General features: G+C 65.5%; 57 protein-coding genes and 1 other RNA gene (2 of these 58 running past the window's edge). 23 read left to right on the forward strand and 35 right to left on the reverse strand.

Going from position 1 to position 55,683, the window contains the following annotated elements; translation table 11 throughout:
* From gltB to FA87_RS01785, 4 genes are all read left to right on the forward strand, one after another.
* Positions 1-3,499: the 3' portion of a glutamate synthase large subunit gene (gene gltB, locus FA87_RS01770; RefSeq protein ID WP_043691997.1), read on the forward strand. It extends 953 nt beyond the left edge of the window; 3,499 of the gene's 4,452 nt are visible here — the last part of the coding sequence; its start codon lies beyond the left edge, outside the window; the stop codon is at positions 3,497-3,499.
* Positions 3,496-4,932 carry a glutamate synthase subunit beta gene (locus FA87_RS01775; protein ID WP_043691999.1) on the forward strand — a complete coding sequence of 479 codons (1,437 nt, stop codon included), beginning with the start codon at positions 3,496-3,498 and terminating at the stop codon, positions 4,930-4,932. Before gltB ends, FA87_RS01775 begins: the two co-directional genes overlap by 4 nt.
* A 155-nt stretch (positions 4,933-5,087) precedes the next feature.
* Positions 5,088-5,939, forward strand: a complete 852-nt coding sequence (locus FA87_RS01780; RefSeq protein WP_043692001.1) for an NRDE family protein — start codon at positions 5,088-5,090, stop codon at positions 5,937-5,939.
* Between the two features lie 202 nt (positions 5,940-6,141).
* On the forward strand, positions 6,142-6,936 hold the full coding sequence (locus FA87_RS01785; protein ID WP_036116299.1) for an SDR family oxidoreductase: 795 nt from the start codon (positions 6,142-6,144) through the stop codon (positions 6,934-6,936).
* Between the two features lie 97 nt (positions 6,937-7,033).
* Here FA87_RS01785 and FA87_RS01790 read toward each other — a convergent pair whose 3' ends face one another.
* Genes FA87_RS01790 through FA87_RS01800 form a run of 3 tightly spaced genes read right to left on the reverse strand, consistent with a single transcriptional unit; the run spans position 7,034 to position 8,249 of the window.
* A complete protein-coding gene (locus FA87_RS01790) occupies positions 7,034-7,345 on the reverse strand; it encodes a hypothetical protein (protein ID WP_052191085.1) in 312 nt (103 codons plus the stop codon).
* Positions 7,342-7,740, reverse strand: a complete 399-nt coding sequence (locus FA87_RS01795) for a YchJ family metal-binding protein (protein ID WP_043692003.1) — start codon at positions 7,738-7,740, stop codon at positions 7,342-7,344. Before FA87_RS01795 ends, FA87_RS01790 begins: the two co-directional genes overlap by 4 nt.
* Positions 7,741-7,745: 5 nt before the next feature.
* On the reverse strand, positions 7,746-8,249 hold the full coding sequence (locus tag FA87_RS01800; protein WP_239709143.1) for a lipocalin family protein: 504 nt from the start codon (positions 8,247-8,249) through the stop codon (positions 7,746-7,748).
* Between the two features lie 168 nt (positions 8,250-8,417).
* Between FA87_RS01800 and FA87_RS01805 the strand changes: the two genes are divergently transcribed.
* Positions 8,418-8,795 (forward strand): hypothetical protein, encoded by a 378-nt coding sequence (locus FA87_RS01805; protein WP_043692006.1) that lies wholly within the window; start codon positions 8,418-8,420, stop codon positions 8,793-8,795.
* Between the two features lie 14 nt (positions 8,796-8,809).
* Here the strand turns inward: FA87_RS01805 and FA87_RS01810 are convergent, their stop codons facing one another.
* From FA87_RS01810 to FA87_RS01830, 5 genes are all read right to left on the reverse strand, one after another.
* A complete protein-coding gene (locus FA87_RS01810; RefSeq protein WP_052191086.1) occupies positions 8,810-9,346 on the reverse strand; it encodes a HutD family protein in 537 nt (178 codons plus the stop codon).
* The gene (dinG, locus tag FA87_RS01815) at positions 9,343-11,439 is read right to left on the reverse strand and encodes an ATP-dependent DNA helicase DinG (RefSeq protein ID WP_051944037.1); all 2,097 of its coding nucleotides are present in this window, start codon (positions 11,437-11,439) and stop codon (positions 9,343-9,345) included. The genes FA87_RS01810 and dinG overlap by 4 nt, the downstream gene beginning before the upstream one ends.
* Before the next feature lie 67 nt (positions 11,440-11,506).
* Positions 11,507-11,788, reverse strand: coding sequence for a DUF2188 domain-containing protein (locus tag FA87_RS01820; RefSeq protein WP_036116289.1), 282 nt, complete (start codon positions 11,786-11,788; stop codon positions 11,507-11,509).
* 90 nt (positions 11,789-11,878) lie between these two features.
* Positions 11,879-12,463, reverse strand: coding sequence for a DNA-3-methyladenine glycosylase I (locus FA87_RS01825; RefSeq protein ID WP_043692007.1), 585 nt, complete (start codon positions 12,461-12,463; stop codon positions 11,879-11,881).
* Complete coding sequence (locus FA87_RS01830) at positions 12,460-12,954, reverse strand: DUF1993 domain-containing protein (RefSeq protein WP_036116287.1); 495 nt, start codon at positions 12,952-12,954, stop codon at positions 12,460-12,462. The genes FA87_RS01825 and FA87_RS01830 overlap by 4 nt, the downstream gene beginning before the upstream one ends.
* Positions 12,955-13,078: 124 nt before the next feature.
* Between FA87_RS01830 and FA87_RS01835 the strand changes: the two genes are divergently transcribed.
* The 4 genes from FA87_RS01835 to FA87_RS01850 all read left to right on the forward strand — a co-directional run bounded on the left by FA87_RS01835 (position 13,079) and on the right by FA87_RS01850 (position 16,145).
* A complete protein-coding gene (locus FA87_RS01835) occupies positions 13,079-14,026 on the forward strand; it encodes an ABC transporter ATP-binding protein (protein ID WP_043692009.1) in 948 nt (315 codons plus the stop codon).
* Positions 14,023-14,784, forward strand: a complete 762-nt coding sequence (locus FA87_RS01840) for an ABC transporter permease (RefSeq protein ID WP_043692011.1) — start codon at positions 14,023-14,025, stop codon at positions 14,782-14,784. The genes FA87_RS01835 and FA87_RS01840 overlap by 4 nt, the downstream gene beginning before the upstream one ends.
* A 70-nt stretch (positions 14,785-14,854) precedes the next feature.
* Positions 14,855-15,469 carry an FUSC family protein gene (locus tag FA87_RS01845; protein ID WP_081996428.1) on the forward strand — a complete coding sequence of 205 codons (615 nt, stop codon included), beginning with the start codon at positions 14,855-14,857 and terminating at the stop codon, positions 15,467-15,469.
* Positions 15,447-16,145 (forward strand): VIT family protein, encoded by a 699-nt coding sequence (locus tag FA87_RS01850; RefSeq protein WP_036116283.1) that lies wholly within the window; start codon positions 15,447-15,449, stop codon positions 16,143-16,145. Before FA87_RS01845 ends, FA87_RS01850 begins: the two co-directional genes overlap by 23 nt.
* Positions 16,146-16,149: 4 nt before the next feature.
* On the opposite strand, the gene FA87_RS01855 is transcribed toward FA87_RS01850, so the two are convergent.
* The 4 genes from FA87_RS01855 to FA87_RS01870 all read right to left on the reverse strand — a co-directional run bounded on the left by FA87_RS01855 (position 16,150) and on the right by FA87_RS01870 (position 20,518).
* The gene (locus FA87_RS01855; RefSeq protein ID WP_043692013.1) at positions 16,150-17,514 is read right to left on the reverse strand and encodes a diguanylate cyclase; all 1,365 of its coding nucleotides are present in this window, start codon (positions 17,512-17,514) and stop codon (positions 16,150-16,152) included.
* Positions 17,515-17,671: 157 nt separating this feature from the next.
* Complete coding sequence (locus tag FA87_RS01860) at positions 17,672-18,934, reverse strand: tetracycline resistance MFS efflux pump (protein WP_043692015.1); 1,263 nt, start codon at positions 18,932-18,934, stop codon at positions 17,672-17,674.
* Positions 18,931-20,115 (reverse strand): cation:proton antiporter, encoded by a 1,185-nt coding sequence (locus tag FA87_RS01865; RefSeq protein ID WP_036116279.1) that lies wholly within the window; start codon positions 20,113-20,115, stop codon positions 18,931-18,933. Before FA87_RS01865 ends, FA87_RS01860 begins: the two co-directional genes overlap by 4 nt.
* 58 nt (positions 20,116-20,173) lie before the next feature.
* The gene (locus tag FA87_RS01870; RefSeq protein WP_043692017.1) at positions 20,174-20,518 is read right to left on the reverse strand and encodes a hypothetical protein; all 345 of its coding nucleotides are present in this window, start codon (positions 20,516-20,518) and stop codon (positions 20,174-20,176) included.
* 93 nt (positions 20,519-20,611) lie between these two features.
* Between FA87_RS01870 and cysK the strand changes: the two genes are divergently transcribed.
* Complete coding sequence (gene cysK / locus FA87_RS01875) at positions 20,612-21,565, forward strand: cysteine synthase A (RefSeq protein ID WP_043692019.1); 954 nt, start codon at positions 20,612-20,614, stop codon at positions 21,563-21,565.
* 113 nt (positions 21,566-21,678) lie between these two features.
* Positions 21,679-22,062: a hypothetical protein gene (locus FA87_RS01880; protein WP_043692021.1), complete on the forward strand. Its 384-nt coding sequence runs from the start codon at positions 21,679-21,681 to the stop codon at positions 22,060-22,062.
* Positions 22,063-22,095: 33 nt separating this feature from the next.
* Here the strand turns inward: FA87_RS01880 and FA87_RS01885 are convergent, their stop codons facing one another.
* The 11 genes from FA87_RS01885 to FA87_RS01930 form a co-directional block, all read right to left on the reverse strand.
* Positions 22,096-24,888, reverse strand: a complete 2,793-nt coding sequence (locus tag FA87_RS01885) for an AAA family ATPase (RefSeq protein ID WP_043692023.1) — start codon at positions 24,886-24,888, stop codon at positions 22,096-22,098.
* On the reverse strand, positions 24,881-25,612 hold the full coding sequence (locus FA87_RS01890; RefSeq protein WP_043692024.1) for a hypothetical protein: 732 nt from the start codon (positions 25,610-25,612) through the stop codon (positions 24,881-24,883). The genes FA87_RS01885 and FA87_RS01890 overlap by 8 nt, the downstream gene beginning before the upstream one ends.
* A complete protein-coding gene (locus FA87_RS01895; protein WP_052191087.1) occupies positions 25,605-26,915 on the reverse strand; it encodes a hypothetical protein in 1,311 nt (436 codons plus the stop codon). The genes FA87_RS01890 and FA87_RS01895 overlap by 8 nt, the downstream gene beginning before the upstream one ends.
* A 2-nt stretch (positions 26,916-26,917) precedes the next feature.
* On the reverse strand, positions 26,918-27,514 hold the full coding sequence (folE, locus tag FA87_RS01900) for a GTP cyclohydrolase I FolE (protein ID WP_043692025.1): 597 nt from the start codon (positions 27,512-27,514) through the stop codon (positions 26,918-26,920).
* 80 nt (positions 27,515-27,594) lie between these two features.
* On the reverse strand, positions 27,595-29,052 hold the full coding sequence (gene rmuC / locus FA87_RS01905; protein WP_043692026.1) for a DNA recombination protein RmuC: 1,458 nt from the start codon (positions 29,050-29,052) through the stop codon (positions 27,595-27,597).
* A gap of 61 nt (positions 29,053-29,113) precedes the next feature.
* Positions 29,114-29,770: a ribose-5-phosphate isomerase RpiA gene (rpiA, locus tag FA87_RS01910; RefSeq protein ID WP_036116263.1), complete on the reverse strand. Its 657-nt coding sequence runs from the start codon at positions 29,768-29,770 to the stop codon at positions 29,114-29,116.
* Positions 29,767-30,225 carry an EVE domain-containing protein gene (locus FA87_RS01915; RefSeq protein WP_036116262.1) on the reverse strand — a complete coding sequence of 153 codons (459 nt, stop codon included), beginning with the start codon at positions 30,223-30,225 and terminating at the stop codon, positions 29,767-29,769. Before FA87_RS01915 ends, rpiA begins: the two co-directional genes overlap by 4 nt.
* A complete protein-coding gene (locus tag FA87_RS01920; RefSeq protein ID WP_036116261.1) occupies positions 30,222-30,833 on the reverse strand; it encodes a 5-formyltetrahydrofolate cyclo-ligase in 612 nt (203 codons plus the stop codon). The genes FA87_RS01915 and FA87_RS01920 overlap by 4 nt, the downstream gene beginning before the upstream one ends.
* Positions 30,834-30,898: 65 nt before the next feature.
* Positions 30,899-31,082: non-coding RNA, 6S RNA (gene ssrS, locus FA87_RS20150), on the reverse strand.
* 7 nt (positions 31,083-31,089) lie between these two features.
* Positions 31,090-31,398: a cell division protein ZapA gene (locus FA87_RS01925; RefSeq protein WP_036116260.1), complete on the reverse strand. Its 309-nt coding sequence runs from the start codon at positions 31,396-31,398 to the stop codon at positions 31,090-31,092.
* 9 nt (positions 31,399-31,407) lie between these two features.
* Positions 31,408-31,632 (reverse strand): TIGR02449 family protein, encoded by a 225-nt coding sequence (locus FA87_RS01930; RefSeq protein WP_036116258.1) that lies wholly within the window; start codon positions 31,630-31,632, stop codon positions 31,408-31,410.
* Between the two features lie 115 nt (positions 31,633-31,747).
* Here FA87_RS01930 and FA87_RS01935 point away from each other — a divergent pair, with 115 nt between their 5' ends.
* The 4 genes from FA87_RS01935 (at position 31,748) to FA87_RS01950 (ending at position 36,434) form a co-directional block, all read left to right on the forward strand.
* The gene (locus FA87_RS01935; RefSeq protein WP_036116256.1) at positions 31,748-32,314 is read left to right on the forward strand and encodes a UPF0149 family protein; all 567 of its coding nucleotides are present in this window, start codon (positions 31,748-31,750) and stop codon (positions 32,312-32,314) included.
* The gene (locus FA87_RS01940) at positions 32,311-33,603 is read left to right on the forward strand and encodes an aminopeptidase P N-terminal domain-containing protein (protein WP_043692029.1); all 1,293 of its coding nucleotides are present in this window, start codon (positions 32,311-32,313) and stop codon (positions 33,601-33,603) included. The genes FA87_RS01935 and FA87_RS01940 overlap by 4 nt, the downstream gene beginning before the upstream one ends.
* Positions 33,604-33,733: 130 nt before the next feature.
* Positions 33,734-35,269 (forward strand): N-acetylmuramoyl-L-alanine amidase, encoded by a 1,536-nt coding sequence (locus tag FA87_RS19625; RefSeq protein ID WP_052191089.1) that lies wholly within the window; start codon positions 33,734-33,736, stop codon positions 35,267-35,269.
* A gap of 94 nt (positions 35,270-35,363) precedes the next feature.
* Complete coding sequence (locus FA87_RS01950; RefSeq protein WP_036116252.1) at positions 35,364-36,434, forward strand: heparan-alpha-glucosaminide N-acetyltransferase domain-containing protein; 1,071 nt, start codon at positions 35,364-35,366, stop codon at positions 36,432-36,434.
* A 36-nt stretch (positions 36,435-36,470) separates the two neighbouring features.
* Here FA87_RS01950 and pepQ read toward each other — a convergent pair whose 3' ends face one another.
* The 8 genes from pepQ to rph form a co-directional block, all read right to left on the reverse strand.
* A complete protein-coding gene (gene pepQ / locus FA87_RS01955) occupies positions 36,471-37,790 on the reverse strand; it encodes a Xaa-Pro dipeptidase (protein ID WP_043692032.1) in 1,320 nt (439 codons plus the stop codon).
* A gap of 80 nt (positions 37,791-37,870) precedes the next feature.
* Positions 37,871-38,485 (reverse strand): hypothetical protein, encoded by a 615-nt coding sequence (locus FA87_RS01960; protein ID WP_043692035.1) that lies wholly within the window; start codon positions 38,483-38,485, stop codon positions 37,871-37,873.
* Between the two features lie 58 nt (positions 38,486-38,543).
* Positions 38,544-38,891, reverse strand: coding sequence for a PilZ domain-containing protein (locus FA87_RS01965; RefSeq protein WP_043692037.1), 348 nt, complete (start codon positions 38,889-38,891; stop codon positions 38,544-38,546).
* Positions 38,888-41,107 carry a DUF1631 family protein gene (locus FA87_RS01970; RefSeq protein ID WP_052191090.1) on the reverse strand — a complete coding sequence of 740 codons (2,220 nt, stop codon included), beginning with the start codon at positions 41,105-41,107 and terminating at the stop codon, positions 38,888-38,890. The genes FA87_RS01965 and FA87_RS01970 overlap by 4 nt, the downstream gene beginning before the upstream one ends.
* 116 nt (positions 41,108-41,223) lie before the next feature.
* Complete coding sequence (gene hemW, locus FA87_RS01975; RefSeq protein ID WP_043692039.1) at positions 41,224-42,381, reverse strand: radical SAM family heme chaperone HemW; 1,158 nt, start codon at positions 42,379-42,381, stop codon at positions 41,224-41,226.
* Positions 42,378-42,971, reverse strand: coding sequence for an RdgB/HAM1 family non-canonical purine NTP pyrophosphatase (gene rdgB / locus FA87_RS01980; protein WP_043692041.1), 594 nt, complete (start codon positions 42,969-42,971; stop codon positions 42,378-42,380). Before rdgB ends, hemW begins: the two co-directional genes overlap by 4 nt.
* Positions 42,972-42,974: 3 nt before the next feature.
* Positions 42,975-43,487 (reverse strand): N-acetyltransferase, encoded by a 513-nt coding sequence (locus tag FA87_RS01985; RefSeq protein ID WP_036116239.1) that lies wholly within the window; start codon positions 43,485-43,487, stop codon positions 42,975-42,977.
* A complete protein-coding gene (rph, locus tag FA87_RS01990; protein ID WP_036116236.1) occupies positions 43,484-44,215 on the reverse strand; it encodes a ribonuclease PH in 732 nt (243 codons plus the stop codon). Before rph ends, FA87_RS01985 begins: the two co-directional genes overlap by 4 nt.
* A 75-nt stretch (positions 44,216-44,290) precedes the next feature.
* Here rph and FA87_RS01995 point away from each other — a divergent pair, with 75 nt between their 5' ends.
* The 4 genes from FA87_RS01995 to FA87_RS02010 all read left to right on the forward strand — a co-directional run bounded on the left by FA87_RS01995 (position 44,291) and on the right by FA87_RS02010 (position 47,949).
* Positions 44,291-45,154 (forward strand): YicC/YloC family endoribonuclease, encoded by an 864-nt coding sequence (locus tag FA87_RS01995; RefSeq protein ID WP_036116235.1) that lies wholly within the window; start codon positions 44,291-44,293, stop codon positions 45,152-45,154.
* An 11-nt stretch (positions 45,155-45,165) separates the two neighbouring features.
* Positions 45,166-46,086, forward strand: a complete 921-nt coding sequence (locus FA87_RS02000; protein WP_043692042.1) for a succinylglutamate desuccinylase/aspartoacylase family protein — start codon at positions 45,166-45,168, stop codon at positions 46,084-46,086.
* Positions 46,087-46,751: 665 nt separating this feature from the next.
* Positions 46,752-47,315: a hypothetical protein gene (locus tag FA87_RS20600; protein ID WP_156108807.1), complete on the forward strand. Its 564-nt coding sequence runs from the start codon at positions 46,752-46,754 to the stop codon at positions 47,313-47,315.
* The gene (locus FA87_RS02010; RefSeq protein ID WP_043692043.1) at positions 47,308-47,949 is read left to right on the forward strand and encodes a hypothetical protein; all 642 of its coding nucleotides are present in this window, start codon (positions 47,308-47,310) and stop codon (positions 47,947-47,949) included. Before FA87_RS20600 ends, FA87_RS02010 begins: the two co-directional genes overlap by 8 nt.
* A gap of 50 nt (positions 47,950-47,999) precedes the next feature.
* Here the strand turns inward: FA87_RS02010 and FA87_RS02015 are convergent, their stop codons facing one another.
* Complete coding sequence (locus FA87_RS02015) at positions 48,000-49,115, reverse strand: alkene reductase (protein ID WP_043692044.1); 1,116 nt, start codon at positions 49,113-49,115, stop codon at positions 48,000-48,002.
* On the reverse strand, positions 49,112-49,624 hold the full coding sequence (locus FA87_RS02020) for a lactoylglutathione lyase family protein (RefSeq protein ID WP_043692045.1): 513 nt from the start codon (positions 49,622-49,624) through the stop codon (positions 49,112-49,114). Before FA87_RS02020 ends, FA87_RS02015 begins: the two co-directional genes overlap by 4 nt.
* A 112-nt stretch (positions 49,625-49,736) precedes the next feature.
* Here FA87_RS02020 and FA87_RS02025 point away from each other — a divergent pair, with 112 nt between their 5' ends.
* Positions 49,737-51,923: a penicillin acylase family protein gene (locus FA87_RS02025; protein WP_043692046.1), complete on the forward strand. Its 2,187-nt coding sequence runs from the start codon at positions 49,737-49,739 to the stop codon at positions 51,921-51,923.
* Between the two features lie 60 nt (positions 51,924-51,983).
* On the forward strand, positions 51,984-53,294 hold the full coding sequence (locus tag FA87_RS02030; RefSeq protein ID WP_239708947.1) for an amidohydrolase family protein: 1,311 nt from the start codon (positions 51,984-51,986) through the stop codon (positions 53,292-53,294).
* On the opposite strand, the gene FA87_RS20605 is transcribed toward FA87_RS02030, so the two are convergent.
* Together FA87_RS20605 and FA87_RS02035 are read right to left on the reverse strand one after the other, a co-directional pair.
* A complete protein-coding gene (locus tag FA87_RS20605) occupies positions 53,252-53,401 on the reverse strand; it encodes a hypothetical protein (RefSeq protein WP_156128477.1) in 150 nt (49 codons plus the stop codon). The two genes, FA87_RS02030 and FA87_RS20605, sit on opposite strands and share 43 nt — an antisense overlap.
* 46 nt (positions 53,402-53,447) lie before the next feature.
* Positions 53,448-54,440, reverse strand: coding sequence for an oxidoreductase (locus tag FA87_RS02035; RefSeq protein WP_043692048.1), 993 nt, complete (start codon positions 54,438-54,440; stop codon positions 53,448-53,450).
* A 96-nt stretch (positions 54,441-54,536) separates the two neighbouring features.
* On the opposite strand from FA87_RS02035, the gene FA87_RS02040 reads away from it, so the two are divergent.
* Positions 54,537-55,463 (forward strand): AraC family transcriptional regulator, encoded by a 927-nt coding sequence (locus FA87_RS02040; RefSeq protein ID WP_052191091.1) that lies wholly within the window; start codon positions 54,537-54,539, stop codon positions 55,461-55,463.
* 94 nt (positions 55,464-55,557) lie between these two features.
* On the forward strand, positions 55,558-55,683 hold the 5' portion of the coding sequence (gene gmk, locus FA87_RS02045; protein WP_036116218.1) for a guanylate kinase. 492 nt of this gene lie beyond the right edge of the window; only the first 126 of its 618 coding nucleotides appear in the window; its start codon is at positions 55,558-55,560; its stop codon lies beyond the right edge, outside the window.

Consider the following 55,683-nt stretch of genomic DNA (forward strand, 5'->3'; position numbering starts at 1 on the left):
CATCGACGAAGATCTCGCCGCGTTCTACGAGTATTACGCGCTGCATAGCGAGCCGTGGGACGGCCCCGCCGGTCTGGTGATGTGCGACGGCCGTTACGCCGCCTGCACCCTGGACCGCAACGGCCTGCGTCCCGCGCGCTGGGCGTTGTCCGACGACAATCATCTGATCGTGGCGTCCGAGGCCGGTCTGTGGGACGTCCCGTCGTCGCGTATCGTCGCCAAGGGTCGTCTTGCGCCCGGCGAGATGATCGCCGTGGACTTCCGCGAGCACCGTCTGCTGCGTGACGCCGACATCGACGCGATCAACCGCCAGCGGGCACCGTTCCGTGACTGGCTGCGCGACGGCGTGACCTATCTCGAGTCCGACCTGATCGATCCGAGCCTGGCGGCGGAACCGCTGCCCGCCGACGAACTGCGCCGCTACCAGAAGCTCTACGGCCTGTCGCGCGAAGAGTGCGAGTCGGTGCTGAAGGTGCTGGCCGAAACCGAGGCGGAAGCCACGGGCTCGATGGGTGACGACACGCCGATGGCCGTGCTGTCGCGACAGATCCGTCCGCTGTTCGATCGCTTCCGCCAGGGCTTCGCCCAGGTGACGAATCCGCCGATCGATCCGCTGCGCGAGCGCCTGGTGATGTCGCTGGTTACCCAGATAGGCCAGGAACGCAACATCTTCGATCTCGGCCCGGAGAACGCGAAGCAGATCCTGCTCAACTCGCCGATCCTTTCGCAGCGCAAGCTGCGTCAGATCCTGGCGAATGAGGACTATGCGGACACGCCACGTTTCGACCTCATGTACGGCGCGGACGAAACGCTCGAGCAGGCGCTCCTGCGTATCTGCGACGACGTCGAGAAAGCCGTGCGCGCGGGCGTGCGTATCGTGTTCCTCAGCGACCGCTATCCGCGCCGCGATCTGTTGCCGATTCATTCGCTGCTGGCCACCGGTGCCGTGCATGCGCGTCTGGTCGACAAGGGCCTGCGCTGTCAGTGCAACATCATGGTCGAGACGGCGACGCCGCGCGATCCGCATCACTTCGCGTGTCTGCTCGGTTTCGGCGCCACCGCGATCTACCCGTGGCTGGCCTACCAGAGTCTGTTCGACATGGGCCGCAGCGGGCACATCCGCAACGGCGAAGGCGCTCCGCGCGAGATCGGCCGCAACTACCGTCGCGGCATCCGCAAGGGCCTGCTGAAGATCCTGTCGAAGATGGGTATCTCCACGGTGGCGGGCTATCGCGGTGCGCAGCTGTTCGAGATCGTCGGTCTGGCGCCGGAAGTCGTCGCAGCCTGTTTCCCGGGCACGCCGTCGCGTATCGGCGGGTCCACCTTCGCCGACCTCGAGCAGGAGCAGCGTCTGCTCGCTGCCGAAGCCTGGGACGAAGCGCACGCGCTGCGTGCCGGTGGCCTGTTCAAGTACGTGCACGGCGGCGAGTTCCACATGTACAACCCGGACGTCATCGCCAGCCTCCAGGTGGCGGTACGTACGGGCGACTACGCCGACTACGCCAAATACGCGCGTTACGTCGACACGCGTCCGCCGTCCGCACTGCGCGATCTGCTCGTGCCACGCGCGACCACGCCCATTCCGCTGGACGACGTCGAACCGGTCGAGGACATCCTCAAGCGTTTCGACTCCGCCGGCATGTCGCTCGGTGCGCTGTCGCCCGAAGCGCACGAGGCGCTCGCTATCGCGATGAACCGCCTCGGCGCCCGCAGCAACTCGGGTGAGGGCGGTGAAGATCCCGCGCGCTACGGCACCGACCGCGCGTCCAAGATCAAGCAGGTGGCCTCGGGGCGTTTCGGCGTCACACCGACGTATCTGGTCAATGCCGAAGTGCTGCAGATCAAGATCGCCCAGGGCGCCAAGCCGGGTGAGGGCGGTCAGCTGCCGGGTCACAAGGTCGACGCGACCATCGCTCGTCTTCGTTACGCGAAGCCGGGTATCGGTCTGATCTCGCCGCCGCCCCATCACGACATCTATTCCATCGAAGACCTCGCCCAGCTGATCCACGACCTCAAGGAAGTGAATCCGCAGGCGCTGATCTCGGTGAAGCTCGTCTCGCACGCGGGCGTCGGCACTGTGGCCGCCGGTGTGGTCAAGGCGGGCGCGGATCTGATCACGGTTTCCGGCCACGACGGCGGTACCGGTGCCAGTCCGCTCACCTCGATCAAGTACGCGGGTACCCCGTGGGAGCTGGGTCTGGCGGAGACGCAACAGACGCTTCGCCTCAACGACCTGCGCGGTCGCGTGCGCCTGCAGACCGACGGTGGTCTGAAGACCGGTCTCGATGTCATCAAGGCGGCGATGCTCGGCGCCGAAAGCTTCGGCTTCGGCACCGGTCCGATGGTCGCGCTCGGCTGCAAGTACCTGCGTATCTGCCATCTGAACAATTGCGCGACGGGCGTCGCCACGCAGCACCCGATCCTGCGGCAGAAGCACTTCCTCGGGCTGCCCGACATGGTGATGAACTACTTCCGCTTCATCGCGGAGGACGTGCGCCAGCATCTCGCGCAACTGGGTGTCCGCTCCATCGCCGAACTCATCGGCCAGAGCGGTCGCCTCGAGCAGCGTGACGGCGTGACGCCGGTGCAGGAACGCCTCGATCTGTCGCCGCTCATCAGCGAAGACGGCATGGGTGAGAAGGTCGACTTCGCCTGCACCTTCGCGCGTAACCCGATGCGCGACCCCGCGGCGCTCGCCAGTCGCATCGCGGCGGAAACGCGCGAAGCGGTGAAGGATGGCCTGGGCGGCACGTTTACCTACCCGATTGCCAACACGGATCGCGCCATCGGTGCGCGGCTGTCCGGTGACGTCGCCCGTCGCTGGGGCGATATGGGCATGGCGGGCAAACCGGTGAACCTGCATCTGCTCGGCGCGGCGGGGCAGAGTCTCGGTGCGTGGAACGCCGCCGGCGTCAACATCGATCTGATCGGCGAGGCCAACGACGGCGTCGGTAAGGGTATGGCAGGTGGCCGTCTGGTCATTCGTCCGCCGGCCGATTCGCCGTTCGCCAGCCAGGACGCCTCGATCATCGGCAATACCTGTCTGTACGGCGCAACCGGTGGCGAACTGTTCGCCGCGGGTCAGGCCGGCGAACGCTTCGCCGTGCGCAATTCCGGCGCATTGGCCGTCGTCGAAGGCGCGGGCGACCATTGCTGCGAGTACATGACCGGTGGCGTCGTCGCCGTGCTGGGTCGCACCGGACTGAACTTCGGCGCCGGCATGACCGGCGGTTTCGCGTACGTGCTGGACATGGAGCGCAATTTCGTCGATTGCTACAACCACGAACTCGTCGACATCGTGCGCATCTCTCACGAAGGCATGGAACATTACATGCAGCATCTGCGCCAGCTGATCGCCCGCCACGCCGAACTCACCGACTCCGCCTGGGGTCGCAAGGTACTCGGCGATTTCCGTGGCCTGCTGCAGCGCTTCTGGATGGTGAAACCCAAGGCCGCGAGTCTCGACGCGCTGGCCGAAGAACTGCGGAGTGCGGCATGAGTTCGAAGGACTTCCGCTTTCTCGAAATCCCCCGCCAGACGCCGCGTACGGTGCCGGTCGCGGTGCGCGTGCTCGGCTACGGCGAGATCTCCGGCGACTTCGCGTCGTCGGAAGCCGCATCGCAGTCGGAGCGTTGTATCGACTGCGGTAACCCGTATTGCGAGCACGCCTGCCCGGTGCACAACTACATCCCGAACTGGCTGAAGCTGGTGCAGGACGGCCGTCTGTTCGAGGCGGCGACGCTGATGCACGAGACCAATCCCTTGCCGGAGATCTGCGGTCGCGTCTGTCCGCAGGATCGTCTCTGCGAGGGTGCATGCACGCTCGAACAGGGTGACTTCGGTGCCGTCACCATCGGCAGCGTCGAACGCTGGGCGACGGACGAAGCGATTCGTCAGGGCTGGCGCCCCGATCTGTCGCGTGTGAAGGAAACCGGTGCGCGCGTCGCCATCGTCGGTGCGGGTCCCGCTGGTCTGGCCTGCGCGGATCGCCTGCGTCGCGCCGGTATCGCCGCCGATGTGTTCGACAAGTATCACGAGATCGGTGGTCTGCTGACCTTCGGCATTCCGCCCTTCAAGCTCGACAAGTCGGTCGTGCGCACGCGCCGCATGGTGCTCGAAGGTATGGGCGTGACCTTCCGCCTCGGCATCGAGATCGGTCGCGACATCGCGTTCGACGAGTTGCTGGCCGATTACGACGCCGTGTTCGTCGGTACCGGCGCATACACCTATGTCGACGGCCAGCTCGACGGTCGCGATCTGGTGGGTGTGCACGACGCGCTGCCGTTCCTCATCGCCAACACCGACCGTCTGTTGCGCGAAGAAGAGCCGGCCGCCGAATACGATCTCGCCGGCAAGCACGTCGTCGTGCTCGGCGGTGGCGATACCGGCATGGACTGCAACCGCACGGCGATCCGTCTCGGTGCGGCGTCGGTCACCTGCGTCTATCGTCGCGACGAGCCCAGCATGCCGGGCTCGCGTCGCGAAGTCGGTTACTCCCGCGAAGAGGGCGTCCGCTTCCTGTTTCAGCGTCAGCCGACGGCCCTGGTCGGTGAAGATGGCCGTGTGAAAGCCGTTCGCGTCGTCGAGACCCAGCTGGTCGAAGGCGACGACGGCCGTCCGCGTCCGCAGAACGTACCGGGCAGCGAAACCGATCTGCGCGCCGACGTCGTCATCCAGGCCTTCGGCTTTCAGGCGAGTCCGCCCGACTGGTGCGACACGTTCGGCATCGAGCGCGATCGCAGCGGTCGCATCGTGGCCGGTGGCGAAGGCCGCCTGCCGCTGCAGACCAGCAATCCGCGCGTCTTCGCCGGCGGCGACAACGTGCGCGGTGCGGATCTGGTGGTGCGTGCCGTCTACGACGGTCGCGAAGCCGCCGCCTCCATCGCACGCATGCTCGCCGCGAAGAAAGCCGAGATCACCGTCGCGGCGTGAGCGTGCCGGTGGCACCGGCGAACCGTTGCCACCGTGTTCTGGTGGGAGCCAGCCCGGTGCTCCCAGCGGGCCGTCGGCTCCTGCCAGGCCGGTGTCCACAGGACGGCTCGAGGGCGCACAATAGCCGCAATGCTTCCCCAGGCTCCGACCCCCTCATGTGCCTGATCGCCTTCGCCTGGCGCGCCCATCCGCGCTGGCGCCTCGTGCTCGTCGCCAACCGCGATGAATTCCACGCCCGTCCCACCGCGCCACTCGGCCCCTGGGACGAGGCACCGCAGATCCTCGCCGGCCGTGATCTCGAAGCCGGGGGGACCTGGGCCGGCGTCGCTCCCGATGGCAGGGTCAGCGTCATCACCAACGTCCGTGACATGACCGCCGACCATAGCGGCCTCTCCCGTGGCCTGCTGGTCGCGGACTACCTCGGCTCCACGTTGCCGGCGCGGACGCACGCGATCGAACTCATGGCGAGCGCGCGGGACTACCGGCCCTTCAATCTGCTGACCTTCGATCGCGACGACGCGTATTACTTCGGCAATCATCCCGTTGCCCGCGCGCAGCCGGTCGAAGGCGGCGTGCACGGCCTGAGTAACGCGGACTTCAATGCGCCCTGGCCGAAGACACGTGCACTTGTAGGTCGCCTATCCGATTGGCTGAAGCATGGCGCGGGCTACGACCTCGCGCCCAACGCAAGCGCTGAAGGCAACACCAGCCGCGCAGCCAACGCCGTCGGCGCCAGTGCGAGTGCGGACGGCGCATTGGAACCGCTCTTCGCCATGCTCTCCGATCAGGGCCGCTGGCCCGATGACGTGCTCCCCGACACCGGCATCGGTATCGAGCGGGAGCGCTTTCTCTCCAGCGCCTTCATCGTAGGTGAGGCCTACGGCACCCGCGCCAGCACGGTCATCCTCGTCGACCACGAGGGCCGCACCACCATCGCCGAACGTCGCTTCGGTCCCAACGGCGTCCCCCAGGGCGAAACCCGCCTCACCGCCGATCCGGCCGTTTAACCCGGACGCCGGTCCAAACGCCGAGTCTTGCGATGCCCCTGTAGGAGCCAGCCCTGCTGGCGATTCCCGCGCCAGCGGGCACCCCATCACGCCCCTTTCTTGGCCCCAGCGCGAAAGTCTTTCCTCCGGTCAGCGATTGATCCCGTCCCACACCGCCCCGACGATGATGGAGGTCTACCCCTCATCCATCCGGAGCCACTCCATGAACATCGACCTCAGCAAGCGCAGCGCCATCGTCACCGGTTCCACCGCGGGCATCGGCCTGGCCATCGCGACCGGCCTCGCCGTCGCCGGCGCCAGCGTTGTCATCACCGGCCGCACCCAGGGTCGCGTCGACGAAGCGATCGCCGCCGTAAAGAAGGCCGCGCCGAATGCGACCGTCACGGGCGTCGCCGCCGATCTCGGCACGGCCGAGGGTGCCGCGGCCCTGATCAAGGCCGTCCCCGATACCGACATCCTGGTAAACAACCTCGGCATCTTCGAGCCGAAGGATTTCTTCGCCATCGACGACGCCGAGTGGAGCCGCTTCTTCGAAGTGAACGTGAACTCCGGCGTGCGTCTGTCGCGTCACTACGCCAGGGGGATGGCCGAGCGTGGCTGGGGTCGCGTGCAGTTCATCTCCAGTGAGTCGGGCGTCCAGGTACCGGCTGAGATGGTCCATTACGGCGTGACCAAGACGGCGCAGCTCGGCGTGTCGCGTGGTCTCGCTGAGGTGCTCTCGGGCACCGGTGTCACGGTCAACGCCATCCTCCCGGGTCCGACCTTGTCCGAAGGTGTGAGCGAGTTCTTCGGTAAGATCGCGAAGGATCAGGGGACGACGATGGAGGCGGTCGAAAAGGACTTCATCCAGACGCATCGTCCGACGTCGCTGATCAAGCGCCTGCTGAGCGTTGAGGAAGTCGCCAACGCGTCGGTTTACCTCGCGTCCGAGCAGGCGTCGGGCACGACAGGTGCGGCCATTCGTGTCGATGGTGGCGTGACGCGGTCCATCATCTGATCGGGTGGGCTGCTGCCGCAGCCCATCGCCGACAGGGTTGGCTCCCACCGAAACCGGCACCTGGTCGGAGCCAGCCCACTGGTGAGAACACGCCGCCTCAGTCGGTCAGCTGACAGACGATCCTCAGAAACGCCCCATCATCGCGCTGAAAATCCGACCGTGCACCGTGAAACCGCTCGTCGGATAAAGCGATCGACTCCACCCGATCCATCCGGAACGTCTTCCACCCCTGCGGTGCACCGGAAGCGCTGCCGCCGCTGACCTGATAAGCGCTGAGCAACCGGTCACCGGAATGGTCGTCGCCATACACATGGGGCTGCACGACACGCTGCGCACCGCCGTATCCGACCACGAGCAAGCGCCGCTCACGAATGGCACGACAAACAATCGCGCCGGAATCGGGCGTCATGCGCCCAGATCGCCGTCCACGTAAAACCAGCGCCCGTCTTCGCGTACGAAACGGCTCGTCTCGTGCATCCGCTCAGCACTGCCACCGCCCATGCGCAGGCGTGCGACGAAGGCGACGATCGCCGTATCGGGCGAGGGACTCTCGTGCCGCTTCACAGTCAGACCCAGCCACGTGGGCTTGGGAGACTGACTCGCGAGTCCAAGTGCCGCAGGACGCGTCGATACATGCCAGGTGGCAAGCAGGTAGTCCTCGAGTCCGAGGACGTAAGCGGTGTAGCGCGAGCGCATCAGCGCTTCGGCCGTAGGCGCGGGCACACCGCCATGCCATCGGCCGCAGCATGCGACGTAGGGCGTATCGAGCCCGCAGGGGCAGGTAGCGGGGCTTGCGCTGCTCATTCGCGTTACTCGACTTTTCCGGACGTGATCAGAGGCGCGAGATCGTAGCCCATCGCCACCGCCTGCGCCTTCAGGGCCTCGAACGTTTTCCGGTCCAGCGTAGGCTCCCGGGACAGAATCCACAGGTACTTGCGCCCCGGCTGCCCCACCATCGCCCAGCGATAGTCGTCGTCCAGCGCGATGACCCAGTAATCCGCCCAGACCAGGGGCACCCACGACAGCCAGGCTGGCGCGAAGCGCACCTGCAGCTTGCCCCGTGAATACGGCTCAGGCCGACGAGCCACGCCGTCGCTGGCGATGGTCTTCCCCTCCGCCGTGACGCATGCGTTGCGCACGGCCACCGTGCCGTCGGGATTCGGGGTGTAATGCGCGGTAACGTCCTTCTCGCACTTCCGCTGGAACCACATGGGCAGGCGGGCGATCTCGTGCCACGTTCCGGCATAGCGCTGCAGGTCGAGATCGGAGACGGCCGTGACCGGCGTGCTCGCAAGGGCACCGGTCGAGGCCATGGACAGGAGAAGGGCCGTGAGGGCAGAGCGCATGGCGGAGATTCCGTTGGGGCGACCCCCTACGATGCGTATCGGGGGTGAACCCCGTTTGAATTTGCGATCGACGCTGGGTAACGTCGCGCCATGGATCACCGATCACCCCCTGCCCGAAGGCCCCTGCTCCGGCGCTTGCGCGACCGGTTCGGCGCGCGCGGCACGGTGCACCTGGACCGCGAGGCGCAGGTCATCGTGCATTGCCCGGCGCGTTTCCACGCCACGGAACTGGCGCTGGAGCAGGTGACGCGCGTCGAGGCGGGCAACCGCGACGATGGCTCGTTCGAAACGGTTTTCCTGTATTTCCACGCGGAAGGCGTTTCGCCACTGGCCGTGTCCGAGAACGACCGGGGATTCACCGAACTGGTCCGCGACCTCGGAAAGGCGTTCCCCGGCATCGGGGACTGGCAGGCCGCCGTGCCTCCGGTGGCCTTTCAGCTCACGTCCGTCGACCTGTGGAAGCGGGAAGAGCCCCAGGCGCCGGAAGATCCGGCGGTCGACCACGTCGCCTGATCGAATCGGTCGGGTCAGGCGATCCGGATCAGAAGGGCGGTCGCGTTATCGCACAGCGTCACTGACTGAGGAGCGATAGCCGTGTCGCCCTGAGCGCAGGCCTCGCCATCGATGGTTGCCTCGCCGCGCGCGACATGCAGCAACGCGATGTTCGAGCCGTCCATCGTAACGGGCCCGCGCACGACATCGATCCGTCCCGAGGCATGGCCGCGCCGCACCATGAGATTGAAGTCACGCGTCGCGCCGCCGGCAAGCCGCACGTCCACACGTGCCTCACCCACAAACGCAAACGGCTCGCAGGGGGTCGTCAACGCATGCTGACGCTCACCGTCGAGGGTCATCGTGAATCCATCGCCTTCGATGAGAACGATCGTGCGATCGATGCCTGCGAACACCGAGAACGGCGAGGCCGTATCCACGTCGGCGATGCTCACACGCCACAGAAAATCATCCATCGTCGCGCCCGGCGGCTCGACCACGATCTCACGCGTGATGCCGAGGCCGTTCTTCCACGGCACGGCTTTCAATGCGTCGAAGCGGACGATGCTCATGCCACGCGCTCGATATCGCGTGCGAATGGCGGCAGCGCGCGCAACATGCCGGTGCCGTAGCGCTTGGTGATCACGCGACGGTCGAGCAGCACGATGCGCCCCGTATCCGTCTCGGTACGAATCAGCCGGCCGCAGTACTGCGTGAGAATACGCGTCGCGTCCGGCACGCTCACCTCGATAAACGGATTGCGTCCGCGCGACTCCAGCCACTCCGCATAGGTCGCGCCTACCGGATCGGTCGGCACGGCAAACGGAAGCTGCGTCACGACCACGGTCTCGCACAGCTTGCCGGGCAGATCGAGGCCCTCGCCGAACGAGGCCAGACCGAACAGCGTGCTGCCCTTGCCGGCTTCGATGTCTTCGCGATGCTCGGTAATGAGCTGCTGCTTGGACAACGAACCCTGCGCGCGCACCTTGCGCACGAACTCGATCGGCAGGGTCTGCAACACACGGTCGAGCTTGGCGCGCGAGGTGAACAGCACCAGGTTGCCCGCGTTCCAGTCCAGATTCTTCGCCAGCCACTCGGAGATTTCCCGAGCGTGGCCTTCCCGATCGTCCGGCAACGTGCGCATGCTCGGCACGCTCAATGTCGCCTGATTCTCGAGATCGAATGGCGATGGAAGGCTCAGCGTGACGGCCTCGTTGGGCAGTCCGACGGAGTCCGCAAACCCCCGGAAATTTCCGCCCGCGCTCAACGTGGCCGAGGTCATGACCACCGCCGATGCGTTGTCCCACAGTACGTTACGCAACAGGCCACCCGCGGATACCGCGGATGCATGACAGACTAGCTGCTGCTCCGGCGTCATCGTGACCCAGCGCGCCAGCGGCGGACCGTTCTCGCGATCCTCGGTCGACCAGGCATACCAGGTCTTCACCTGGCGCTCGAGGCGTTCGAGCGCGATGCCCAGCTCGCGCGACAGCGCTTCCTGCGTGGGGCCGCCCGCTTCCATCTCGACGACGGTGCGGCGCACGGTGCGCAGCCAGCGCTGGATGTCCCGCGTGATCAGGTGCAGATGCTCGGCGTGCATCTTCCAGTTTTCCGGAAGCTGGCCCAGCGACGCGCGGAAGACGGGCTCGGTTTCGTTGGACGACGGCGTCCACGTCATGCGGATCTCGCGCTCGATTTCTTCGAGCGCGTTGGACATGGCCACCATCTTCTCGTCGCCGGCTTCCAGCGTGAGGTTGCCGATGCTCTCCTTGTCGGTGAGCGAATAGGCGCCGTGAATCTGGTTCTGCAGACGACCGATGCGACGCACGGCCGTGGCGAGGTGCACATCGGCCGCGCCACGGTCGATGGCCTTGGCAGGCACGTGGTGCGCCTCGTCGAAGATGTAGAGGGTGTCTTCCGGCTTCGGCAGGATGACGCCGCCGAAGGTGTCTTCGTCGCGCGGCATGGTCAGGTCGGCCAGCACCAGATCCTGGTTGGCGACCACGATGTCGGCCTCGCCGATGGCGCGGCGGGCGACGAAGAACGGGCACACCGCGAAGGCGCCGCATTTGCGTCCCGTGCAACCGCCGGCGCTGGTCGTGATCATGCCGCGGACCAGATCGGACAGAGGCTCCGGGCTGGTGTCGATGTCGCCGCTCCACTCGCGCGACTCGAAGGCCTTGCCGAGCTTCTCGACCGCCTTGGTGTCGCGCTCCGCCGGTGGCCGTGACCACAAGGCGAGATCGGCGTCGAAATCGAAACCGGTCTGGGCGGCGGGTTCGGCACCGGCCATGCGCAGATTGCGCGGGCACAGGTAACGGCCACGGCCCTTGGCCAGCGCAATCTTGGCCTCGACGCCGCACAAGCTGAGGTATTGGGGAATGTCGCGCTGGACCAGCTGCTCCTGCAGCGCCACGGTTGCCGTCGCGATGACCAGCTTCTTCTTCTGGGCCCGGGCGACTTCCAGGCCAGCGATGAGGTAAGCCATCGACTTACCCGTGCCGGTCGGCGCCTCGATCACCGCGGCGCCCGCCGGTTCGGCCAGCGCCTTGGCGACCTCCGCGATCATCTTCAGCTGCGCCGAACGGCCGCGGAAACCCGCAAGCCCGTCCTTCAGCCGCGTGTAGGCAGCGCGGATGGCGGCTTTGGTGTCGTCGGTGAGCATCGATGGGCGCAAAAGAGGAAGAGGCAACCGGTCAAGGTTACCTCATCGACGTCTCACCCCATGACGCTCAGGCGTGACGGTTGATCCCGGCGGGCGACGCAGGGAGGCCTGCCACCAGCCCGGCGACCACGTAGGTGTGTTCTTCCCACGTGCCATCGGCTTGCTGAACGTGGATCTCCACGGGGAGGCCGAGGCTGTCGGAGAGGCCCGGCGCGAGCGCCTCCGCGGCGGCGATGGCCATGGCCTGACTGGCGTAGCGGCCAAGCGGTGACGAGGCACGGCGGACGATCCACGGTCCCTGTGTCGATTCGCAGTGCGGAATGAACAGCTGGGCGGAACTCGAAGCCATGGGACCCTCACAGATGGTTGGGTGGACCAGACGGAAAACGCCGCGTGGCGGCGTTGAGTCGAACCTACGCCTTCCCGGCTAAAAAAGGCGTTAACCCTTGTCCGGTAAGGGCTTACGCGATAGCTCGGTGCGCCTGAAGCAGGCCGGGGCGTGGCTGTTGATCATCCCGGTGGCTTCCATCCAGGCGAACACGATGGTCGGTCCGACGAAGGTGAAACCGCGTTTCTTCAGGGCTTTGGATGCCTGCTCCGACAGTGGACTGTTCGGTGGCACCGGCCCTTCCCAAAGCATGGGGTCACCCCCTACGAAGTTCCAGCAGAAACCGGCGAAATCCTCGCCAGCCTCCCGCATGGCCACGTAGGCCTTCGCGTTGCCGATGGTGGCGCCTATCTTGGACCGCGAGCGGATGATTCCCGGATCGGCCAACAGCCGCTCGATCTCGCGTGGACCGTAGGCCGCGACGACGTCCGGATTGAATCCTTCGAACGCCTGCCGGAAGCCGTCGCGACGCGCCAGGATGGTTCGCCACGACAGCCCCGCCTGGAAACCGTCCAGAACCAGCTTCTCCCATAGCCGCCGGCCGTCGCGCTCGGGCACGCCCCATTCGCGGTCGTGGTACCCGCGCAGCAGGTCGTCGGTCTCACCCCAGGCGCAACGGCATCGGCCGTCACTCATCCGGCAAAGCCGAGGTAATCCAGCTTGCCGATGGCGACGCCGTTATGGCGCAGGATGTCGTACGCGGTGGTCACGTGGAAGAAGAAGTTGGGGATGCCAAAGGTCAGCAGGTACTCCTGCGCCGAGAAGTTGTATTCCTTATCCTTGAACTTGCGCGTGATCGTGCGCGATTCGCCCGCGTCGATGGCGGCGCGGTCCACGGATTCGATCCAGGCGACGGTCGCATCGATGCGCTTGCGCAGGTCGGCGAAGGTGGTTTCGTTGTCCTCGAACGACGGCGGCTGCACCTCACCCACGCGGGCCACGGCGAACTTGGCGGTATCGCTGGCGCGCTGGATCTGGCCCGCGAGGCTGAGCATGTCCGGCGCTAGACGGGCATCGATCAGGACGGAAGCGTCGGCCTGGGCCTCCGCCTTGGTGAGCAGGTCGGACAGGACGCGGAAGCCGCGGACGAAGACGGGAACCGTGGCGTCGTAGAGCGAGATGGACATGGCAGGGCCTTTGGGTGGGCAATCGCGTTCGATCTGGGGCCGCCGCGCCGATCCACAAGGTCTCGCCCCATGCTCCGCATGGGTCTACCATCGGCCGTCTTACCCATCGACATCGCGGGTTCCCATGGATGCCACCACCGCCGCGCCCGACGCCATCGTCGCGATCCGCGGATTGACCAAAGAATACAAAAGCGGGCTGCGCGCACTGAACGGCGTGGACCTCGACATCAAGCGGGGCGAGATCTTCGCGTTGCTCGGCCCGAACGGCGCCGGCAAGACCACCCTGATCAGCATCGTCTGCGGCATCGTCAACGGCACCGGCGGCAGCGTGACCGTCGACGGTCATGACATCCGCAAGGACTTCCGCGCCGCGCGCGGCCTGATCGGGCTGGTGCCGCAGGAGCTGTCCACGGATGCCTTCGAAACCGTCTGGGCCACGGTGAAATTCAGCCGCGGCCTGTTCGGCAAGGCGCCCAACGCCGTGCACCTGGAACGCGTCCTGCGCGATCTGTCGTTATGGGAAAAACGCGACTCGAAAATCATGGCGCTGTCCGGCGGCATGAAGCGCCGCGTGCTGATCGCGAAGGCGCTGGCGCACGAGCCTCGCGTGTTGTTCCTCGACGAGCCCACGGCCGGTGTCGACGTCGAACTGCGCCACGACATGTGGCAGATGGTCCGTCGCCTGCGCGAGTCGGGTGTCACCATCATCCTCACCACGCATTACATCGAAGAAGCGCAGGAGATGGCCGACCGCATCGGCGTCATCAATCGCGGCGAAATCGTCATCGTGGAAGAGAAGCACACTCTCATGCGCAAGCTGGGCAAGAAGCAGCTGACGCTGTCCCTGCAGAGCCCGCTGACCGCCGTGCCCGAAGGCCTGAACGAGTGGCCGCTGGAGCTGAGCGCGGATGGCCAGTCCCTGACGTACACGTTCGATACGCAGGGCGACGATACCGGTATCGCCGTGCTGCTGCGCAAGCTCAACGAGCTGGGCATCGATTTCAAGGATCTCCATTCGAGCGAGAGTTCCCTCGAAGACATTTTCGTAAGCCTGGTGAGGGGTGGCGTATGAATATCCACGCGATCCGTGCCATCTACCGCTTCGAAATGGCCCGCACGTTCCGCACGCTCACCCAGAGCATCGCCTCACCGGTGCTGTCCACGTCGCTGTACTTCGTCGTCTTCGGCGCGGCGATCGGCTCGCGCATGGGCGCCATTGGAGGCGTCAGCTACGGTGCTTTCATCATCCCCGGCCTGATCATGCTGTCGTTGCTCAACGAGAGCGTCTCCAATGCATCGTTCGGTATCTATATGCCGAAATGGGCGGGCACGATCTACGAACTGCTTTCGGCGCCGGTGTCCTATGTCGAAGTCGTCATCGGCTACGTCGGTGCGGCGGCCACCAAGTCGGTGATTCTCGGGCTGCTGATCCTTGTGACCGCACGCTTGTTCGTGCCTTACGAGATCCAGCACCCCGTGTGGATGATCGGCTTTCTGCTGCTGACCGCGGTGACCTTCAGCCTGTTCGGTTTCATCATCGGTCTGTGGGCGGATGATTTTCAGAAACTGCAGGTGGTGCCGTTGATGGTGATCACGCCGCTGACCTTCCTCGGCGGCAGCTTCTATTCCATCTCGATGTTGCCGCCGATGTGGCAGAAGATCACCTTGTTCAATCCGGTGGTCTATCTGGTCAACGGTTTTCGCTGGAGCTTCTACGGCCAGGCCGACGTCAACGTGCTGGTGAGCGTGGGAGCGACGGTGGGGTTCCTGGTCGTCTGCCTCGCCGTGGTCTGGTGGATCTTCCGTACCGGCTGGAAACTGAAGTCCTGAAGTCCCCTGCTCGTGTAGGAGCGCGCCCCGCGCGCGATTTCTCCACACACCATGCGGTTACGATGGTGGCATGAGCGAGACCGACTCCCGAACCGAGACCGAGCGCCGGACGACCCGCCTGCATCGCGCGCAGTCGATGCTGGACCGCATGTTCCGCACCATGCCGCTGGGCGGCCGGGTGCGCACCGGCGTGTTCATGGCGCTGAAGACGGTTCTCGCCGCCAGCGTGGCTTACGGCATCGGCCATGCGCTGCACACGGGTCAGGCCTTCTGGGCCGCGATCAGCGCCATCGCGGTCATTCAGCCCCATTTCGGCGATACGCGTGGCGCCGGTCGCGATCGTATCCTCGGGACCGCCTTCGGTGGCGTGGCCGGGCTGCTCGGCCTCTGGGTCGGCGGCGGTGGCGACCTGCTTTCCTTCGCCGTCGGGCTGGGCGTCGTCACTATTGCCTGCTGGACCGCCAATGCGGGTGCCGCGGCACGCGTGGGTGGCATCACGGCCGCCATCCTGCTCCTCGTGCCCAGCGATGGCCCCGTTTGGGAAACCGCGCTCTATCGACTGGGTGAAGTCTTGCTGGGTACGGCCTGCGCCCTGGGCATCGGCTGGCTCGTGGCGTTCGCGGAAGAGCGCGCTGACGAGAACAAGAAGAAGGAAGAAGACGATGCATCGCATACGACACCATGAGCATCATCGCCTGGACCGTATCGGCTGGCTCCGCGCCGCCGTGCTCGGGGCCAACGACGGGATCCTTTCCACGGCGAGCCTGCTGGTCGGCGTGGCATCCGCCAAGGCCGGTGGCAGCCAGGTCCTGCTGGCCGGTGTCGCTGGGCTGGTCGCCGGCGCGATGTCGATGGCGGCGGGTGAGTATGTCTCCGTGCGTTCGCAGGCCGACAGTGAGCACGCCGAGCGTCAGCTCGAATCGATCGAACTGGCCGAAGATCCGGTGGGCGAGCATCGCGAGCTGACCGAGATCTACGTGCATCGCGGTCTGGACCGCAAGCTTGCCAGTGAGGTCGCCGATCAGCTGATGGCGCACGACGCGTTGGGTGCGCATCTGCGCGACGAGCTCGGCATGTCGGATGCGACGGCTGCGCGGCCATTGCAGGCTGCCGCGGCGTCGGCGGCCAGCTTTGCCGTCGGCGCGATTCTGCCCATCGCGGCTGCCGCGCTGGTGCCTCGCGTGGCAATGACACCCGCGATCATCGTCGTCTCGTTGATCGCTCTCGCGGCGCTCGGGGCGATGTCGGCACGGCTGGCAGGCGCCGGCATGCTTCGCGGCATGGTGCGCATCGTGTTCTGGGGCACCGCCGCGATGGTGCTGTCCTCGACGGTCGGGCGTATCTTCGGCGTGGCGACGTAGCGGGCTAGCCGATGACGCAGCGGTTCCGTCCGCCGTTCTTGGCGGTATAGAGCGCAAGGTCGGCGCGATCGAACACCGTCTGGGGTGTATCGCCCGACTGGAACTGCGTCAGACCGATGGAGGCGGTGACCCGCACCGGCTGCCGGCTGGCGTGGAAGGCCAGGTGCTGGATCTTCCCGCGCAGGCGCTCGCAGACCTGCAGCGCTTCATGCTCGTCGGCGCCATCGAACACCACGATGAACTCCTCGCCACCGTAGCGGGCGACGAAGTCGCACGGGCGCACGTGCTTCACCAGGGCCTGGCCGATGATGCGCAGCACGGCGTCGCCGGCGGTGTGGCCGTAGGTGTCGTTGATGCTCTTGAAGTGGTCGATGTCGATCGCCGCGACGCACAGCGGGCGGGATGCCGTCTTCCATGCCTCGAACGCCACCTCGATCCGCTTTTCGTAAGCAAGGCGGTTGGGCATGCCGATCATCGTGTCGGTCTGGGCCAGCTCGTGCTCGCGTTCGAGCGAACGCTGCAGGGCGTTGCGTTCGGTTTCGAGCTGTTCGATGCGCAGGCGCATCTTTTCGGCACGGTCACGGTACGCCGTAAGACGGCTGCCTTCGCGATCGCGGAACTCGCGGAAACAGGCGGCAATCTTTTCGATGCTTTCGCCGACGCGCTCGCGCAGGTCGTGAATGTCGTCCAGTTCCAGGGCGGCTTCGTCCAGCAGGCGCATCTCGTGACTTACCGAGGCGTCCAGCGCCTGGCCATTGGCCTCTCCGGTGGACTGGTCGGCGAGCTCGCGCGACATGTACTGGCTCATCTCGTCGAGACGGCTGGTGACATGGCGAAGCACCGCCTGAAGCGCGTCGATTTCCCGCTGAAGGCCGATCCGCTGCTCGTTGACCAGATCCGCGAGGCGATCACCGCACGCCGCCAGGGCGACCAGGTCGCCGGCGTCCGCCACATCGTGACGGAGGTCGTTGGCGCGGTCAGCCAGCTTCGGCAGGACGACGATACGATCGACCAGCCGGCTCAGCGCCGACTGCACGGAGGATCCGTGCTCGGTGCGCTGGGGGCGGGTGATCGGGATGGAGCGTTCTTCGATGGCGTTCTGCGGGCGCTCGCCCAGCCTGTCCAGCGCCTGGCTCAGGTCGTTGACCAGTGGCTCGAGTACCATGGCGTCGACGGGGCCGTGCAAGGCCGAAGACAGTTGCTCGATATGCGGATCGAGCTGGTCGTTCGAGCCGTGCGCCGCGCGGCCAAGGCAGCCGACCAGCTGGCGCAGCAGGGACTCGGCGGTCTTCCACTGGGTTTCCTCACGGGTCAGCCGGTCGACCGCCTCGTGATATTTGCTTTCCCACAACTGGTTGTCCAAACGCACGCCCCAGCCGTCGCGTGATAGGTCGAAATTCTGCCCATGATACGACGGCGATTGCGAATTAGCTCACGTTTTCGCGGGTAGCGCCGTAGGGGCGGCTCGTCCATCACCTGACCCTGGCGAAGGGCACGCCGAGGCGGTCATGGACCGCCTGAGCGTGTCAGGGGCTCGTTACGCTGGGGCTCTCCTGCCGGGTAGCCCGCGCGGCGATAACCGCTCCAACCCCGACCAGCGCAGCGGCCAGCAGGAACGGGACGCCCGGCATATGCACGCGCCGCTCCGGCGCGATCGCGAAGGCGAAGATCTGCGCAAACAGATATGGCCCGAAGATCCCGGCGAAGCTGCCCAGGCTGGTCACGGCGCCTTGCAGACGACCCTGCTCATCGGGCGCCACATGGCGCGTCATGATCGACTGGATCGGCGGTCCGGACAGCCCCCACAGTGACAGCAGCGGAATACCGATCAGGAATACCCATCCGGTCGTGGCGAAACCCATGACGGCGAATGCCACCACACCGAACGACAGCCCCGCGACCATGACCCGTCGCTCCCCGAAGCGCGCAGTCAGTCGACCGGTGAGGAATGCCTGCACCGATCCATCGCAGGCGCCGACGAGCGCGAGCACATACCCCACCGCCTGGGGACCCCAGTGATAACGGTAGTCGGCATAGAGGACGAACACCGTCTGTAAAACGTAGTGCCCGAGGTAGAACAGGAACATCACGACCGACAGACCGAAAATCTCGCGATGCCGGCGAAGCATCTTCAGCGAGCCCAGTGGACTTGCGCTGTGCGGTTCGAAGCGTGCGCTGCGCTTCTCCACCGGTAGCGACTCCGGCAGGATGAAATACCCGTAAAGGAAGTTCGCCAACGCCAGACCCGCGGCGACCCAGAACGGCAGACGCAGATCGAACCCGCCAAGAAATCCCCCGAGCGCCGGTCCGATGATGAAGCCGATACCGAACGCGCCGCCAAGCATGCCGAAGGCCGCCGCGCGTTTTTCCGGCGGCGTGACGTCGGCGATGTAGGCATTGGCCGTGGTGAAGCTGGCGGCGGTCATGCCGGAGATGACGCGCCCGACGAACAGCAGCCACAACGAAGGCGCCACGGCCATCAATACGAAGTCGAGCCCAAGCCCGAGATTCGAAAGCAACACGACAGGGCGACGCCCGAAGCGGTCCGACAACGCCCCCTGGATCGGCGACGAAATGAACTGCACCGCGGCGAAGACCGTACCGAACACACCGACCCACCACGCCGCGTTCGATACGGTATTGCCGGTCATCTGTTCGATGAGGTGCGGCAACACCGGAATGATGATGCCGAACGCCAGAATGTCGATCAGCACCGTGACGAAGATGAAGATCACGGCGGCGCGGCGCACCGGTGTGTGCGTCGTGCTCTTCGGTTCCGTCGTACTCATGGGGTGAAGTGCTTCAGCCGCGGTTTGACGATCGGGGTGGTCAGCATGGTGCTGGCCACCGCCATCAGCAGCAGCGCGGTGAATGTCTCGCTGGTGATGATGTGACGGTCGAGCAGCACGTTGACGAAGATGATCATGATCAGCGCCTTGGTCTGCAGCAGCCAGCCGATGGTCCAGGCATCGCCACGTGCCCAGCCGAGCAGCTTACCGGCGATGCCGACGCCGGCCAGCTTGCCCACGACGGAGGCGACCAGCAGCAGAGCCGCGGCGGCGAACACCGCCGTGCCTCCGACCTGCCAGTTCGTTCGCAGACCGGTGGACAGGAAGAACACCGGCATGATGACGAGCAGGACGTTGTGACGCAGGCCGTCGAGCTTCTCGAGCGTGAACCAGTCACGTTCCATCACGGCGCCCGCAAGGAAGGCTCCGACCATGAAGTGCAAACCGCACCAGTCGGCACCGTAACCACACGCGGCCAGCCAGATCAGACCGATGAAATAGCGGTCCGGCTCCGGCACACGTGCCATCAGCCGCCGGAATGCGGCGGAGGCGACAGCGAACACGGCCAGGAAGGCCACCTGATGGCCGACACGTTTCCAGTCGAGCAGGATGATCGCCAGCACCGCCCAGATCGCGAGATCGTCCAGGCTCGCATAACGCAGCACACGCTGTCCCAGCGGTGCCCGCAGAATACCCATCTTCTCCATCAGCAGGATGAGGATCGGTAGCGCGGTCACGGCGCAGGCCATGCCGATGCCCAGCACGAATTGCCACGTCGTCGCCGCTTCACCCATCCATCCCCCGCGCCAGGCCAGCATCGCCAGCGCGGCAAGGCAGCCGGTCGCAAGAGGCACGCCGAGGGCGAGGGCGGCCGTGGTCCCGCATTCACGGCGTTGCTTCCAGGCGTCGCGCAGGTCGAGCTCGATGCCGGCGATCCAGACGAAGACCATCACAGCCCACCAGGCGATGCCGTTGAGGGCACCGATGACGGGCGGCGCGAATACCGTCGTGTAGTAGTCGGGGAAGACCTTCCCCAGCACGCCCGGCCCCAGCAGGATCCCGGTAAGGATCTGCACCACCACCAGCGGTGCCCAGTAATCGGTCCGAAAGACGCGCCAGATCAGATAAGGCACGCCAAGAATGATCGTCATCGCGATCAGGAACAGTTCCGTCGTATTCATCCGTCCTCTCCAAAGTGGGGCAGAGGGTAGCGCACCGCAGGCTCTTGCGGGCGCGATGTCACATCGGCGGCTGGGACAGTTCCTTCGCGTTGAGGAAACCGTCCCTGTTCTTGTCCAGCTTGTGGAACTGGAGGATCAGGTTGCGCTGGAACTCTTCCAGCCTCACGGGCCTGGCGCCGGGCCGCATCGGGCCGTCGTTGGCATCGAGCACGCCGTCGCCATTGACGTCCATGCGCAGGAAGCCCTGGCTCATGTAGCGGACGTACTCGGCCTCGTCGACCTTGCCGTCGCCATTGGCGTCCATGCGTCGGAGGTATTCGGCCGGCGTCCGCGGAAAGTCCTGTGCCTGGGCGGCGGCGGTCAGCAGCAGGGTGGCGGCGAAGGCGTATGGACGTCGATTCATGGGCCGGGAGTCTGCGTGATCCGGTGGGGTTTGTCGCCCCGTGGTCCGGGGAGTACCTTCTGGGTTCTCGTACTTCCCGTCAAGGATTACCCCATGATTCACGAGAGCATTCTCGACACGATCGGCCGCACGCCCATCGTTCGCCTGCATCGCGTCGCCCCGGCTGGCATTTCCCTGTACGCGAAGGTCGAATTCTTCAACCCCGGCGGCTCGGTCAAGGACCGCCTGGCCATCGCGGTCATTCTCGATGCCGAAGCCAAGGGTCTGCTGAAACCCGGCGACACCGTGGTCGAGGCCACTTCGGGCAATACGGGCGTCGCGCTGGCCATGGTCTGCGCGGCCAAGGGTTACAAGTTCGTGGCGACCATGGCGGACAGCTTCTCCGTCGAGCGCCGCAAGCTGATGCGCGCCTACGGTGCCCGCGTGATCCTGACCCCCGCCGCCGAGCGTGGCAGCGGCATGGTCCGACGCGCCGAGGAGCTCGCGGCGAAGCACGGCTGGTTCCTGCCCAGGCAATTCCAGAATCCGGCTAACCCGGCCTATCACCGGAGCACCACCGCCGCCGAGATCCTCCAGGACTTCGCCGGCCGCCGCCTCGATGCCTTCGTGACCGGCTGGGGCACCGGCGGCACACTGACCGGTGTGGGCGAGGTGCTCAAGGTCGCGCGCCCCGAGGTGAAGATCGTCACCACTGAGCCGGCCGCGGCCCAGTTGCTCGCCGACCAGCCCTGGGCACCGCACAAGATCCAGGGCTGGACGCCGGACTTCGTGCCCGAGGTACTCAACCGCCAGATCTTCGACGTCGATATCCCGGTGGACGAGGTGCTCGCCCGCGATACGGCCCGCCGACTCGCCAGCGAGGAAGGTCTCTTTGTCGGTATCTCCGCCGGTGCGACGCTTGCCGCCGCCCTGAAATACGCCGAAAGCGCCGAGGAGGGCAGCGTCATCCTCGCCATGCTCCCCGACACCGGCGAGCGCTATCTCTCCACCTTCCTGTTCGAGGGCGTGGAAGAAGGCTCCGACGAAGCCTGGCTGGAAACCCTGTAGGATCGCGCCCCGCGCACGACCAGGGCGTGGAGGCGTAGCAGCCTCCACGCCGCCACCGCAAAATCATCACGCCATGGCGGTCATCGTGTAGTTCTCGAAACAAGGAGACAGCCATGACATTCCTGCGCAGCAAGAGCCTCCGTGCGGAACTTTTCGGCCGCGCCGAGCGCGTCGTCGGTTCGATGACCGGCAACCGCGAACATCTGGCCATCGGCACGGCGCGTGAGTATGCCGGCCGCGCGGGCTCACTGACCTCGCAGGCGCTGGCGGAAGCGGGACGTCACGCGCGCCGTCGCCCGCTGGGCCTCGCCATCGGCGTGGGTCTGGGTGTCGGCGCCATCGCGGCGGCATGGCTCATCGCGCGTCACCATGCCCGCGTGCGGCCCGAGGAAGACGAACACAATCCGACGCGTCAGCGCCCGACCGATGCCAGCGGCAACGCGCTGGATGGATCGGGTGAAGACAATCCCATGTCGGGCGAGACCGCGCGCCACTGAGCGATCGAACGGCCCCTTGTCGGGGCCGTTACGTCAGGCGGCGTGTGAGCGCCGCCGCAATACCGCCAACGGTTGTGCCCAGGTTGCGCCCGGTCGGCGCTTGCTGGTGACGAGCGTCAGCTCCGATGGCTGGAACACGTTGACGTTATGCGTGGCCGGCGTCGTCAGGATGTACTGCGCGCGCGTGGACTTCAGAAATGCACCGACCTTGTCGATGTTGAAGATGTCCAGATGCGCGAAAGGCTCGTCGATGAACACGAATCCGCCGGGCCGGTCTTCATCGCGCATCAGCGCCACGAGCAGGAGCAGTGACTTCATCACCTGCTGGCCGCCCGAGGCTTCGCCATCGTCCATTCCGATCCAGCCCTTCTTGTCGAACTCGAAGCGCACATGCAGCGCGGCCGAAGCGAGTGCCAGATCGTCGTTGCTGAGCTCCGGGAGATCGACGTCGACGCCGATGCCCGCGAGTTCGGCAAGCACTTTCAGGTTCCGGGCGTAGCGACGCACCGTGTTGCGCAAGACCTGAATATAGGCGCCGCGCGCCTCGTGCGTGATGCGCGAGGCGCGCTCGAGGTGGATGCGGCGTTTCTCGAGATCGTGTCTGAGGCCTTCGTGATCGGCGAGCAGTTTTTCGCGCAGCGCGACTACGCTTGGATCCTCCTCCCAGTGGCCCTCCTCGAGGCGACGCTCGATGCGGTCGATCTCGCGACGCACGGATGCGGGCGACTCGTAACGCTCGCGTAGTGCCGCGACGGCGGCGCGGCTGCGCAAAGCCAGGGGCACATGCGCACGCTTCGCGCGGAATGCCTTCAGCCGGTCGATCTGCTCACCACGCAGCTGGTGGTACTGGCGAACGGTCTCGGCGAGTTGCTTCTGCGTCGAAAGCTGTTCGCGCGCGGCGTTGTCGCGTGCGTTCGACGTCCTGAGGCGTTTTTCGCGCACCGCTTCGTAATGCGCCTCCGCAGCGACATGGCTGTCAGCCGTCCGCTGCACGTCTTCGCGCAAGCCGGCCTGTTGCGCGTGCGCTTCGGCGAATTCGTCCGCGCGGTCGGCGAGCTGGCTGCTCGCGCTGGCGCCACGCAGGATGCCTTCGGCGTCGCTGGCGCGCGCCATGGCGTCCTTTCGCTCGGTCGCGATGTCGCGCAGTCGTGCCTCGATGTCACGCAGTTTCGCCTCACCGTCGCGCAGCTGTCGCTCGCGCGCGCCGGAACCGAAGTACATGTCATCCACGCCGAGATGGCGACCGCCGCGACGTTCGCGGAAATAGCCCTGCGGCGTGATCCAGTCCTGATCCTTGCCCAATGTCGCGCCATCGACGATGTCCTCGACGCGGCGGATACGGTCGAGGTTACGCAGCAGCCAGTCAGGCGGTGCGGCGGAGAACTCGACCACCTCGAGCAGCGAGCTGCGCGTGGCGCGCCCGGCGGGGGCGCGGTCGGCGACGACGAAGTGCTTGTAGCGGTGCTGCTCGCCCAGCTTCCAAGCTTTCTCGCGATCGCGCGGGTCGTCGAGCAGCACCACGTGGCGATAGCCCGCGAGGACCGCTTCGACGGCCGGCTGCCAGCGTGGCTCGACGATCTCGACGATCTCGCTGAGCATGCTGTGACGAATGCCCGCCTCATCGAGGGCGCGACGGAACGAGGCTTCGAAATCCGGGGTGTAGCGTCGGCCGCTGCGCCACGCCGACAGCTGACCGGTCAGCGTCGCCAGTTCCTGGCGCAGCTTGCCTTCCTCGGTCTGCAGCAGGCTCGCCTGGGCGCGGGCATCGCGTGCGACATCGGCGAGACGTTCGTGATCGGCGCCACCCTGGGCGGCGACCATCTCGCGCAGGCGCGTCTCCTGTTTGATCAACAGGTCATTCTGGGCGAGCTCGGCACGCGCCGCGTCGAGGCTCTTCTGCGTCTGCTGGCGCGCCAGGTCGGCCTCGTGCTGTTCGCCGCGAAGCGCTTCGCCCGAGGCATCGAAATCCCCGAGCTGCTTCGCGAGGTCCGCATCGCGCTGCTCCAGTTCGGCGACGCGACGTTTGACGCCGGTGAGTTGCGGACGCGCACCGCGCACGCCACCGCTCAGCTCGGCCAGTTCGGTGCGCGGAAGGATGCTCGCCACCAGATCGACGCGCTCGCTCTTGAGCGCGTTCCATTCCTGGAACGAGCGGGCGCGGCCTTCGGCCTCCTGAAGGCTCACGCCGATCAGCGACAACTGATGTTCGAGACCGTGCTGTTCGCGGTCGGCTTCGATCTGTTCGTTGCGTGCCCGCTGGTAGTCATCGAGAACGGCCTTATCGCCGAACACGTCGAAGACCAGGTCGAGCAGCGCCTTGGGCGGCATCTGGCAGAGCTTGTCCGTGGCGCCCTGTTCTAGCGTGAGCACGCGGCGGATCGCCTGCGAAAGACCGGCGCCTTCGAGACGCACGCGGTACTCGCGAAGGCCGAGAAAATCGTTGCGCGCTTCGATCTCTTCGACACTCACGTCGCCGCCGACCACGGCGTACTGCCGCGTCCACTCGCCGCCCTTCTTCTGAATGCGGCAGGCGAGGGTGACCTCACGGTCCATCAGCGGGAAGAACGGACGCTCGCCGCTCGGTCCGGGGATATTGCCGACGCGGGCGCGCAGCCACGCGAACGGCTTGCCGTTGTGGCGGAGGTAGCTCTTGTAGTCGCGATTGCCCGCGCAGTCGATCGTCAGCAACGTGCGCAGCGCGTCGAGCAGGGTCGTCTTGCCGGAGCCATTCGGGCCCACGACGGTGACGATGTTGGTGTCGAGCGGCAGGCTGAAGCGCTGCCAGTAATCCCAGTGGACGACTTCGAGGCTGCGGAAATCAAACATCGGTGTTTTCCTCGGTGTCGTCGATCACGTCGTCGTCGCCCGGCTCGTCCGGATCGTCGGTGTCGTCATGGTGCGACCGGACCGGCGCGCGTGCCGCGGCATCGGACAGCAGGTCGCCCAGTGCGCCGTCGAGGATGCGGCGAGCGGTGCGTTCGTAATCGAAGGCGAGATCCAGCAGCGGACCCTCGGCCACTTCGCCCTTGCGACGGACGATGAAGCCCAGGCGGTTCAGCGTGCCGAGGTTGAAGCCGACGCGCGTCTTGCCGCCCAGCTTGTCACCGAAATCGGCGAGGAGGGTACGCTCGGCGATCACTGGCGACACGGCGGGATCGCGCGGGATCGGTTTCTCTTCCGCGAACATCTGGCTCTGCGAGGCGGCGGCTTCGGCCTCCTGGCGCTCCACCTGCCGCTGGCGCTTGGGCAGCACGATGAGGGCCCAGACCACGACCAGCAGCGCGACGCCGTCGCGGTCGAGTTGCAGGGTGTTGGAGATCCAGCTGTCGCTGCCGCCGAAGACGGCGCGCTCGCTCTTGCGCGCCACGGCAAGGCCGATGTACGCGGCATAAGGGTGTTCGCGCAGTTCGAGGCCGACCGCTTCGAGCCGGCGGTCGAGTTCTTCGCGGTATCCCTCGTCGAGCAGTGCCTTGCGGGCCTGCACGTCGTCGCGTGGCAACCAGCGCTGTGACAGCAGCCGGGTTACGAGGGTGGCGGTATCGTCATGCATCGGCGGTGTCCTTGGCGGCGTCGCGTGGACGCAGGCGTCCCGCGCTGACCAGCGCGATCTGGGGCAGGTCGGTTTCGATGAGCAGGGGCTCGATCTCGAGCGCGAGCGGTAGTCGCGCGAGATCGGCGGTGCCCCCTTCGAGGGCGGCGGATTCGGGATCGCCGAGCAGGCCGAGCAGCGAGAGCCGGTACGCGGACAGGGCGTAGTCGTCGCCGATCAGGGTGTCCGACAGTTCGCGCGGCTCGGTGATGGCGGCCAGTTCGATGCTCCAGTCTTCGAGGAATCGCAGGTCTTCCTCGTCCATCGGCAGGTCGGCGGCATCGGGTGGTTCTTCCGCGCCGGGCAGGGCGGTGACCTCGGCGGCAAGACGCTCACGCTCCAGCAGCTCGAACTCCGCCACGTCGAGGGCGATCTGATCGTGGATGAACGGCGCAGGCAGCGGCAGCAGCAGCTGCCCGTCTTCGAAGGAAGCCAGTGCATCGATGTCCTGGGCGCGCAGCCAGCCGACCAGGTCCGACGAGGACAGGCCGGTGCGTCCCAGGTGCACACGATGCTGGTCGATCTTGTTCAGTTCGCGCTGGAACGTGCCCGCCTGACGCAGCAGCGCGCTCTGGGCGCGACCCACGGCCTGAGCGAGCCGGTGCGCCGCCGGCTCGAGCTCGTCCTTTTCGGTGATGCCGGCGACGACCTCGGTGCCTTTCTCGACCCAGGTCCACACGGAATCCAGACGTTCGGCGGCGCGGCGGATACGGTGCTCCGAGCCGGACAGCACCGCGCGGTCGAAGTCTTCCTTCAGCTCCGTCAGGCGCGAAAGCAGATGGCCGAGCTCGTCGACGGACACACGGCCCACCGCCTGACCAGCAGCGAGCTGCGCGGTGAGGTAACCGAGACCGTCGTCATCGTCGTTCTCGAACTCGAGCATCACCGCCAGCGCGGCGAGCGCCTTACGACCGAGCGGGCCGACGCGATAACGCTGGGTCTCCGCGTCGTAGACGAGCAGCTCGTGGTCCTTGAGTCGCTGAACCACCGTTTCGAGCTTTACCGTGTCGACGAACGCCAGGTTGTCGCGGATTTCCTGCGGCGTCCATTCCGTCGCGTGAGAGCGTGCGCCGATCGTGCGCAGCACGAGCAGGCGCAACAGCACCTGCGCCTCGCTCCCATGAAACAGCGCGGAAAACGCGCGCAGCAAGCCGCGACCGCGCAAGAGCGGAAAAACGGTGGGGAGGTCCTCGGCGACGACGCCGTCGCGGAAGAGATCCTGCAGGCGTTCGTCGTGGACGTGGGTATCGAGCGGGCCGCTCAAGGTCAGCGACGGTCGACGCCGACGAAGCGAAGGAACTCGCCCCGTGTGCGTGGATCTTCGCGGAAGCTGCCGAGCATCTGGCTGGTGATCATCGACACGCCACGCTTGTGCACACCACGGGTGGTCATGCATTCGTGACTGGCGTCGATGACCACACCGACGCCGCGCGGACGCAGCGTGTCTTCGATGCAATGCGCGATCTGGGCGGTGAGCTTTTCCTGGACCTGGAAGCGACGGGCGAAACCATCGACCACCCGGGCCAGCTTGCTGATGCCGACGACGCGGTCGGTCGGCACGTAACCCACGTGCGCGCGGCCGATGATCGGCGCCATGTGATGCTCGCAATGGCTTTCGAACTCGATGTCGCGCAGGACGATCATTTCGTCGTAACCGGCCACTTCCTCGAACGTCCGGCGCAGGTACTCGGCGGGATCTTCGTCGTAGCCCTTGAACCAGTCGCCATAGGCCTTGACCACGCGCTTGGGCGTGTCGAGCAGGCCTTCGCGGTTCGGATCCTCACCTGCCCAGAGCAGCAGGGTGCGTACGGCTTCTTCCGCCTGTTCGCGGCTGACCGGACGGGACTTGGCGTCGTCGCTCATCGGGGGAGGTTCCTTAACGGTGCAAACGACGATTGTAACGTGGGAGCGGGCCTGCTCGCGATGGCCCGGGAGGCCCCGGCTCAGTCCGAGGTGTCGTCCGTGGCCGCGTCGGCCTCATCGGCCGCACCCAGATCCAGCAGCTTCTGCGACTCTTCGCCACCCAGCGATTCGACGCCGCGGAGCTTGCGCTCGATGGCGCGGGTGCGGACCCCCGCGTTCTTGATGCTGTTGGTCGCCGAATCGAGCTGTTTCTGGGTGCGTTCCAGGACCGTGGCGAACTTGCCGAACTCGTTCTTGACCGCCGCCAGCACCTGCCAGACCTCGGACGAGCGCTTCTGGATGGCCAGGGTGCGGAAGCCCATCTGCAGGCTGTTGAGCAGGGCGGTGAGCGTGGTCGGGCCGGCGACGGTAACGCGATGGTCGCGCTGCAACTGGTCGGACAGCCCCGGCCGGCGGATGACCTCGGCGTACAGGCCTTCGGTGGGCAGGAAGAGAATAGCGAAGTCCGTGGTATGCGGCGGAGCGACGTACTTCGTGCGAATCCGCTTGGCTTCTTCCCGCACCCGTAGTTCAAGGGCCTTGCCGGCGACGAGCGCGCCTTCGACGTCCGCCGCGTCCTGGGCGTCCAGCAGACGCTGATAATCCTCGATCGGGTATTTCGCGTCGATCGGCAGCCATACCTGGGCGCCGTCGTCGTCGGCGCCGGGCAGGCGGATGGCGTATTCCACGCGCTCGGCCGAACCGGGCACCGTGGCCACGTTGGCCGCGTACTGTTCGGCGATGAGAATCTGTTCGAGCAGGGCGCCCAGCTGGACTTCGCCAAAGGTGCCGCGGGTTTTCACGTTGGTCAGCACGCGCTTGAGATCGCCGACGCCCGTGGCGAGGGCCTGCATTTCGCCGAGGCCGCGCTGGACGGCTTCCAGGCGCTCGGACACTAGCTGGAAGGACTGGCCGAGGCGGGTTTCGAGCGTGGATTGCAGCTTCTCATCCACGGTGGCGCGCATCTGCTCGAGCTTGGCCGCGTTGTCCTGCTGGATCGCGCCCAGACGGGTTTCCAGCGTGGCGCGCACTTCGGTCAGGCGCTTCTCGTTATCCAGGGTAAGCGCGGCGAAGCGCTGGTCGATCAGTTCGCCGAAGTGCTTCAGGGTAACGGCGGACTCTTCGCGGGTCTTGCGCGAGTCGTCGGCGAGGCCCTGGCGAAGCGACTGCAGGCCGAGATCCGTGCGTTCAGTGAGCTGGTCGAGTCGCTTGCCGAAGGCTTCGATGCGCTCGTGCTGGCGCTCGGCGGCCAGTTGCAGCTGTTCCTGCACATGACCGCGGAACTGGCCGAAACTCTCGCCGAGTTCGCCACGGCCGGCGCGCTGTTCGTCGCGCAGCACGGACTCGAGGCGGCGCGTGTCGTCGCGCAGTGCGTCCAGCTTCGCGGCACTGCCGTCGTCCTGTTGTCTGCCGTTGCGGGACATCAGGACGAAAAGCAGCGCCAGGCACGCCAGAACGGCGACCAGCAGGATGATAAGTAGGATGGATTCGAGGGTCATGGGGCGAGAGGGTACCTGTGTTCGCGATGATCCGCAGGCGCCAGGCTATCGCCTGGCCTTCTCAGATCTCGCGATTGCCCACGATCACCACATCGGCGGGCCGCTTCGCAAACAACCCCACAGCCACCACGCCGACGATCTGATTCAGATCCGCTTCCAGTTCCACGGGATTCGCGATGCGCCAGTTGTGCACGTCGAGGATCCAGTTGCCGTTGTCGGTCACGACGCCATCGCGCCACACCGGCTGACCGCCACGCGCGACGATCTCGCGCGCCACATGGCTACGCGCCATCGGGATCACTTCGATGGGTAGCGGAAACTTGCCCAGCACATCGACCTGCTTGCTCGCATCGATGATGCAGACGAATTTGTCGGAGGCGGCGGCGACGATCTTTTCGCGCGTGAGCGCGGCACCGCCACCCTTGATCAGGCGTCGCTGCGGATCGCACTCGTCGGCGCCGTCGACATAGAGGTCGAGGCGGCCGGCGGCGTTGAGGTCCAGCACGTCGATACCGAGCTTGCGCAGGCGATCGCTGGAGGCTTCGGAGCTGGAGACGGCGGCCTTGATCCGGTCGCGGTACTGGGCCAGTTCGTCGATGAAGAAGTTCACGGTGGAACCGGTACCCACGCCGATGATGCCGCCCTTGAAACGGCCTTCACCCACGTAGCGGAAGGCGGCGGTTTCGGCGGCAAGGCGCTTCTCGTTGTCCTGGCTCATGCTTTTTCCAGCTTGAGGATGAAATCCCAGTCGCCTTTGGCCACCGGCATCACCGACAGCCGGTTGCCCTTGCGGACCAGCGGCATGTCCGCCAGTTCGTCACGGTTTTTCAGTTCGTCCAGCGAGATGGTGCGTGCGAGCTTGCGCTCGAACTTCACGTCGACCAGCATCCAGCGCGGTTCTTCGCGCGTGCTCTTCTCGTCGTAATACTTGGACTTGGCGTTGAACTGGCTCTCGTCCGGATACGCGGACGAAGCCACCGATGCGATGCCCACGATGCCGGGTACGTCGGTATTGGAGTGATAGAAGAAGATCTTGTCGCCGACCTTCATCCCGTCGCGCATGAAGTTGCGCGCCTGATAGTTGCGCACCCCGTCCCAGGGCTCGACACCCTTGCGTTTCAGATCGTCGATCGAGAAGGTGTCCGGCTCGGACTTCATGAGCCAGTACTTCATTCGGCGGCGCCCGTGCAGTCGATGAGCTCCTTGTCGGTGGCGATGTAGTCGAGCGGGATATCCCACTCGGCCCTCTCGATACCGTCGAGTTCCTGGAAGTCATACGCCACGCCGACCAGCAGGGGCTGTGCCGGGCGCTTCTGATCGCGCAGGAATTCGAAGCTGCGGTCATAGTAGCCGCCGCCGAAGCCGAGGCGGTTGCCCTTGCGGTCGAAGCCCAGCAGCGGCACCAGCACGAGGTCCAGCTTCGCGGCCTCGACGACGTGCCCGGAGGCTTTCGGCTCGGGGATGCCCATTTCGTTGGCCTCGACATCCTCGCCCGTGGTCCACGGTGCGAAGGTCAGACGGCGCTTGCCACCCGACTTGGTCACGATGGGCAGGTAGAACGTCTGCCCGCGCTCGGCGAGCGGGGCGATGGCCAGGTTCAGCGGCAATTCGCCGCCCGTGGCCCAGTAGCCGGCGACGTGCTTGTCGGTGAGGAATTCCGGCAGCTGTTCGAGCGAATGGCGCAGACCCTGGGCCGCGGCGACACGCTCGGCCGGCTTCAGCTGGCGTCGGCGCTGGACGAGGTCGGCTCGAAGTTCGCGTCTCTCGGGGAGCTTTGACATGGGACGATCAGCCGCGGTGGGGGCGCTGACCGGCCCCTGCGGACCGACCGGCTAAATAGGGAGAGGCGTTCTCCGCGATGCCGCTGCGCACCAAACGACCTTGATCCAAAGGATCAGGTGGGAGAGCTAGGCGGCATCAAGGCTTTCCGCACGAAGGCGGACATGCACAACAGCCACCAAAAGCCGACCCGGGGTCGTATGTAGGAACAAGGCAAATGTAAAGTGCGCTGGCGAACACCGCAGGGAACGCCTGCCGTCATTTTACCGGTGCGTCGAGCAGACCATCAAGCTTTCTGCGCAAAGCGGCCAGTCCGTCGGTCAGCACCTGTTCCTGCGAGCCGTGCTCCTTTCTGAGCGAAAGCAGCTCGTGGGCGATGCTGACGGCGGCCAGGACGGCCAGGCGATCGAAGCCAGGCGCCTTGGAATGCGACTTCAGCTCACGCATCTTGCCGTCGAGAAACCGGGCGGCGTCGATCAGGCCGTCACGTTCCTCCGGCGCGCACGCGATGTGAAACTCGCGATCGAGCAGGCGCAGGGATACCGGTTCGCTGGCGGTGGCATTCATAAGGAGGTATCAGCCCGTGTTCTCGAGCGCCTTGAGGCGCTGGATCATCGCTTCCACGCGGCTGCGCGCCTGTTCATTGCGCGCCATCAGCCCCGCACGTTCGTTCGCCAGCTGTTCCTGGCTGTGCCGCAGACTGCGGTTTTCCTCGGTAAGACGGCGAACGGTGTCGACGAGCCGGTCGAGCGTGGCGCTCAGGGCTTCCAGTTCAGTCTTGAAGGCGTCCGGGTTCGTCATGCGCGGACTATAACAGGACGTTTTCGCGCTGTCGGCAATCCGTGAAGCGGAAGGCAGGCGCAGCGTGAAGGCGGCTGCATTAGACTGACCGCTCAGTTTCCCAGGAGTATCCGCCATGTCGGCCAACCAGACCGTCGATCCGGAAGAGATCGCCGAACTCATCGCCCGCTGCAAGCTGTCCATATCGGTCAGTGAATTTCATGGCTCTCTCGTGGGTTACTTAAGTGCCGGCGGCCGTTTCCCTCACGGCTCCGTGCTGTCCGCCCTCGAATTCGAGCCCGATCCCGCACCCAATGCGGACGAGCAGGCCATGCTGACCCGGCTGCGTCATCAGACGGAAGAGTGGCTGGCCGACCCCGAGCTGACCTTTTCGCCGTGGCTTCCCGATGACGACGCACCCGTGCCGGAACGCGCGGAGGGCCTGACCGATTGGGTCCAGGGCTTTCTAGGCGGTTTCGGCCTCGGCGGCTCGGTCGAAGTCAACCGGGGCATGAGCGATGACGCCAAGGAAGTGCTGCAGGACATGGCCGGCATCGCCACCACGGAGTTCGAGTTCGACGCGGACGACGACGTCAACGACGAAAGCCTGACCGAGCTCGAAGAATTCGTCCGCGCTGGCGCCATGCTGCTGCACGCCGAACTCAGCCGCGCCTCCCGACCGGCCAACGACACCCTGCATTGATTGCCGCGGCCGAGTACGCCCGGCGGCGCCGGGAGCTGATGCGTATGACCGGTGAGGACGCGGTGGTGATCCTTGCCGCCGCTCCCGAGCGAATGCGCAATGCCGACGCCCCGTGGCCCTACCGACAGGACTCGGACTTTCATTACCTCACCGGCTTCGATGAGCCGGAAGCCGTGCTCGCCCTGCTGCCGGGGCGAGCGCACGGCGAGACCGTGCTGTTCTGCCGCGAGCGCGATGCCGAGCGCGAACGCTGGGATGGCGAGCGCATGGGCACCGATCGTGCGGCGCGCGAACTTCGTCTGGACGATGCCTTCCCCATCGACGATATCGACGACATCCTTCCGGGGATGATCGAGGGGCGCGCGCGGGTCTACTGCCATTTCGGTCAGGAGCCCGACTTCGACGCACGGCTGCTCGCGTGGATGCGTCGTTTACGCACCGCACGTGGCGGCGGTGTGGTGCCGAAAGACCTCGTCGCGCTCAGCCATCTGCTGCACGACATGCGGCTCTTCAAGTCGAAAGACGAACTGGCATTGATGCGTCGCTCGGCGGAAGTGGCGGGGGCGGCGCACGTCGCGGCGATGGCGATCGCGCGGCCCGGCGTCGCCGAATACGAAATCGAAGGTGAGATCCTTCGCACGATTCGCGGCAAGGGCGCGTTTCCCGCCTTTCCTCCGACGGTGGCTGGTGGCGCCAACGCCTGCATCATGCATTACCAGGCCAATCGTGCGGTTCTGCGCGAGGGCGATCTGCTGCTGATCGACGCCGGCGCGGAAGTCGATTGCTATGCGTCCGACATCACGCGTACGTTCCCCGTCGGTGGTCGTTTTACGACGGAGCAGCGCGCGCTGTACGAGATCGTGCATGAAGCGCAGCTGGCGGCGATCGACGCGGTGCGCCCGGGGCGTTCCTTCGCCGATTCGCACGACGCGGCCGTGCGCATTATCGTCGAGGGTCTTTGCGCTGTCGGGATACTCAAGGGCGGCGCCGACCGCGCGATTGCGGAAGGCAGCTATAAGCCGTACTTCCCGAGCAAGACGGGGCACTGGCTCGGTCTCGATGTCCACGATGTCGGCGACTATCGCATCGATGGGGAGCCGCGCATTCTCGAAGAGGGCATGGTCGTCACGGTCGAGCCGGGTATCTACGTGCCGCCTGACGACAAGCGAGTCGATGGACGATGGCGGGGTATCGGTGTTCGCATCGAGGATGACGTGGCGGTCACGAAGGGCTCGCCGGATGTGATGACGGCGATGGTGCCGAAATCACCGGATGCGCTCGAGCGCTGACCAACCGCGGGCGTGGCTTACGTGGCCAGAGCGTTTGCGCCCGTAACGACGCAGGCGCGGCCGATGCCGTTAAAAAAGGTAAATGTCGAGTATGGACAGGCCGCATATGCGGCCTGCCAGGAATGTCGACATGCATCACTTTTATTGGGCCTTCCGCTCGACCCTCCGCAAGAAAGTTATTTGCGCATTCATGATTTCTGGATTGCTTGTAGCTTCTCCCTCATTTGCCCAGGACCAGATCCCACCCTCAACTCCGCTGACCGACGTGCAGTGGCAGCAGCTTGAGAAAGCAATAGGCGAGCGAGTCAACGAGATAGCCAACAGCCGCGAGTTTTTCGAAGAGGTCACCCGGCCTGTGACTATCCGGGCCTCCCTGGATCGTTCTTCAAACTCCGTGATCCTCGAGCTTGATGAGAGCTTCGGTCGTTATGTCGGTGGATTGGAGCTCGAGGACATGCAGGGTTGGATAAGGACCGGCCTCGAAGATCTGACTGATAAAATTCCTGGATTTACTTTCGTAGACTGGAGAATTGGCGGTCGAGATATGGACTATTGGTTCAATAAAGCCGTCCCCCTCACGAATACCGTCACTCCATCCCAGACAATGCAGCGTGCCGACGCTGATCAGGCCGCAAAGGTAGTAGTCGCTGCGGGTCATGGTGCGTACCTTCATGGGAAATATGGCTGGACCATGCAGCGCGAACGCATAAATGGGGTGCTCGAAGACGAAATAACTCAGGATTTTGCTGAGTATCTTGCTCAGTTCGTTGCGCCAAGTGGTGTGGAGGCGGTGAGGGTTCGTGGTGGCCGAGTCAGCTTGGTGCACGAACCTAGCGGTCTGCCATGGCGGAGTGTCGCTGCCAGGTACTTTCTCGAAAACTGGAGGCCGGAGAATCCGGAAATCTGGGGTACGAGTCCAGAAGACAAAGATCCGCAGCGGGAGCGATTTCAAGACATCAGAAGTCGACCGCTGTACGCCAACTTCATTGGTGCTGACGCTGTGGTCCATATCCATACGAACGCTAGCGCGCCATCCGCCACGGGCACCCGAGTCATCGTGCATCCCGGGCGAGAGAAGGACCAAAAGCTAGCGGAGCTGACGCTTTGCAGTATGAAGGAATCGTTCGGATCCGACCCCCGATACGCAAGCTACTCGGTATCACGTGCACCGACGGGCGATCCTTCAAAAGGTGAAAATCGATACGCCAAGGTTCCCTCGATGATCGTGGAAGTAGGCTTCCACACCAATACGAACGATGCGAAGCTTCTGCAGGAGCGGGACTTTCAAAGGCTCTCAATGAGAGGCGTTGCAAAAGGATTGCGGCTATTTCGGGATGGCGCGTCGTGCGCTCCTTTCCTGGTCCAAGAGCAGCCCCCCTTTACCGCAAACCTTGGAAAGGATGCTTGGATGTCTGTTTCACTTTCCGGGAATCCCGTCTACCCCGTCGATATCAGGGCGACGCAACTTCATTGCGGGCAGGTGAAGTGTCGCACCAAGGCTAAGATGGTGCACAGCAAGAAGGAAGCTGACGCCTATCGTTTCAATCATTTGTGCTGGCGCGGCGACGAGAAGGGGCCCGTCGAATTCACCGTCGAGGCTCGGGATCTCGATGGCGTGTGGACGCCGTCGGTCACGTACCAGGTAAAGTGTGTAAAGCCCGGTTGAAATCCGGGGCATCGGCATGAGCCGACGGAGACGATCTGCTCGTGCCCTGTCGGGGTTATCCTTCCGCTTTCCTACAGGCGCAAGCGTATCCCGAATGACGCAGAACACAGTGCGCTATGGTTCCGTCGATGTCCTTCGAGGCCTCACCGTCGCGGCCATGCTTCTGGTTAACGACCCCGGCGACTGGGGCCACGTCTGGTGGCCGCTCGAACACGCCGAATGGAACGGCTGCACACCCACCGATCTGGTCTTCCCGCTGTTTCTCTTCATTGTCGGCGTATCGATCGCGCTGGCGATCGTGCCGCGTGTCGAAGCTGGCGCCGTGCAGTCGCCGATCCGCGATGCCGCCCTTCGCCGTGGGCTGCGTATCGTCGGCCTGGGCTTGGCGCTGAACGTGGTCGCATGGCTCGCCATTCCGGAGGCGCACCTACGTTTTCCGGGAGTTCTCCAGCGGATCGGCATCTGCTTCGCTTTCGCTTCGTTGCTCGCGATCTACGCACGGGCGGTGACCCGGGACATCGTCTGGGTTGGATTGCTCGTTCTGTACGGGGCGCTGTTGCTCGCCGGTGGCATGTCGCCGTGGACAAACTGGGCCAGTAAGCTAGACAGTACGGTGTTCGGTCCGTTCGTTTACGTCATCGATCCCGCGACGGGGCGTGGTCACGATCCGGAGGGCTTGCTTGCGACGCTTCCGTCGCTGGCGACCACGTTGATCGGCATGCGCGCCGGGGCGTGGTTGCGCACGGGCGCGCTGCGAAAGCTGCTTGTGGCCGCCGTCGTATTCGCTGCGGCGGGCTGGCTTCTGCAAGGGATCTGGCCGTTCAACAAGAACCTGTGGACACCGAGCTATGTCCTGTGGACCGCCGGGGTGTCGTTCGCACTGTTGTCCCTGGCTCACGTGCTGGTGGATCGGCGTGGCTGGCGCCTTCCAGGCCGAGCCTTTGGCAAGAACGCCATCGCGGCTTACGCGGGTTCCGGGTTGATGGTTTACCTGTTGATCGCCCTGGGTGTCACGGCGCCCCTGTACCGCATCGCTTTTGCGTCGTGGATGACGCCGCTGTTCGGCCCGTATGTTCCTTCGGCGGCGTGGGGTGTGGTGTTCGTGACGATCTGGTGGGGTGTCGTGCGCTGGATGGACCGGCGCGGGATCTATCTGAAGGTGTAGCGCGCGACCGTCGTGCGGTCGCGCGCAGGCGCGCTCCTACAGGAGGGCGAAGGCGTCGCGGGTCAGGTTTTCCGGCTCGCTCGCGGTGCAGACCACGTCGTCTTCGATGCGGATGCCGCCGTATTTGCGGAAGGCGTCGACCCTGGCCCAGTCGATGTCGCCCGAGAACGGCTTGTCCTTCAATTCCGCCAGCAGCATGTCGATGAAGTAGATGCCGGGCTCGATGGTGACGACCATCCCGGCTTCGAGTTTGCGCGTCAGACGAAGATACGGATGACCTTCGGGCTTGGCGATCGTGCCACCCGTCTCCGCCGCCTGGAAGCCGCCCACGTCGTGCACCTGCATGCCGATGCCGTGACCCAGCCCGTGCGGGAAGAAGGCGGACGATACACCCGATTCGACGGCGCTCTCGGCGCTCATGCGAATGAAGCCGTGCTCACGCAAGACGCCCGCGAGCACGTGGTGTGCATGGACATGCAACTCCGGATAGCTCTGCCCCGCACGGACCCTGGCGACGAACGATTGCTCGGCGGCATCGACGGAATCGATCAGTGCCTGGAATTCACCCGCGTTCTTGCCTGCATACGTGCGCGTGATGTCGCTGGCGTAGCCGGACGCGCTGGCACCGGCGTCGATCAGGAACGAGCGGCTGTCGGCCGGCGCGCTGCGGTCGAAGTTCGTGTAATGCAGGACGGCGCCGTGCTCATTGAGCCCGACGATGCTGGCGTAAGGCAGCTCCGCGTCGAGCTGGCCGACGGCGGCCAGATAGGCCTGATGGATGCCCAGTTCGCTGGCTCCGTCCCGGAAGGCACGCTCGGCGGCGCGGTGACCACGCGTGCCCCGACGGCTGGCCTCGCGCATGAGTTCGAGTTCATACGGCGTCTTGAACGCACGGTGATAGTGCAGGTGGTCGATGACCTCGGGCGGGTTGTTCGCCACGATGTCCTCCAGGCCGCAATGCTGATCGCCGATCACCGCGCTGCGTGCGAGTCCCGGCAGTTCGGCGATGGCGTCGGCCGCTTTACGCACGACGACGATGTCGAAGTGGTCGACCCAGTAACCGGTCGGCGCTTCGGGCACCACGTGCCAGTAGTCACGCGGCTGCAGGAAGACCAGCTTCGGTTTTTCGCCCGGGGTGTAGACCAGCCAGCTACCCGGCGCGTCGACCAGTGGCAGCCAGTGCTTGAAGTGCGGATTGACGATGAACGGGTAGTCCTGGTCGTCCAGGAACTTGGTGATCGGCCGGCCGGCGGGCACCACCAGATGCTCGAAGCCGCCGCGCGCCAGGGCGGTGTCGGTGCGCTCGCGCAGGGTCGCGAGGTGCTGGGGGTAAAGCGCGGCAAGCGCGTCGTTCATCGTGATCTCCGGGGAAGGGGAGTGGGGCAAACGTCAATGGTGCGCCTCCGTGCGCACCTAGCCAACCCCGGGGAGCGCTATCAGCCCCGGGCGAAGACCACGGCGTAGTCGCTGGCCAGATCGCCGAGCCGGTGGCGGAGCAGCGTCGCCGCGTGATCGGCGCCCGCGCCGGTGAGGGACCGCACATGGGCGCCGTAGAGGGTGATGGCGAAATGGCCCACCGCGAAGTCGTGACCGGGGGAGCGCCACTGGGTCAGCGGGGTCCAGTTGGCGCAGGAGGGGCAGGCCACGTAGGCGGAATCTGGCGCTTCGCACCACACCGCCAGGGCTTCCTCGAGGGCTTCGCTGCCATCGTCGCCGGGCGCGAGCCGCTGATTGCATTCGGGGCAGCGGATGCAGAAGCTGCCGTCATAGGGGCAGAAAATGCCATTCTCACGGCCACCGTCGATCAGTACGGCGCCGCCCGTGCCGTCCTCACGCCAGCGATGACCGCTGGCATGCAGGCCGATCGCACGCACGCCGCTCTCGGCGAACAGCGGATCGTCGAGCACGGGGAAACAGGGGTCGGACGGGTTCGATGGCAGCGGCGCGATACTGCCTTCGCCGACCAGGCGGCGATACAGCTCGACGGCGGCGGCCGCGGCATCGTCGCGTTCGAGTTCGGTATCGACCAGGATCGTGGTGGCGTCGCTCATAAGGAGCGATGTTGACTCTCCGCGAGGGGCGTCGTAAAGCATGGACAAATGGCTCCGTTCAGTCCGGTGGCGGTCCGATCCACTCGTCGATGGCGCGGACGTCGTCGTCGCTCGCGGCCACGATGCGGTAGCCGGACCAGAACTGGCGGGCGGCGGCCGCCGGTTCGTGCCACTGTTCCTGGAGGCCGATCTCGACGCGATGCTCGCCATGCTGGGCGCCCGGCAGCATGAAAGCCACCTGGTGGACGGCACCGCTGCGCGGCGCATGAGGGCCCAGCAGCATCAGTCCCGTGGCCGAGAGATTGCCGAGCTGGCCGATCACGCGCTCGGTCATGACGTCCACGATCGGTATGGGTGAAGTGGCTCGCTTGCGCGGTGCGCGACGTTGTTCGAAATCGCGGTTCATGCGTGGCCCGCCTTGCGCCGGGTGTCGTCACTGTCGCGGCGCAGGTTGCGCGCTATGGCCTGCCAGGCCCGATCGATCAGCGACACACGTTGCTCCCTCCACTCACGCGCTTCGTTCGTGGCGACGAGGCGGGCCAGGCGGGTAAGGTCGATATCGTCGGCACGGCCGCCGCGCTGGTTCACGAACAGGCAGCGGCCGGTGGCTGGCGAGAACCACGCCAGTTTGCGGCGGGTCTGGCTGCCGTCCGGCTGGGTGAATTCGAACCAGGTGCCGAAGCGAAGCGTGGCGAAACCGTCGTAGACGCGCCGCGCGGCGCCGTCCATGGGCGTCGGCTCGACGGCGGGGACCGGTTCGCCGTGCGCCGTGCCTTCGCCAAGGCGCGGCCGCTGCTTCAGGCGTACGGCCACGTCGGTCGGCGTGAGATCGGCATCGGTCGCTTCGCGTCCCGACGGCTCGAACAGTCCGCCAGCGACCTGCCGCGCTTCCGCGGGATGCATGCCCAGATGTTCCAGTCCTCGTTCGACTTCGACGCGCAGCTTCTGAACATCGGCGATCGGTCGGCGTCCGAGCAACTGATCGGTGACACCGAGGCAGTGAAGAAAGGCTTCACCGTTCTCGCCACCACGCAGGATGTGCAGCGCGAGTACGTCGGCCCAGGTGCGTTCCAGCAGGATGCGCAGGACACCGCGTGGCGGCGCGTCGCCGGTCATGCGCTCACCCATGATCTCGGTGGCGCGCTGGCGCGCCCGCTCGAGACGGTCGCGACCTTCCATCGCTTCGATCTGTCGGCGCTCGGCGACATGCGCCTTGCGTGCCAGCATGGCGATTTGCTGCTCGATGTCCGCGCGCCACGCGGGGTCGATTACCTGCGCGTGGCTGGCTTCCACGACGAGTCGCTCGAGGCGGTCGACCAGTGCCGCATCCGGCTCGCCTTCCGTCGGATCGAGCCAGTGGTGTGCGGCCTCGCTCACCGTGTCGAGCAGCTGGCGCGCCGGATGTTCGGGCTGGTCGAAGAAGCCGCGATCGTTGACGGCGGCACGCAGCATGGGCCATTGCAGTCCGCCCAGGACGGCGCGCGCCGGACTGGCGGTGGCGACCTGCTGGCCCAGGTTCTGGAAGAGGAGGGCGGTGAGTTCCACCGTGTCGCCCTGTTCCTGCGACAGCTCGGCAAGCGGGGAGCCGGCCGGCCGGCTGCGGTTGAGCTGGGTGAGCAGTTCGTCGCGCAAGGCCTGGGCGCTACGGATTTCCCGCTGCGCCGCGTCGGTGACATCACTCACGTGACCTTGCAGGGCGAGCAGCGCGGTCTGCAGTTCGTCGTCGGAGGCCAGACGGCCTGGAGCGAAACCGGCGCCACGTCCGGTCTGCACGCGCGTGGTCAGCAGGTTGCGCAGACTTTCGAGCACTCCGATGTGGCCCTCGGCGGTCGCCGTGGGCGCGGCGGATGCATCGTGCGTCGTCGCGGTTGCCGCCGCGGGCTCGCCGGGTTTCGACCGGCGCTCGGTCGCCGGCGTGGATGCGACGCGCACGTTGGGGTAGACACGGAATCCGGGCAGGATGCCGCGTGTACGGTAGTGCTCGTTGAGCGCTCCGTAGAACGATTCGCTCTGCGCCAGCACGCGTGCGTCCACCGCGTGGAACATCAGCAGGCGATGGGCGGTGGTCAACGGCATCGGCTTGACCGCGGCGTTCAGTGCGGCGGCCAGTGCGCGCGGCCCGGCGGGCAGCGCCTCGCCTTCCAGTGGCGGGGTTCCCGCCAGCACCGCGAGGCGGTAACCCAGTTCGAACAGGCTGCTGGCGCTGCGCGCTTCACCGCGGGCAGCCATGCTGGCCAGTGCGTCCTCGATTTCCTGCTCTTCGGGATCGACGAGGCTGAGCCCCGTGGTCAGCTGACCGGCCAGAGACGGTTTGTGCTCCGCGCTCTCGCCCAGATGGCGGAAGCGCTCCGACAGGCAGGCCGCGAAACGGTTACGGAACGCCGGGCCATCGCGTTCGACGATGGTGCGGCTCTCGAAGCATGCCTGTTGCTCGAGATGGTTGCGGCTGCTCTCGGCGGACGCGAACAGGCGCCGGTCGAAATCGCGCAGCGACTCCCGCAAGGGCATGTCCAGCCACGTCAGGCAAAGCGACAGGCCCTGCTGCGCTTCGCGCTCGGCGCGCGGCGACAGGGCGACGGGATGCGGTCCCGTCCGGCCGTACGGCGGCGTGCCTGGTGTCATGACTTAAGGTCCTCCCCGACCTTCGCAGGAAGTTTAGGTGTGCGGGCGGGTGCGACGCCAGCGAAACTATGGCGGGCTTACGGCTTACCACTTATGGAGTAGGCGGGCGCTAACCGTTACGCCATGAACGCTTCGATCACATCGTTGAGAAAGCGCTGGCCGAGCGCGGTGGTGCGCAGGACCGACGGGTCGTCCACCAGCCAGCCGCGCCGGAGGCAGAGCGCGAGACCCTGCGCGATCGTCTCCGGCGGCAGCCCGGTCCGTTGCGTGAAATCGGCCATGGGCACGCCATCGATCAGGCGCAACGCATTCAACATGTATTCGAAGGGCAGGTCGTCCGCACCGACGTAGCCGTCGCCACCGATACGCGCCGGCTGACCTGCGGACGCGAGATAGGCCGCAGGCAGGCGGGTTTTCCAGCGACGGCGCACGCCGCTGGCGTCGCTGATCTTGCCGTGTGCCCCGGCACCGATGCCGAGGTAGTCGCCGAAGCGCCAGTAGTTCAGGTTATGCGCGCAACGGCGGCCAGCCTGCGCATAAGCCGACACTTCGTACTGTCCGTAGCCGCCCTCCGCGAGGCGAACCTCGCAGGCTTCCTGGATCGCCCAGGCGGCATCGTCATCGGGCAGCGGCGGCGGGTTGGCGGCGAACGCCGTATTCGGCTCCAGCGTCAGCTGATAGTGCGAAATATGCGTCGGTGCCAGCGCGATGGCCTTGTCGACATCGTCAAGCGCGCCCGCCAGGTCCTGCTCGGGCAGGGCGTACATCAGGTCGATGTTGATATTGTCCAGTCCGGCGTCCTGCGCGCTGCGCACCGCGTTGGCGGCCTCGCTCGCGGAGTGGATGCGACCCAGACGGTGCAGCTTGGTGTTGTCGAAACTCTGCACGCCGAAGGAAATGCGGTTCACGCCCGCGGCGAGGTAGCCGTCGAAGCGGCCGTGCTCGACGGTGCCCGGGTTGGTTTCCAGCGTGACCTCGGCGTCGTGCGCGAACGCGAAGCGTTTTTTGGCGCCGTCCAGAAACCGTCCGACCAGCTCGGGCGAGAACAGGCTGGGGGTGCCGCCGCCGAAGAACACCGTGCCGATCGACCGGCCGTGCAGCGCCTCGCCCATGTCACGCAGATCCGCGTCGAGATCGGCCAGCAGCACGTCGACATACGTCGCGTACTCGGGTGTGCCGCGCACGCCGTGCGAGTTGAAATCGCAGTACGGGCATTTGCGCACGCACCACGGCATGTGGACGTAAAGCGACAGCGGCGGCGGGATCAGCGTCATGCGAGCTCGGCGAAGCGCGCCTTCAGCACGTCCAGCGCCTGGCCGCGATGGCTGAGGCGATTCTTCAGGGCGACATCGAGTTCCGCCGCGCTGACGTCGTAGCCGTCGGGCAGGAACAGCGGGTCGTAGCCGAAACCGCCCTCACCGCGTGGCGCCTCGAGAATGCGCCCATACCAGCGGCCTTCGGCGATCAGCGGCGCGGGGTCGTCCGCATGACGCAGCACCACCAGCACGGCGATGAAATACGCCGTGCGCTTGTCGGACGGCACGCCGTCGAGCTCGCGCAGCAGCTTCGCATTGTTGGCGGCGCTGTCGCCGTGCGTGCCGGCATAGCGTGCGGCGTACAGGCCCGGGGCACCGTCCAGCGCGTCGACGCAGATGCCCGAATCGTCGGCCAGCGCGGGCAGTCCGGTGATACGCGCCGCGTGGCGCGCCTTGATCAGCGCATTCTCGACGAAGGTCAGGCCGGTCTCGTCCGCGTCGCTGACGCCGAGGCTGGTCTGCGCGACCAGCTCGACACCGCTGCCGGCGAACAGCTGTTCCAGTTCCACGACCTTGCCGGCGTTACCGGATGCAAGTACGAAACGCATGGTTCAGAGATCTCCGGCCGTGAACTCGGGTGCGTAGTCCACGCGTCCGCGATAGCCGGTCAGTCCCTCGATCGTCAGCGGCAGCACCTGAAACGCGTTGCCGCCCTCGGATGCATCGTGCAGGCCATGCGCGGACGCCTTGCCGAAGCCGAACGTCGTGTAATACGCGGGCGAGCCCAGCACGAATATCGCTCGCGCGTCCTGCACGAAGCACGCGCCGATGCCTTCCTCGATCAGCGCATGGCCGATGCCCTGGCGCTGGTGGTCGGGGTGCACGGCGACGGGGGCCAGGCCCAGCGACTTCCCGTCGTCGCCTTCTTCGATCGAGACCGGCGACAGCAGCACGTGACCGATCACCGTGTCCTCGTCATCGACGGCGACCAGTGACACCGTGGCGCGGCCGGCGTCGACCAGCTTGCGCACCAGTGTCGCCTCCGCGTCGCGCCCGAAGGCGGCGCGGTGGATGGCGACGATGGCGTCGAGATCGGCGGCCGTGGCGGCACGGACCTCGGTCACGGGGCGGTCTCGAGTGCGGCGCGCTGCGCGGCCACCAATTCGTCGATGCCCTTGGCGGCCAGGTCGAGCAACGCGTTCATCTCGTCACGGCGGAACGCGTGGCCCTCGGCCGTACCCTGAACCTCGATAAAGCCGCCACCGTCGTTCATGACGACGTTCATGTCGGTATCGCAGTTGGAGTCTTCGGGGTAGTCGAGATCCAGCACCGGCACGCCGTTGTAAACGCCTACCGACACGGCGGCGATGGCGCCGAGAATCGGGTTGCGCTTGATCGCGTTGCGCTTCGTCAGCGTCGCGACCGCGTCGACCAGGGCCACGTAGGCACCGGTAATGGCGGCCGTGCGCGTGCCTCCGTCGGCCTGGATCACGTCGCAGTCCAGCGTGATGACGCGCTCGCCGAGGGCGGCACGGTCCACGCAGGCACGCAGCGAGCGGCCGATCAGCCGCTGGATTTCCATGGTGCGGCCGCCCTGGCCGCCGCGCGCGGCTTCGCGCTGCGTGCGGTCGGTGGTGGCGCGGGGCAGCATGCCGTACTCGGCGGTGACCCAGCCCTCGCCCTTGCCGCGCAGCCAGGGTGGGACGCGCTCTTCGATCGACGCGGTGCACAGCACCTTGGTGTCGCCGAACGACACGAGGACGGAGCCCTCGGCGTGGCGGGTGTAGTGGCGTTCGATGGTGACGGGGCGCAGCTGGTCGGCTGCGCGTCCGCTCGGGCGGGAGAAAGTCATGGAGAGCCTGATTTGGGCGCGGGCGGTGGGTCAGTTTACCATTGCGCCCTTTCCTCCAGCGCAAGCGAGCCTTCGATGATCCGCAGCATGACCGCTTACGCCTCCGCCGAGCGCGCCGGCCCGTCCGGCACGCTCACCTGCGAGCTGCGTACCGTGAACCACCGGTACCTCGAGATCAGCCCCCGGCTGCCCGAGGACATGCGCGGCTTCGAGAGCGCCCTGCGCGAGCGGATCGGCGCCCGGCTGTCCCGTGGCAAGGTCGATATCACGGTGCGCCTGCGCGCCGAGGCCGGTGCGGCGGAAGGCCCGCAGGTCAACGGCGCGGTGCTGGCGCGCCTGTCCGAGCTGGCGCTGGACTTCGAGCAGCGCTTCCCGCGGATGACCATCGAGTTCACGGAACTGCTCCGCTTCCCGGGCGTGCTCCAGCAGCCGGAAACCGACGCCGACGCCCTGCAGGTCGCCCTGCTGGACGTGCTCGAGCGAGCCCTGGTTGCCCTCAACGACACCCGCGCCCGTGAAGGCCAGAAGCTGGGCGAGATGCTGAAAGAACGTCTGGACGGCATCGAGAAGATCGTGGCCGACGTCCGCGTCTGGCTGCCGGAGATCCAGGCCGCCCTGCGCGCCCGCCTCGAGGGACGCCTTGCCGATATCCGGCAGCCGGTGGAGCCGGGCCGTCTGGAGCAGGAACTGGTGCTGCAGATCACGCGTGTCGACGTGGACGAAGAGCTGGATCGCCTGACCACCCATATCGCCGAGGCACGTCGCGTGCTGGCGCTGAAAGAGCCGGTCGGCCGTCGTCTCGACTTCCTCATGCAGGAATTCAACCGCGAAGCGAATACGCTCGGGTCGAAGTCGGTCGATTCGCGTACGACGAACGCCGCCGTCGAGCTCAAGGTGTTGATCGAGCAGATGCGTGAGCAGGTGCAGAACATCGAATGAGCCACCCCACCATGAATACCCCTGCATACCCCGTCGGCACGCCCGGTCAGCCCTGGAACGCATCTGACGTTGCCGCCTGGCGCGCACGTCAGGTGAAGACGCGTACCTACGCGGATGACGTCCTGCGTGCCATTGAGCCGCTGCACGAACGTTTCGATGTGAGCGAATACGGCCGCCTCATGTATGCGGAAGGCGAATACCCGCTGCTGGCGATCCGTAGCCGTGGCTGGAACGACCAGCTTCCCGTTTTGCTCGTCACCGGTGGCGTACACGGATACGAGACCAGTGGCGTCGAAGGCGCGCTGCAGTTCGTGCGTGAGCATGGCGACGATTACGCCGGTCATGCCAACCTTCTGGTCGTGCCTTGCGTGAGCCCGTGGGCCTATGAGCGCATCCTGCGCTGGAACCCGGAAGCGATCGACCCCAACCGCAACTTCGTCGTCGACAGCCCGGCGGCGGAGTCGGCCGCGCTGGTCGAACTGCTGGCGCCGCTCGTCGATGCCGTGCTGGTGCACATCGATCTGCACGAGACCACCGACTCCGACGAGTCGGAATTCCGCCCGGCACTGGCCGCGCGCGATGGCGTCGATTACGAGCCGGGTGAGATCCCCGACGGGTTCTACCTCGTCGACGATTCAGGCAACCCGCAGCCGGCGTTCCAGAACGCCATCATCGAGGCGGTCGCCAAGGTCACCCATATCGCACCCGCCGATGCGCAGGGCGAAATCATCGGCTCGCCGGTCGTCGCACCGGGCGTGATCGAATACGACGTCAAAAAACTCGGGCTCTGCGCAGGCATCACCAACGCCCGCTATGTCACGACCACCGAGGTCTATCCGGACAGCCCGCGCGCGACGCCTCAGCAGTGCAACGATGCCCAGGTGGCGGCGGTGCGTGCGGCCTTCGACTACGCGCTGGCGCATCAGGCATGAAGCAATCGGCGCTCAGAAGGTCGCCATCAGCTGCGCGCCGATAGCCACCGCATCCGGCTCGTGCCGGCAGGCCGGGGAAGGGGCCCCGATACATCGCATCGAGCGAATACCAGCGGGTGATCCGGGCGCTATGGCGGTCGGCCCACATCCACTCGGCCGCCATGGTCAGCCCGCGGCGTGTGTCTCCTGGCTCGTGGAAAACCTTCTGAGACCCGATCGCGTAGAACCCGGATCGGCCGCTCACGCGTCCCGCTTGTCCTTCGCGCGCCACCCGCGACGTATCCAGATAGCCGCTGAGCTTAAGTTCATCCGCCTCGGGCCGACCGGGTGCGATGAAGTGGATGTCCAATTCCAGCGGCAGCATGGCCCCGGTCGATCGCCGAGCGTGATGTGCATCGAGCCCGACGCCCACGTCGTCAACTTGCCGAGGTCGAGGTAGCAGAGGTGCTGAAGCTGCTGGAGGTGCTACATTCTGCCGTGCCAAAGCGACAATTTACCGCTGCGTCGGCGTGCAAACACCTGCGAATCGGGCAAACCAGCGCTGTCCGCGCAGCAAGCTGGGCCGCCGGTCTGGGCAAAGCCTACTCACAGCATCGGCCGACGCTGGTCGTTCAGAACTTTACTCACACGCATGCTCAGCCGATCACTTCACGGACGGCGGGGCCATGATTCCGGCATTCGATTTCTCGGGCGTCCTTCCGCCCTATACAGGCAGCGCCCAGGCGATAGATGGGCGCTCTCCGTATCCGGTGAGCCTCCGTGAAGTTCACGAGCGACTGGCTACGTCTCCTGCCCGAAAAGAGCTATTCGACGGCCTTTTGCGCTATCGCGAAGCCCTCCGAGGCTTCGGCATCGTCGACGGTTTCCAGTGGCTCGACGGCAGCTTCGTCGAAGACGTCGAGCGAACCGAAAATCGTTGTCCGCGCGACATCGATGTCGTCACGTTCGCGCGTCGCCCGCGCCATCTCCGGCGAGACGAAGCCTGGTGGACGGCGATGGATGAGCGCGGCGACCTGTTCGCGGCGCATCGGACCAAGCTGATGTTCCGATGTGATGCCTATTGCATCGACCTCGATTCACGATCATTGTGGCTCATGCGCCAGATAACCTATTGGCACGGACTGTTCTCACACCGTCGTGAAAGCAATCGATGGAAGGGCATGCTTCAGGTCGATCTTGTCGATTCTGGTGAGCTCGCCTTAGCAACGAAAGGATTAAATAGTGAGTAACTTCTCAAACATAGAGTGGCTACGCGCCGACCTTGGAGCGGCACGCGACATGCTTCGGTCTGCTCGCGCCTATCGTGACCCGCTAGCCATCTTGCAATACAAATGCAGGATAGAGGCGATCGAGGCGGACCTCGAAGCGGCGCTCAACGAAAAAAGTGAGACCGCTACCGCGACAATTTTCTTCGGCGGCCGTCCGCTTGTCGGATCCAGAGGCGTGGATATTCTCTTCGCGAGTAAGGCTCTTGAGCTCTTCCAGCAGGTATTGCTTGCCCAGTGCGCAGGCGACCGTAGTGCTATGCGAGACAGCGCCCTGCTCATGGTGACGGGCTTTGACAGAAGCTCGATGAGCTTTCAGCTTGAGGAGGAGGCAGCGCCGGGAATGATGGCAACGGGGCTAGCGGACTCCCTCGATCAACTTAGCCAAAGTCTTGCGCTGTGCGCTGGACCTGGGGATGAGTGGCGTGCGATGTTGGCTCGGGTCGACGAAGGGCTATACAGCATGCTTCAGGAATGGTTTGTCTTCCTCGATAGTGCCGATGCCTCCGTCAGAATCATTCAACGGATGCGCGATTGTGATCTCAGTCGCGAAGGCGTGGCACTCGCTCGCGAACGACTGAGCCACGCCTCACGGTAACAGGGTTGGCTCCCACCGGCTCTACCGGCCGCCACGGGTTACTTCGTGCGTTAGACCGCGTTTGTGGCCCCGTAGAACGGGTAGTCCGTATAACCCCGCGCATCGCCGCCGTAGTACGTCGCCTGGTCCGCCTTGGCCACCGGCCAGCCATGACGATAACGATCGACGAGGTCGGGATTGGCGATATACGGCGCCCCGAAGGCGGCCAGATCGATCAGCCCGCCCGCGATCATCGCGTTGGCCTTTGCGAGGTCGAGGCCGCCCGCAAGGATCAGCGTGCCGCCATAGGCGGCCCGGAATCTCGCGAGGAACCCATCCGGCATGGCGGGTGCGCCACGGCTGGCCTGATCCATGATGTGGACGTACGCGATGTTGCGCTTGCCCAGTTCACGTGCCAGATAGAGGAAGGTCTCCTCTTCACCTTCGAAGTCGCCCAGGTCATGCAGGCGTCCGAACGGCGACAGCCGAATGCCCACCTTCGCGGCGCCGATGGCGGCGATGCACGCATCCACGACATCGAGTGCGAAGCGTGCGCGGTGTTCGACCGTGTCGCCGCCGTAGGCATCGGTGCGGTCGTTGACGGCGCCGTTGATGAACTGCTCGACGAGGTAGCCGTTGGCGCTGTGGATTTCCACGCCGTCGAAGCCGGCGGCGACGGCGTTGGTCGCCGCACGCGCGAAATCGGCGACCACGCGTGGCACTTCGTCGGTGCCAAGCCCGCGCGGCGTGCTGGCGGCAACGAACGCCGGGTTGCCATCCGTGGCATAACCGAACGCCGAACAACCGGCGGCCGGACGGTTAGTGGAACTTACCGGTGCCGCACCGTTTTCCTGGAGCGACGTGTGCGACATGCGTCCGACGTGCCAGATCTGCGTGAAGATGACGCCCCCGAGATCGTGCACCGCGTCGGTCACCTTGCGCCAGGCCGTCACCTGCTCGTCGTTCCACAGGCCCGGGCAGTCGACGAAGCCATTGCCTTCCCTCGAGATCGGCGTGCCTTCGGTGACGATCAGGCCGGCTCCCGAGCGCTGGCGGTAATAACGCACGGTATCGTCCGTGGGCACATAGCCCGGGGCGCGCGCACGCGTCATGGGTGCCATGACCGCGCGGTTCTTCAGCGGTACGCCCGAGAGGTCATAGGCGTCGAAGAGAGTCGTCGTGCTCATGCATCCGCTGCCTTGCCGTACGCACCCGCGGAATAGGTCAGCTCATAGCTGTGGCTGTAGATCTCGAGGATGTTGCCGAACGGGTCTTCCATGTAGACCATGCGATAGGGCTTCTCGCCGGGAAAATATTCGCGCACGGGCATGCGCTGCTTGCCGCCCGCGGCGACGATCTTCGCCGCCAGACCCTCGACGTCAGGATCCTGTACGCAGAAATGAAAGACGCTGGTCTTCCAGTATTCGAAGTTGTTGTCCGGGCGCTGCGCGTTACGGAACTGAAAGATCTCCACGCCCACGCGGTCGCCCGTGGACATATGCGCGATGCGGAACGAACCCCAGCCGACGCCGAATACGTCGGTGCACATCACGCCGATGGCGCTGTCGTCTTCCTCGATCGTGGTCGGCGGCATGATGAGGTACCAGCCCATGACCTCGGTATAGAAGGTGACGGCGGCGTCCAGATCAGTGACGGAGAGGCCGATATGGGAAAAACTGCGTGGATAGGTCGACATGGCGCGCTTCCTCGATTTATATCCGTGTGAAGCTAGTAGCGCATCGCCATAATGGGAATGACTATCCCGTTATCGTGTTGATTAGATATCTTATGGTTGCCAAGGGGAATGCATGTCCGTACGTCGCCTCTCGTTGTGTCTGCCCCTGCTTCTGGCGCTGACGGCCGTATCGTCCGTCCAGGCCGCCGACGATGCGGTTCGCTGGAAACACGAGGCGGGCGCGGTCACCATCCAGCGCGATGACTGGGGCATCGCCCATGTGCATGGCAAGACAGATGCCGATGCCGTTTTCGGCATGGCGTATGCCCAGGCCGAGGACGACTTCAACCGCGTCGAGACCAACTATCTCGTCTCGCTCGGTCGACTGGCCGAAGCGGAAGGAGAGTCGGCTCTGTGGCAGGACCTGCGCCAGAAGCTCTTCGTCGACCCGAACGATCTCAAGGCGCTCTATGCGCGCAGCCCCGACTGGCTCAAGTCGCTGATGAATGCCTGGGCGGACGGACTGAACGACTACCTGGCCACCCATCCGGACGTGCATCCGCGGGTCATCACGCATTTCGAACCCTGGATGGCGCTGAGCTTCAGCGAAGGCAGCATCGGCGGCGACATCGAGCGTGCGTCGACGAAGGGCTTGCAGGCCTTCTATGGCAACGACCCGGAAGGCGCCCTGGCACAGTTCACCCCACCCTCCAGCTGGTGGGAGCCCACGGGCTCCAATGGCATCGCCATCGCGCCGAAACTGACGGCGAACGGACATGCCTTGCTGCTGATCAATCCGCATACCTCGTTTTTCTTCCGCTCCGAGTTGCAGATGTCCAGCGACGAGGGTCTCGACGCCTATGGCGCGGTGACCTGGGGGCAGTTCTTCATCTACCAGGGCTTTAACAAGCACATCGGCTGGATGCATACGTCGACCGGTGCCGACGTGGTGGATGAATTCGCCGAGACCATCGTGCAAAAGGACGGCAAGCCCTTCTACCGCTACGGGAGTGAGCTTCGTCCGGTCACGTCGCGCGACGTCGTCGTGCCGTATCGCATGGCGGATGGCTCGCGCGCCGCGCGTACCTTCACGGTGTACGCCACGCACCACGGCCCCATCGTGCGTGCCGACGGCGATAAGTGGATTGCGCTTGCGCTGATGAACAAGCCGCTCGAAGCGCTGCAGCAGAGTTGGCTTCGCACCAAGGCCAACGATTACGCCGCGTATATGAAAGTCGCGGACTTCAAGGCCAATTCGTCGAACAACACGATCTACGCAGACGATAAGGGCCACATCGCGTACCTGCATCCGCAGTTCATCCCGAACCGTGACAACCGCTTCGATTATTCGAAGCCGGTCGACGGCAGCGATCCGGCGACGGACTGGAAGAGCCTGTTGCCGCTCGACAAGGCGCCACATCTGCTCGACCCGCCGACGGGCTGGATCTTCAACACCAACGACTGGCCGTATTCAGCAGCGGGCCCCGACAGTCCGAAGCAGGCCGACTTTCCGCGCTACATGGACGCGGTTGGCGAGAATCCGCGTGGCCTGCATGCGACGCGCGTGCTGACGGGACGTCACGATTTCACCCAGGCGTCGTTGATCGACGCGGCGTTCGACCCGTATCTCCCGGCGTTCGCCCGGCAGCTGCCGATCCTTATCGCCGATTACGACGCATTGCCGTCGAGCGATCCGCGTAAGAAGGCCCTGGCCGGGCCGATCGGCCTCCTGCGTACCTGGGACTATCGCTGGGGCGTCACGTCGATGCCGACGTCACTGGCGGTGTTCTGGGGCGACATCCTCTGGGACAAGGCGAGCAAACTGGACTCCGAAGAGGGGCTCAGCGTTTACGACAGGATGGCGGAAAAGGCGGGGCCCGACGTGAGGCTCGCCGCGCTATCCGAAGCGGTCGATCGTCTGCAGAAGGACTTCGGTAGCTGGGGCGTACCCTGGGGCGAGATCAACCGCTATCAGCGCGTTGACGGCGCGATCAAGCAGGACTTCGACGACGGCAAACCGAGCATGCCGGTGCCATTCACCTCGTCGCGCTGGGGATCTCTCGCCTCCTTCGGCGCGCATCGCTGGCCGGGTACGAAACGCTATTACGGAACCAGCGGCAATAGCTTTGTCGCCGTGGTCGAGTTCGGTGACAAAGTGAGCGCCCGCGCGATCACGGCGGGCGGTGAGAGCGGTGATCCTGGGTCGAAGCACTTCAATGACGAGGCCGAGCGTTACACCACGGGCAACCTGCGTAAGGTGTATTTCTGGCCCGAGGATCTGCAAGGCCACATCGAGCGCACCTATCATCCTGGCGAGTAACCGATTCACATGGGGATATCTATGGCATGGTCTGTGGGGTTGCGAGCAGGGCTCGCATGTGTGATCGGTTTGCTGCTCGCCACCAGTGCGGTGGCGCAGGAAATAGCGTCAGCGCAAGCCGCTCCGCAATCAACGTGGCTGCTCAAGGCTGACCGCGTCTTTGACGCCCGCAGCGAGAAGACTCATTCGGGTTGGGTCGTGCTGGTGCAGGGCGAGCGCATCCTGGCGGTGGGCGCGCCCAACGACGTCACCGTTCCCGCCGGCACACAGACCATCGATCTGCCCGGGACGACGCTCTTGCCTGGACTCATCGACGCGCATTCGCACATCTTCCTGCACCCGTACAACGAGACCTCCTGGAACGACCAGGTACTCAAGGAAACCTTGCCCTTCCGCACGATCGAAGCTGTGCAGCACGCGCGCGACACCTTGATGGCCGGCTTCACGGCGCTACGAGACCTCGGCACCGAAGGCGCCGGCTACGCCGATGTCGACGTGCAGCACGCGATCGATAAGGGCGTTATCCCGGGCCCCCATCTGTATGTGGCCACGCGAGCCACGATCGCCGCGCACTGCTACGGCCCGGGCCCGCTGGGCTTCCGCGACGACATGGACCTGCCGCAGGGCGCGATTCCGGTCAGCGGCACGGCGCAGATGCTCGATGCCGTGCGCGACCAGGCCGCCCACGGAGCGGACTGGATCAAGCTCTACGCGGACTATCACTGCGGCAAGGCGAAGGGCTCGATGCCGACGTTCACCGAAGAAGAGCTGAAGGCCGCCGTGGATGCCTCTCACGCCATGGGCCTGCCCGTTGCCGTCCACTCGACCACAGCCGAAGGCATGCGTCGTTCCGTCATGGCGGGCGTCGACACGATCGAGCACGGCTACGAAGGCACGCCCGAAGTCTTCGCGCTGATGAAGAAGCACGGTGTCGCCTTCATGCCGACGCTCGAGGCCAGCGCCGCGACGTCGGAATATTTCGGTGGCTGGAAGCCGGGCCGCCCGCCGACGGAATCGATGCAGAGGGCGGCAAGGGCATTCAAGCTGGCGATGGATGCGGGTGTGACGATAGGTAATGGCAGCGACGTGGGTGTCTTCACCCATGGGCAGAACTACAAGGAACTGGAGTGGATGGTGCGCGACGGTATGTCACCTGCGAAGGCATTGCTGGCCGCCACCGCTATCGACGCGAACGTGCTTCGTCAGCAGGATCGCATCGGTCAGCTCAGGCCGGGCCTGGATGCCGACATCATCGCGGTACAGGGTGACCCGACGACGGATATCAGCGCGCTGGCGAACGTGGCGTTCGTCATGAAGGGCGGGGTGGTTTACAAGCGCTCGGGAATGCCGGTGGCGATCTCATCGAGGTAATGCGCGTAGTGCGAGAGGGTCTCGTCGTTGCGTGCGTAATAACCGGGCGACCACTTATGGCGGCTCACGTCGTCCCTCTCGTGCACATACACGGTGTCGAACTGCAATTGACAGTTGCGCCGGATACTTTCACCGGCGCAACTGATTGCCCTGTCAGTACGTGGGAAATCTCACGTTCGTCTGCGTTTCGCTGAGTGTCCACAGTCGCTCGGCGGCTTCAACATCGACCGCCCAGGGACGCACGCCAACCGCCTGGAAGCCCAGGGCGAGTTCGTCATCGACGGGCGGCATGACGGGCGACACATTGACGTCCTCGCAGTAGACGCCACCCATGCCGTCGAGTTGCGGACTCGTCGCGCACCACACGCTGGTCGCCGCGCCCTGCGCCACACTTTTCATGCCACGCGCAAGGTCCACGACCGGCCGGCCTTCCTCGTCGATGGCGCCACGGGCGCGGAGATCGTCTTCGCTCATGTAGCGCGCAAGATCGGTGACGATTGCCCCCGGATGCACCGAGAAGGCGCGGACGCCATGTGCTTTACCACGGGCGTCGAGTGCAACCGCAAATAGTGCGTTGGCGGTCTTTGACTGACCGTAGGCGATCCACGGGTCGTACGCGCGGCGCTCGAAGTGCGGGTCGTCGAGATCGACGCCCGCGAGTCGATGGCCGCGAGACGACAATGACACCACGCGCGCACCGCCTGCCGCGGCGAGTGCGGGCCATAGCCGCATGGCGAGCTGGAAATGACCGAGGTGATTGGTCGCGAACTGGCGTTCGTAGCCACGCGTATCCCTTTCCAGTGGACAGGCCATGACGCCGGCGCTGTCGATGAGGATGTGCAGGGACTCGCCCTGGGCGACGAATTTGCCGGCGAAAGCATCGATGGACGCCGGATCGGCCAAGTCCATGGGTTCGATGACGATGTTTAGGCCGTCCAGTGCCTTTCGTGCCTTGGCGAGGTCCCGTGCGGGGACGATAACGCGGGCGCCGGCGGCACGGAGGGCCCGGCTGGTCTCGGTGCCTATGCCGGAGTAGCCGCCGGTGACGACGGCGGTCTTGCCGGTGAGGTCGATGCCGGCCAGCACGTCGTCGGCGGTGGAGGCGGCGGTAAATCCAGTAGCTATGGGGCTCTGCGGGGTCGACATGGGATGGGATCCTGTGGGGTCTCCCAGCAAAGATAGGGGTACGAAGTCGAACGATGAATGCTTGAAAATCCCTCATGCATGCTCAATCGTTCGGGAATGAACGACGATCCCATTTCCCAGGTCCTTCGGCTGGCCGACGTCGAATCCGTGATGTCGGGCGGATTCTCCGCCAGCGGCGCGTGGGCGGTCCGTTTTCCACCGCCGGACCGCATCAAGTTCTTCGCCGCCGTCCACGGCGCCTGCTGGCTGCGCATGGATGGCGACGAGGCCGCGCTGCGGATGGAGCAGGGCGATGTCGTCCTCCTGACGGCGGCACGAGGCTTCATCATGGCCAGCGATCCGGATCAGCCGCCGATCGAGGCGTCATCCCTCTTCGCCGGCATGACGCGGCCTGAGATCCGGGCGCTGGGCGGGAGTCCCCGCGAGGGCGGCCAGGACGTGACTCTGCATCTCGGTGGCCATGTGCGGATCAATCCCGCTTACGCGTCTATGCTCAACGAGGCGTTCCCGCCCCTGATCCACGTCCGCGGCGATTCCGATGAGGCCCAGGTCATGCGCTGGGTGCTCGATCGTCTGGTCGAGGAATGCGACGTAGACCGCCCGGGCTCAGGGATGGTAACGACGCAGCTGGCCTATCTGCTGTTCGTCCACGTGTTGCGTTCTCATCTGGACAAGGGCGGCGAATTGCCCGCGGGCTGGCTGCGCGCCGCCGCGGATCCTCGCCTTGGGCCTGTGTTGAAGATGATGCACGGCGAGCCGGGCCGCGCCTGGCGCCTCGACCAGCTGGCCCGGGCCGCCGCCATGTCCCGAACCGTCTTCGCGACGCAGTTCAAGGCCGTCGCGGGGGTGGCGCCGCTCGCTTACCTCACCCGCTGGCGGATGCGTCTGGCTGAGCACGCGCTACGTCGTGGCGGCGTGCCGGTCGCGGCGCTGGCACGCGATCTGGGCTACGCCTCCGAAAGCGCTTTCAGCCACGCGTTCAAGCGCGTGGTCGGTATCTCGCCGAGCCGGTACGGGGGCTGAAGTGCCCGCGAAAGCCGGGTCCGTGCAGAATTTCGCTACAATTGCGTTTTGCCCGGCAGGGAATGTCCATGAACCCCCTACGAGAAGCCCGCGGATGATCGAAGGCACCCTGTTCGTGGTGGCCGCGCCTTCGGGTGCGGGTAAATCCACGCTGGTCAACGCGTTGCTCGAGCGCGAGCCGGATATCTCCCTGTCGATTTCGCACACGACGCGTCCGCCG

It is taken from the genome of Luteibacter sp. 9133, from assembly GCF_000800155.1.
Lineage (GTDB): Bacteria > Pseudomonadota > Gammaproteobacteria > Xanthomonadales > Rhodanobacteraceae > Luteibacter > Luteibacter mycovicinus.

Bases quoted from the DNA above. Each gene is read 5' to 3' on its own strand.
- FA87_RS01820 (WP_036116289.1), bottom strand. From the start codon at position 11,788: ATGGCTTCGAGTTCCGCCCAGCTGTTCATTCCGCACTGCGAATCGACA.
- rph (WP_036116236.1), bottom strand. From the start codon at position 44,215: ATGACTTTCTCCCGCCCGAGCGGACGCGCAGCCGACCAGCTGCGCCCC.
- FA87_RS01925 (WP_036116260.1), bottom strand. From the start codon at position 31,398: ATGAATGCCACCGCCAGCGAACCGGTATCCCTGCGCCTGCTCGATCGC.
- FA87_RS01950 (WP_036116252.1), top strand. From the start codon at position 35,364: ATGACGCAGAACACAGTGCGCTATGGTTCCGTCGATGTCCTTCGAGGC.
- FA87_RS01885 (WP_043692023.1), bottom strand. From the start codon at position 24,888: ATGTTTGATTTCCGCAGCCTCGAAGTCGTCCACTGGGATTACTGGCAG.
- FA87_RS01845 (WP_081996428.1), top strand. From the start codon at position 14,855: ATGAGCGAGACCGACTCCCGAACCGAGACCGAGCGCCGGACGACCCGC.
- FA87_RS01830 (WP_036116287.1), bottom strand. From the start codon at position 12,954: ATGTCCATCTCGCTCTACGACGCCACGGTTCCCGTCTTCGTCCGCGGC.
- FA87_RS01780 (WP_043692001.1), top strand. From the start codon at position 5,088: ATGTGCCTGATCGCCTTCGCCTGGCGCGCCCATCCGCGCTGGCGCCTC.
- FA87_RS01835 (WP_043692009.1), top strand. From the start codon at position 13,079: ATGGATGCCACCACCGCCGCGCCCGACGCCATCGTCGCGATCCGCGGA.
- FA87_RS02020 (WP_043692045.1), bottom strand. From the start codon at position 49,624: ATGTCGACCTATCCACGCAGTTTTTCCCATATCGGCCTCTCCGTCACT.
- FA87_RS02025 (WP_043692046.1), top strand. From the start codon at position 49,737: ATGTCCGTACGTCGCCTCTCGTTGTGTCTGCCCCTGCTTCTGGCGCTG.
- FA87_RS02035 (WP_043692048.1), bottom strand. From the start codon at position 54,440: ATGTCGACCCCGCAGAGCCCCATAGCTACTGGATTTACCGCCGCCTCC.
- FA87_RS01825 (WP_043692007.1), bottom strand. From the start codon at position 12,463: ATGAGTGACGGCCGATGCCGTTGCGCCTGGGGTGAGACCGACGACCTG.
- FA87_RS01920 (WP_036116261.1), bottom strand. From the start codon at position 30,833: ATGTCAAAGCTCCCCGAGAGACGCGAACTTCGAGCCGACCTCGTCCAG.
- FA87_RS01965 (WP_043692037.1), bottom strand. From the start codon at position 38,891: ATGAACCGCGATTTCGAACAACGTCGCGCACCGCGCAAGCGAGCCACT.
- FA87_RS01930 (WP_036116258.1), bottom strand. From the start codon at position 31,632: ATGACGAACCCGGACGCCTTCAAGACTGAACTGGAAGCCCTGAGCGCC.
- FA87_RS01870 (WP_043692017.1), bottom strand. From the start codon at position 20,518: ATGAATCGACGTCCATACGCCTTCGCCGCCACCCTGCTGCTGACCGCC.
- FA87_RS01970 (WP_052191090.1), bottom strand. From the start codon at position 41,107: ATGACACCAGGCACGCCGCCGTACGGCCGGACGGGACCGCATCCCGTC.
- rpiA (WP_036116263.1), bottom strand. From the start codon at position 29,770: ATGAGCCAGGACAACGAGAAGCGCCTTGCCGCCGAAACCGCCGCCTTC.
- hemW (WP_043692039.1), bottom strand. From the start codon at position 42,381: ATGACGCTGATCCCGCCGCCGCTGTCGCTTTACGTCCACATGCCGTGG.
- FA87_RS02015 (WP_043692044.1), bottom strand. From the start codon at position 49,115: ATGAGCACGACGACTCTCTTCGACGCCTATGACCTCTCGGGCGTACCG.
- FA87_RS01810 (WP_052191086.1), bottom strand. From the start codon at position 9,346: ATGAGCATCGTCCGCTTCGACGCATTGAAAGCCGTGCCGTGGAAGAAC.
- FA87_RS01775 (WP_043691999.1), top strand. From the start codon at position 3,496: ATGAGTTCGAAGGACTTCCGCTTTCTCGAAATCCCCCGCCAGACGCCG.
- FA87_RS19625 (WP_052191089.1), top strand. From the start codon at position 33,734: ATGCATCACTTTTATTGGGCCTTCCGCTCGACCCTCCGCAAGAAAGTT.
- FA87_RS01890 (WP_043692024.1), bottom strand. From the start codon at position 25,612: ATGCATGACGATACCGCCACCCTCGTAACCCGGCTGCTGTCACAGCGC.
- rdgB (WP_043692041.1), bottom strand. From the start codon at position 42,971: ATGCGTTTCGTACTTGCATCCGGTAACGCCGGCAAGGTCGTGGAACTG.
- FA87_RS01840 (WP_043692011.1), top strand. From the start codon at position 14,023: ATGAATATCCACGCGATCCGTGCCATCTACCGCTTCGAAATGGCCCGC.
- FA87_RS02000 (WP_043692042.1), top strand. From the start codon at position 45,166: ATGAATACCCCTGCATACCCCGTCGGCACGCCCGGTCAGCCCTGGAAC.
- FA87_RS01795 (WP_043692003.1), bottom strand. From the start codon at position 7,740: ATGAGCAGCGCAAGCCCCGCTACCTGCCCCTGCGGGCTCGATACGCCC.
- FA87_RS01960 (WP_043692035.1), bottom strand. From the start codon at position 38,485: ATGAGCGACGCCACCACGATCCTGGTCGATACCGAACTCGAACGCGAC.
- FA87_RS01850 (WP_036116283.1), top strand. From the start codon at position 15,447: ATGCATCGCATACGACACCATGAGCATCATCGCCTGGACCGTATCGGC.
- dinG (WP_051944037.1), bottom strand. From the start codon at position 11,439: ATGCTCACCGACGACACCAAAGCCGCCATCCGCGCTGCCTACACGCGG.
- FA87_RS01915 (WP_036116262.1), bottom strand. From the start codon at position 30,225: ATGAAGTACTGGCTCATGAAGTCCGAGCCGGACACCTTCTCGATCGAC.
- rmuC (WP_043692026.1), bottom strand. From the start codon at position 29,052: ATGACCCTCGAATCCATCCTACTTATCATCCTGCTGGTCGCCGTTCTG.
- cysK (WP_043692019.1), top strand. From the start codon at position 20,612: ATGATTCACGAGAGCATTCTCGACACGATCGGCCGCACGCCCATCGTT.
- FA87_RS01880 (WP_043692021.1), top strand. From the start codon at position 21,679: ATGACATTCCTGCGCAGCAAGAGCCTCCGTGCGGAACTTTTCGGCCGC.
- folE (WP_043692025.1), bottom strand. From the start codon at position 27,514: ATGAGCGACGACGCCAAGTCCCGTCCGGTCAGCCGCGAACAGGCGGAA.
- FA87_RS02040 (WP_052191091.1), top strand. From the start codon at position 54,537: ATGAACGACGATCCCATTTCCCAGGTCCTTCGGCTGGCCGACGTCGAA.
- FA87_RS01935 (WP_036116256.1), top strand. From the start codon at position 31,748: ATGTCGGCCAACCAGACCGTCGATCCGGAAGAGATCGCCGAACTCATC.
- pepQ (WP_043692032.1), bottom strand. From the start codon at position 37,790: ATGAACGACGCGCTTGCCGCGCTTTACCCCCAGCACCTCGCGACCCTG.
- FA87_RS01790 (WP_052191085.1), bottom strand. From the start codon at position 7,345: ATGACGCCCGATTCCGGCGCGATTGTTTGTCGTGCCATTCGTGAGCGG.
- FA87_RS01785 (WP_036116299.1), top strand. From the start codon at position 6,142: ATGAACATCGACCTCAGCAAGCGCAGCGCCATCGTCACCGGTTCCACC.
- FA87_RS01865 (WP_036116279.1), bottom strand. From the start codon at position 20,115: ATGAATACGACGGAACTGTTCCTGATCGCGATGACGATCATTCTTGGC.
- FA87_RS01800 (WP_239709143.1), bottom strand. From the start codon at position 8,249: ATGGCCTCGACCGGTGCCCTTGCGAGCACGCCGGTCACGGCCGTCTCC.
- FA87_RS01860 (WP_043692015.1), bottom strand. From the start codon at position 18,934: ATGAGTACGACGGAACCGAAGAGCACGACGCACACACCGGTGCGCCGC.
- FA87_RS20600 (WP_156108807.1), top strand. From the start codon at position 46,752: ATGATTCCGGCATTCGATTTCTCGGGCGTCCTTCCGCCCTATACAGGC.
- FA87_RS01995 (WP_036116235.1), top strand. From the start codon at position 44,291: ATGATCCGCAGCATGACCGCTTACGCCTCCGCCGAGCGCGCCGGCCCG.